The 55384-nt window shown below is 65.3% G+C and carries 51 protein-coding genes and 1 pseudogene (1 of these 52 only partly in view); 29 read left to right on the top strand and 23 right to left on the bottom strand.

The annotated features are described in order from the left end of the window. On the top strand, window positions 1-652 hold the 3' portion of the coding sequence (locus tag PU724_RS06435; protein ID WP_127393022.1) for a LysR family transcriptional regulator. 248 nt of this gene lie to the left of the window's left edge; 652 of the gene's 900 nt are visible here — the last part of the coding sequence; its start codon lies beyond the left edge, outside the window; the stop codon is at window positions 650-652. Between the two features lie 44 nt (window positions 653-696). Next, on the top strand, window positions 697-2937 hold the full coding sequence (locus PU724_RS06430; protein ID WP_354420883.1) for an AGE family epimerase/isomerase: 2241 nt from the start codon (window positions 697-699) through the stop codon (window positions 2935-2937). 182 nt (window positions 2938-3119) lie between these two features. On the opposite strand, the gene betB is transcribed toward PU724_RS06430, so the two are convergent. From betB to betI, 5 genes are read right to left on the bottom strand one after another with little or no spacing between them, the layout of a single operon-like run. Next, on the bottom strand, window positions 3120-4583 hold the full coding sequence (gene betB / locus PU724_RS06425; RefSeq protein ID WP_354420882.1) for a betaine-aldehyde dehydrogenase: 1464 nt from the start codon (window positions 4581-4583) through the stop codon (window positions 3120-3122). 52 nt (window positions 4584-4635) lie between these two features. Beyond that, on the bottom strand, window positions 4636-6288 hold the full coding sequence (gene betA, locus PU724_RS06420; protein ID WP_354420880.1) for a choline dehydrogenase: 1653 nt from the start codon (window positions 6286-6288) through the stop codon (window positions 4636-4638). 3 nt (window positions 6289-6291) lie between these two features. Then, window positions 6292-7299, bottom strand: a complete 1008-nt coding sequence (locus PU724_RS06415; RefSeq protein ID WP_354420878.1) for a threonine/serine dehydratase family protein — start codon at window positions 7297-7299, stop codon at window positions 6292-6294. After that, window positions 7296-8825 carry a choline-sulfatase gene (gene betC, locus PU724_RS06410; protein WP_354420876.1) on the bottom strand — a complete coding sequence of 510 codons (1530 nt, stop codon included), beginning with the start codon at window positions 8823-8825 and terminating at the stop codon, window positions 7296-7298. Before betC ends, PU724_RS06415 begins: the two co-directional genes overlap by 4 nt. Then, window positions 8822-9412 (bottom strand): choline-binding transcriptional repressor BetI, encoded by a 591-nt coding sequence (gene betI, locus PU724_RS06405; protein WP_292100184.1) that lies wholly within the window; start codon window positions 9410-9412, stop codon window positions 8822-8824. Before betI ends, betC begins: the two co-directional genes overlap by 4 nt. A 240-nt stretch (window positions 9413-9652) precedes the next feature. Here betI and PU724_RS06400 point away from each other — a divergent pair, with 240 nt between their 5' ends. Continuing rightward, window positions 9653-10819 (top strand): acetyl-CoA acetyltransferase, encoded by a 1167-nt coding sequence (locus PU724_RS06400; RefSeq protein ID WP_354420874.1) that lies wholly within the window; start codon window positions 9653-9655, stop codon window positions 10817-10819. A 54-nt stretch (window positions 10820-10873) separates the two neighbouring features. Beyond that, window positions 10874-11878 (top strand): asparaginase, encoded by a 1005-nt coding sequence (locus PU724_RS06395; protein ID WP_354420872.1) that lies wholly within the window; start codon window positions 10874-10876, stop codon window positions 11876-11878. On the opposite strand, the gene PU724_RS06390 is transcribed toward PU724_RS06395, so the two are convergent. Next, complete coding sequence (locus tag PU724_RS06390) at window positions 11871-13247, bottom strand: TIGR03808 family TAT-translocated repetitive protein (protein ID WP_354420870.1); 1377 nt, start codon at window positions 13245-13247, stop codon at window positions 11871-11873. The two genes, PU724_RS06395 and PU724_RS06390, sit on opposite strands and share 8 nt — an antisense overlap. A 103-nt stretch (window positions 13248-13350) precedes the next feature. On the opposite strand from PU724_RS06390, the gene greA reads away from it, so the two are divergent. Then, a complete protein-coding gene (gene greA / locus PU724_RS06385) occupies window positions 13351-13833 on the top strand; it encodes a transcription elongation factor GreA (protein WP_354420868.1) in 483 nt (160 codons plus the stop codon). A 10-nt stretch (window positions 13834-13843) separates the two neighbouring features. On the opposite strand, the gene PU724_RS06380 is transcribed toward greA, so the two are convergent. The 3 genes from PU724_RS06380 to PU724_RS06370 form a co-directional block, all read right to left on the bottom strand. After that, the gene (locus tag PU724_RS06380) at window positions 13844-14068 is read right to left on the bottom strand and encodes an AbrB/MazE/SpoVT family DNA-binding domain-containing protein (RefSeq protein WP_292100173.1); all 225 of its coding nucleotides are present in this window, start codon (window positions 14066-14068) and stop codon (window positions 13844-13846) included. A gap of 66 nt (window positions 14069-14134) precedes the next feature. Beyond that, a complete protein-coding gene (gene scpA, locus PU724_RS06375; protein ID WP_354420866.1) occupies window positions 14135-16258 on the bottom strand; it encodes a methylmalonyl-CoA mutase in 2124 nt (707 codons plus the stop codon). Beyond that, a complete protein-coding gene (locus PU724_RS06370; RefSeq protein WP_128346297.1) occupies window positions 16255-17697 on the bottom strand; it encodes a methylmalonyl-CoA mutase subunit beta in 1443 nt (480 codons plus the stop codon). Before PU724_RS06370 ends, scpA begins: the two co-directional genes overlap by 4 nt. Window positions 17698-17984: 287 nt before the next feature. On the opposite strand from PU724_RS06370, the gene PU724_RS06365 reads away from it, so the two are divergent. Next, window positions 17985-19529 carry a helicase HerA-like C-terminal domain-containing protein gene (locus tag PU724_RS06365; protein ID WP_354420864.1) on the top strand — a complete coding sequence of 515 codons (1545 nt, stop codon included), beginning with the start codon at window positions 17985-17987 and terminating at the stop codon, window positions 19527-19529. Window positions 19530-19692: 163 nt separating this feature from the next. Here the strand turns inward: PU724_RS06365 and PU724_RS06360 are convergent, their stop codons facing one another. Then, a complete protein-coding gene (locus PU724_RS06360) occupies window positions 19693-20316 on the bottom strand; it encodes an FMN-binding negative transcriptional regulator (RefSeq protein ID WP_354420862.1) in 624 nt (207 codons plus the stop codon). On the opposite strand from PU724_RS06360, the gene pdxR reads away from it, so the two are divergent. Next, window positions 20315-21820, top strand: coding sequence for a MocR-like pyridoxine biosynthesis transcription factor PdxR (pdxR, locus tag PU724_RS06355; protein WP_354420860.1), 1506 nt, complete (start codon window positions 20315-20317; stop codon window positions 21818-21820). The two genes, PU724_RS06360 and pdxR, sit on opposite strands and share 2 nt — an antisense overlap. A gap of 13 nt (window positions 21821-21833) precedes the next feature. Here the strand turns inward: pdxR and PU724_RS06350 are convergent, their stop codons facing one another. Then, window positions 21834-22658 (bottom strand): L,D-transpeptidase, encoded by an 825-nt coding sequence (locus PU724_RS06350; protein WP_127392293.1) that lies wholly within the window; start codon window positions 22656-22658, stop codon window positions 21834-21836. Between the two features lie 246 nt (window positions 22659-22904). Further along, window positions 22905-23564 (bottom strand): haloacid dehalogenase type II, encoded by a 660-nt coding sequence (locus tag PU724_RS06345; protein ID WP_127392294.1) that lies wholly within the window; start codon window positions 23562-23564, stop codon window positions 22905-22907. A 188-nt stretch (window positions 23565-23752) separates the two neighbouring features. Between PU724_RS06345 and PU724_RS06340 the strand changes: the two genes are divergently transcribed. From PU724_RS06340 to PU724_RS06320, 5 genes are all read left to right on the top strand, one after another. Beyond that, window positions 23753-24631 carry a branched-chain amino acid aminotransferase gene (locus PU724_RS06340; protein WP_127283095.1) on the top strand — a complete coding sequence of 293 codons (879 nt, stop codon included), beginning with the start codon at window positions 23753-23755 and terminating at the stop codon, window positions 24629-24631. A gap of 171 nt (window positions 24632-24802) precedes the next feature. Beyond that, window positions 24803-25405 (top strand): superoxide dismutase, encoded by a 603-nt coding sequence (locus PU724_RS06335; protein ID WP_127392295.1) that lies wholly within the window; start codon window positions 24803-24805, stop codon window positions 25403-25405. A gap of 149 nt (window positions 25406-25554) precedes the next feature. Beyond that, the gene (locus PU724_RS06330) at window positions 25555-25992 is read left to right on the top strand and encodes a c-type cytochrome (RefSeq protein WP_127392296.1); all 438 of its coding nucleotides are present in this window, start codon (window positions 25555-25557) and stop codon (window positions 25990-25992) included. A gap of 9 nt (window positions 25993-26001) precedes the next feature. After that, window positions 26002-26952 (top strand): cytochrome c, encoded by a 951-nt coding sequence (locus PU724_RS06325; protein ID WP_292100156.1) that lies wholly within the window; start codon window positions 26002-26004, stop codon window positions 26950-26952. A gap of 123 nt (window positions 26953-27075) precedes the next feature. Further along, the gene (locus PU724_RS06320) at window positions 27076-29673 is read left to right on the top strand and encodes an AMP-binding protein (RefSeq protein WP_354420857.1); all 2598 of its coding nucleotides are present in this window, start codon (window positions 27076-27078) and stop codon (window positions 29671-29673) included. A gap of 36 nt (window positions 29674-29709) precedes the next feature. Here PU724_RS06320 and PU724_RS06315 read toward each other — a convergent pair whose 3' ends face one another. The 3 genes from PU724_RS06315 to PU724_RS06305 form a co-directional block, all read right to left on the bottom strand. Beyond that, window positions 29710-30099 (bottom strand): SET domain-containing protein, encoded by a 390-nt coding sequence (locus PU724_RS06315; RefSeq protein WP_127283099.1) that lies wholly within the window; start codon window positions 30097-30099, stop codon window positions 29710-29712. A 249-nt stretch (window positions 30100-30348) separates the two neighbouring features. Next, window positions 30349-30975 carry a LysE family translocator gene (locus PU724_RS06310; protein WP_354420855.1) on the bottom strand — a complete coding sequence of 209 codons (627 nt, stop codon included), beginning with the start codon at window positions 30973-30975 and terminating at the stop codon, window positions 30349-30351. Window positions 30976-31039: 64 nt separating this feature from the next. Next, complete coding sequence (locus PU724_RS06305; RefSeq protein WP_354420854.1) at window positions 31040-33166, bottom strand: S9 family peptidase; 2127 nt, start codon at window positions 33164-33166, stop codon at window positions 31040-31042. Between the two features lie 113 nt (window positions 33167-33279). On the opposite strand from PU724_RS06305, the gene PU724_RS06300 reads away from it, so the two are divergent. Continuing rightward, complete coding sequence (locus PU724_RS06300; protein ID WP_426213057.1) at window positions 33280-33651, top strand: SH3 domain-containing protein; 372 nt, start codon at window positions 33280-33282, stop codon at window positions 33649-33651. Between the two features lie 419 nt (window positions 33652-34070). After that, entirely contained in the window at window positions 34071-34496 is a 426-nt protein-coding gene (locus tag PU724_RS06295) for a Ros/MucR family transcriptional regulator (RefSeq protein WP_127283102.1), read from the top strand. Window positions 34497-34613: 117 nt separating this feature from the next. On the opposite strand, the gene PU724_RS06290 is transcribed toward PU724_RS06295, so the two are convergent. Both PU724_RS06290 and PU724_RS06285 read right to left on the bottom strand, forming a co-directional pair. Then, entirely contained in the window at window positions 34614-35042 is a 429-nt protein-coding gene (locus tag PU724_RS06290; protein WP_127283112.1) for a SufE family protein, read from the bottom strand. A 110-nt stretch (window positions 35043-35152) separates the two neighbouring features. Continuing rightward, window positions 35153-35521 carry a DUF5330 domain-containing protein gene (locus PU724_RS06285; protein WP_127283103.1) on the bottom strand — a complete coding sequence of 123 codons (369 nt, stop codon included), beginning with the start codon at window positions 35519-35521 and terminating at the stop codon, window positions 35153-35155. Between the two features lie 532 nt (window positions 35522-36053). Here PU724_RS06285 and PU724_RS06280 point away from each other — a divergent pair. From PU724_RS06280 to PU724_RS06270, 3 genes are all read left to right on the top strand, one after another. Next, complete coding sequence (locus tag PU724_RS06280; RefSeq protein WP_354420851.1) at window positions 36054-37796, top strand: sensor histidine kinase; 1743 nt, start codon at window positions 36054-36056, stop codon at window positions 37794-37796. Beyond that, window positions 37771-38541, top strand: coding sequence for a peptidoglycan-binding domain-containing protein (locus PU724_RS06275; protein ID WP_127391045.1), 771 nt, complete (start codon window positions 37771-37773; stop codon window positions 38539-38541). The genes PU724_RS06280 and PU724_RS06275 overlap by 26 nt, the downstream gene beginning before the upstream one ends. Window positions 38542-38624: 83 nt before the next feature. Then, complete coding sequence (locus PU724_RS06270; RefSeq protein WP_354420849.1) at window positions 38625-38975, top strand: DUF1491 family protein; 351 nt, start codon at window positions 38625-38627, stop codon at window positions 38973-38975. Here the strand turns inward: PU724_RS06270 and PU724_RS06265 are convergent. Beyond that, window positions 38970-40025, bottom strand: a complete 1056-nt coding sequence (locus tag PU724_RS06265; RefSeq protein WP_320320727.1) for a DUF2336 domain-containing protein — start codon at window positions 40023-40025, stop codon at window positions 38970-38972. The genes PU724_RS06270 and PU724_RS06265 overlap by 6 nt on opposite strands. A 194-nt stretch (window positions 40026-40219) precedes the next feature. Here PU724_RS06265 and PU724_RS06260 point away from each other — a divergent pair, with 194 nt between their 5' ends. After that, on the top strand, window positions 40220-40393 hold the full coding sequence (locus tag PU724_RS06260) for a hypothetical protein (RefSeq protein ID WP_426213056.1): 174 nt from the start codon (window positions 40220-40222) through the stop codon (window positions 40391-40393). Window positions 40394-40446: 53 nt separating this feature from the next. Here the strand turns inward: PU724_RS06260 and PU724_RS06255 are convergent, their stop codons facing one another. The 4 genes from PU724_RS06255 to PU724_RS06240 all read right to left on the bottom strand — a co-directional run bounded on the left by PU724_RS06255 (window position 40447) and on the right by PU724_RS06240 (window position 44751). Further along, the gene (locus PU724_RS06255; RefSeq protein ID WP_127283109.1) at window positions 40447-40995 is read right to left on the bottom strand and encodes a DUF1254 domain-containing protein; all 549 of its coding nucleotides are present in this window, start codon (window positions 40993-40995) and stop codon (window positions 40447-40449) included. Beyond that, window positions 40988-41572 (bottom strand): DUF1214 domain-containing protein, encoded by a 585-nt coding sequence (locus PU724_RS06250; RefSeq protein ID WP_127391047.1) that lies wholly within the window; start codon window positions 41570-41572, stop codon window positions 40988-40990. Before PU724_RS06250 ends, PU724_RS06255 begins: the two co-directional genes overlap by 8 nt. Before the next feature lie 162 nt (window positions 41573-41734). Further along, window positions 41735-43891, bottom strand: coding sequence for a transglycosylase domain-containing protein (locus PU724_RS06245; RefSeq protein ID WP_354420846.1), 2157 nt, complete (start codon window positions 43889-43891; stop codon window positions 41735-41737). A gap of 221 nt (window positions 43892-44112) precedes the next feature. After that, window positions 44113-44751: a TetR/AcrR family transcriptional regulator gene (locus PU724_RS06240; protein WP_354420844.1), complete on the bottom strand. Its 639-nt coding sequence runs from the start codon at window positions 44749-44751 to the stop codon at window positions 44113-44115. A gap of 96 nt (window positions 44752-44847) precedes the next feature. On the opposite strand from PU724_RS06240, the pseudogene PU724_RS06235 reads away from it, so the two are divergent. The 3 genes and pseudogenes from PU724_RS06235 to PU724_RS06225 form a co-directional block, all read left to right on the top strand. Continuing rightward, a pseudogene (locus PU724_RS06235) lies at window positions 44848-45165 on the top strand (glycine cleavage T C-terminal barrel domain-containing protein); the annotation flags it as partial. A 118-nt stretch (window positions 45166-45283) separates the two neighbouring features. Beyond that, window positions 45284-46837 carry a trimethylamine methyltransferase family protein gene (locus PU724_RS06230; RefSeq protein WP_354420842.1) on the top strand — a complete coding sequence of 518 codons (1554 nt, stop codon included), beginning with the start codon at window positions 45284-45286 and terminating at the stop codon, window positions 46835-46837. A gap of 187 nt (window positions 46838-47024) precedes the next feature. Further along, the gene (locus tag PU724_RS06225; protein ID WP_127284052.1) at window positions 47025-47432 is read left to right on the top strand and encodes a DUF3168 domain-containing protein; all 408 of its coding nucleotides are present in this window, start codon (window positions 47025-47027) and stop codon (window positions 47430-47432) included. Between the two features lie 9 nt (window positions 47433-47441). On the opposite strand, the gene PU724_RS06220 is transcribed toward PU724_RS06225, so the two are convergent. Next, window positions 47442-47828, bottom strand: a complete 387-nt coding sequence (locus tag PU724_RS06220; RefSeq protein WP_127284051.1) for an ester cyclase — start codon at window positions 47826-47828, stop codon at window positions 47442-47444. 225 nt (window positions 47829-48053) lie between these two features. Between PU724_RS06220 and PU724_RS06215 the strand changes: the two genes are divergently transcribed. The 8 genes from PU724_RS06215 (at window position 48054) to PU724_RS06180 (ending at window position 55320) form a co-directional block, all read left to right on the top strand. Next, window positions 48054-48353, top strand: a complete 300-nt coding sequence (locus PU724_RS06215) for a hypothetical protein (protein WP_127284050.1) — start codon at window positions 48054-48056, stop codon at window positions 48351-48353. Window positions 48354-48423: 70 nt separating this feature from the next. Further along, entirely contained in the window at window positions 48424-49089 is a 666-nt protein-coding gene (locus PU724_RS06210) for a response regulator transcription factor (protein WP_127284049.1), read from the top strand. Next, entirely contained in the window at window positions 49073-50494 is a 1422-nt protein-coding gene (locus PU724_RS06205; RefSeq protein WP_127391050.1) for an ATP-binding protein, read from the top strand. The genes PU724_RS06210 and PU724_RS06205 overlap by 17 nt, the downstream gene beginning before the upstream one ends. A 175-nt stretch (window positions 50495-50669) precedes the next feature. Then, window positions 50670-51107: an RT0821/Lpp0805 family surface protein gene (locus tag PU724_RS06200; RefSeq protein WP_127284047.1), complete on the top strand. Its 438-nt coding sequence runs from the start codon at window positions 50670-50672 to the stop codon at window positions 51105-51107. A gap of 177 nt (window positions 51108-51284) precedes the next feature. Beyond that, window positions 51285-52421 (top strand): c-type cytochrome biogenesis protein CcmI, encoded by a 1137-nt coding sequence (ccmI, locus tag PU724_RS06195; RefSeq protein WP_127284046.1) that lies wholly within the window; start codon window positions 51285-51287, stop codon window positions 52419-52421. 3 nt (window positions 52422-52424) lie between these two features. Then, a complete protein-coding gene (gene ccmE / locus PU724_RS06190; RefSeq protein ID WP_127284045.1) occupies window positions 52425-52868 on the top strand; it encodes a cytochrome c maturation protein CcmE in 444 nt (147 codons plus the stop codon). Then, window positions 52868-54859, top strand: coding sequence for a heme lyase CcmF/NrfE family subunit (locus PU724_RS06185; protein WP_127284044.1), 1992 nt, complete (start codon window positions 52868-52870; stop codon window positions 54857-54859). The genes ccmE and PU724_RS06185 overlap by 1 nt, the downstream gene beginning before the upstream one ends. Beyond that, a complete protein-coding gene (locus tag PU724_RS06180; RefSeq protein WP_127284043.1) occupies window positions 54856-55320 on the top strand; it encodes a cytochrome c-type biogenesis protein in 465 nt (154 codons plus the stop codon). Before PU724_RS06185 ends, PU724_RS06180 begins: the two co-directional genes overlap by 4 nt. Window positions 55321-55384: the final 64 nt, after the last annotated feature.

Here is a 55384-nt window from a genome sequence, read left to right as displayed (position 1 = left end):
TGCCGAGGCGAGCGCGGAACCATCGGGCACGATCCGTATCTCGGCGCCCGTCGGTTTCGGCGCCTATTTCCTCAACCGCGCCGTGGTCGAGTTTCTCGAGATCTATCCGAAGACCAAGGTCGAGCTTCGCCTGACCGACGACAAGCTCAACCTGGTTGAGGACGGGATCGATCTCGCCTTCCGCACTGGCGTCTTGCAGGATTCGACGCTGATCGCCCGCAAGCTCGGCTCGACGCACAGGCATCTCTGCGCCAGCCCGGACTATCTGGCGCGCCATGGAGCACCGGAAGCGCCGGCGGATCTCGCTCATCACCACTGCGTCATTGCCGGCCCCTCGGCAGCCGGCGCTCACTGGGTCCTGGACGGGCCGCAAGGCCAGGAGACGGTCACGGTATCCGGGCGCTTCGCCGCCAACGAGATGCAGGCTGTCGTCGCCGCCGCCATTGCCGGCTACGGCATCGCTCAATTGCCCTACGGAATGGCGGACGCGCTGATCGGCGAGGGGCGGCTGCGCCGCGTCCTTGGGGATCACACCACGCCGGCCGGCGGTCTTTACGTCCTCTATCCGAGCAGCCGCCACCTGTCGCCCCTGGTCAAGGCGTTCATCGATCTGGCGACCGAGCGGATTTCGAATCGGGTAAACAGTGCATAAAGCTGTGCGTACCCATGCGACCAACTTCTGATTGCGAGACCCGGATGAGCGAGCGCATTGTCAGTTTCGTCATGAGTGGCGGCGTCGGCTCGCGGCTCTGGCCGCTGTCGCGCGAGGACAATCCCAAGCAGTTCCACGATTTTTCCGGCGACGGTTCGATGCTGGCCAAGACCCTGCGCCGGCTGGCGGCAAGGCCGGCCGGCGAAACGCCGATCTTCCTGATCGCCGCCGAGCGCCACGCCGAGCGCGTCCATGCCGACCTCGCAGGCCTCGATCTTGCCGGCGGCGGCCCGCTGTTCGAGCCGACCGGACGCAACACCGCGGCCGCCGTCGCGCTCGCCACATTGCGCACGCTGTCCGAATTCGGCGACAGCCTGGTGCTGGTGGTGCCGTCCGATCACGAGATTTCGACCGCGGAGCAGTTCTGGCGCAGTGTTGAAGCCGGGGCCGTGGCGGCTCATGCCGGCCGCCTGGTGGTGTTCGGCATCAAGCCGACCCAGCCCGAGACCGGCTACGGCTATATAGAGGTCGCCGCCGACAGGGACGGTGTGTTCGATGTCTCGCGTTTCGTCGAGAAGCCCGACCTCGCCACCGCGCAAACCTATCTCGAAGCCGGAACCTTCTACTGGAACACCGGCATCTTCCTGTTTCGCGCCGGCGCCATGCGCGACGCCTTCGCGGCTTTCGCGCCTGATATCTGGCAGGCCACCGAAGCCGCCTATAAGGCGGCGACATCGGATCTTTCCGGTCTCTATATGCCGCTGGAACTCTATTCCGCCATCCCATCGACCTCGATCGACTACGCCATCATGGAGCGTGCCAAGGGCATCGCCATGGTGCCGGCCGGCTTCCGCTGGAACGATCTCGGCTCCTGGCAGTCGCTGCTCGATGTCGGGCCCTCCGACAATCAAGGCAACGTCATCGTCGGCGATGTCGTCGCCATCGATTGCGAGAATTCCTACATTCGCGGCGAGGGCCGGCTGCTCTCGGCCATCGGCATGAAGGACGTCGCCATCGTCTCGACCGCCGACGCCACTTTCGTGGCGCCGGTCAGCCACAGCCAGCACGTCAAGAAGATCGTCGAGCAGCTGGAGAAGTCGGGTCGCCTGGAAACCCGCTTCACGCCGGCGCATGACCGCGTCATCGAAAGCGGCGCCTGGCGACAGCGCGTGCATCACTGGCTGTTCGACGAGACGCTGCCGCTGTGGTCGACGTCGGGCGTCGACGAGCGTCATGGCGGCTTCCATGAGGCGCTCGGCTTCGACGGCTCGCCGCTGATGAAGCCCAAGCGCATGCGCACGCAGGCGCGCCAGGTCTATGCTTTCGCGGTGGCCAAGGAACGCGGCTGGACCGGCCCGGCCGACCGGCTGATCGCCCATGGCATCGATTTCATGACCGGCAAGGGCCGCACCGCAAGGGGCGGCTGGGTGCGCACGCTCAACATCGACGGCTCGGTCGCCGACCCGGCCGAGGACGCCTACGACCATTCCTGCGTGCTTCTGGCGCTGGCGCACGCCCATATATCGGGTCATGCCGACGCGCTCCGGCTCGGCGAGGAGACCTTTGCTTTTCTCGACGCCCATCTCGAGGACAGCCGCATGACCGGCTTCCTCGAAACGTCCGACGGCGAAGGTGAGCGGCGCTCCAACCCGCATATGCATCTGCTCGAAGCCTTCCTCGCCTGGCATCAGGCGACCGGCGAGCGCGCCTATCTGCGCCGCGCGGCGCAGATCATCGACCTCTTCCGCAGCCACTTTTTCGATCCGGAAAGCTGGACGCTCGGCGAACATTTCGACGACGGCTGGAGGCCGGTGGCCGGCGAGAAGGGCAGCTGGACCGAGCCCGGCCATCATTTCGAATGGGCCTCGCTGCTCACCGATTTCGCCGGCCGCAGCGGCCAGACCGAGCTCACCGCCTTTGCCCGCAAGCTCTATGCCTCCGCCGTCGCCAACGGCCTCAACCGCGCCACCGGCCTTTCCTACGGCGCTGTCTCCAGGCAAGGCCTGCCGCTCGACCGGGTGTCGCGCAGCTGGCCGCAGGCCGAAGCGGTCAAGGCGGCGATCGCGCTTGACGGCACGGGCGGGCCTGACCTCAAGCCGGAGATCGAGGCGCGCGTCGGCCGCCTGTTCCGCTGGCACATCGACCCGGCGCCGCTCGGCCTCTGGATCGACCGCATCGACGAACGCGGCCGCTCGCTGGCGACCGACGTGCCGGCCAGCATTTTCTACCACCTCGTCTGCGCGCTGACGCAGTATCTGGATGGAACGGCCGGGGAGGGAGGCTGAAGCCGCCAATCTCCCCCCTCGAGGGGGAGATGGCCGGCAGGCCAGAGGGGGTCGGTTCGACTGAACGCGACCTTCTTTTGCGACAGGATAAGGCTAGCGCCCCACGCGCGGCGACCCCTCTGTCGCCTTCGGCGACATCTCCCCCTCAAGGGGGGAGATTAGGCGTGCCTCGCGCCAGCCCCTCAATACGGGCTCGCCACGTCGCCCGTCTCGACATAGACCGCCTTCAGCTGCGAGTAGAGTGCCAGCGCCGCAAGCGAGTTCTCGCGCCCGATACCGGATTGCTTGACGCCGCCGAAGGGGATTTCCACCGGCGTCAGATTGTAGGCGTTGATCCAGCAGGTGCCGGCCTGCAGTTCGGCGATGACGCGGTGGGCGCGCGGCAGGTCGCGGGTGAAGACCCCGGCGGCGAGCCCGAATTCGGTGTCGTTGGCGCGCTCGATCACCTCGTCCTCGCTGTCGAACTTCAGCACGCTCATCACCGGCCCGAAGATCTCTTCGCGGGCGATGCGCATCGTATCGGTGACGCCGGTGAAGACCGTCGGCTCGACGAAGAAGCCGCCCTGAAAACCCTGCAGCGACGGCACATTGCCGCCGCAGGCAAGCGTTGCGCCGTCCTGCTTGCCGGCGGCGATGTAGGAGACGACCTTCTCCTGCTGCGCCTTGTTGACCAGAGGCCCCATCTGCGTTTCCGGATCGAGCGGGTCACCGATGCGGATCTTCTTGGTGCGCTCTACCAGACGGTCGACGAAACGGTCGTGGATGCCCTTCTGCACGAAGACACGCGTGCCGTTGGAGCAGATCTGACCGGTCGAATAGAAATTGCCGAGCATGGCGCCGCCGATGGCGTTTTCGAGATCGGCGTCGTCGAAGACGATCAGCGGCGACTTGCCGCCGAGCTCCATCGTCGCGTGCTTCATCTTCGAGCCGGCGAGCGACAGCACCTTGCGTCCGGTTGGCACCGAGCCGGTCACCGAAACCTTGGCGACGACATCGTGGCCGACGAGGCCGGCGCCGACATCGCCGTAGCCCTGCACGACGTTGAACAGCCCGTCGGGCAGGCCGGCCTCTGAGTAGATCTCGGCCAGCGCCAGCGCCGACAGCGGCGTGTTCTCCGATGGCTTGAACACCATGGCGTTGCCCATGGCGAGCGCCGGGGCGGATTTCCACCCGGCGATCTGGATCGGATAGTTCCAGGCGCCGATGCCGACGCAGACGCCAAGCGCCTCGCGCCGCGTGTAGGCGAAAGGCCCGCCGAGATCGACCGCCTCGCCGTTGAAGGCGGCGACCGCGCCGCCGAAATATTCAAGGCAATCCGCCGCCGAGGGCGCGTCCGCCACCAGCGTCTCCTGGATCGCCTTACCGGTGTCCAGTGTCTCGATGCGCGCGAGGTCGGCATTGCGGGCGCGAAGAATGTCGGCGGCGCGGCGCAGGATGCGGCCGCGCTCGACCGGCTTCAGCCGAGCCCAGGCCGGCTGCGCCGCGCGCGCGGCCTCGATCGCCAGTTCCAGCACGTTCGGCGTCGCGGAATGCAGCGTGGCGATGGTCTCGCCCGTCGCCGGATAGATCACAGGCAGCGGCGCGCCGCCCTCGTCCTCGATGTAGCGGCCGTTGACATAGTGCGATGCCGTGGGCTGGGCGCGCATGGTCTTCTCCATTGATGGTCGCTGGGCGGGAGGGCGCCAGCCTGACAATGCCCTATCGATCCGCCGCCTGCCAGCGCGGATTGATCCAGGGTTCCTGGTTGGAGGGCGCCAGCGGCATCCGCCCAAGGATGTGATCGGAAGCCTTCTCGCCGGTCATGATCGAGGGCGCGTTGAGATTGCCGTTGGTCACCCGCGGGAAGATCGAGGAGTCGGCGACGCGCAGGCCCTCGACGCCGATCACCCGGCATTCCGGATCGACCACGCTCGTCAGATCGTCGGCGCGGCCCATCTTGCAGGTGCCGCAAGGATGGTAGGCGCTCTCGGCGTGGTCCCTGATGAAGGCGTCCAGATCCTCGTCCGACTGCACATGACTGCCGGGCGAGATCTCCTTGCCGCGGAAACTGTCGAAGGCCTTCTGCCCAAAGATCTCGCGCGTCAGCCGAATGCAGTGGCGGAACTCCGTCCAGTCGTCCGGATGCGACATGTAGTTGAAGCGGATCACCGGCTTCGCCTTCGCATCGGGCGAGCGCAGCGTCACCGAGCCGCGCGACTTCGAGCGCATCGGCCCGACATGCGCCTGGAAGCCGTGCGACTTCGCTGCCGCCTTGCCGTCATAGCGCACCGCCGCCGGAATGAAGTGGTACTGGATGTCCGGGTAGTCGACGCCGGCCTGCGAGCGCACGAAAGCCGCCGCCTCGAAATGGTTGGTGGCGCCGAGGCCGGTCCTGAAGAACAGCCACTGTGCGCCGATCAACGCTTTGGAGAAGGGGTTGAGCACCGAATTCAGCGTGATCGGCTTGGTCGATTCCTGCTGGATGTAGAGTTCCATATGGTCCTGCAGATTGCGGCCGACGCCTGGCCGGTCGGCAACGACCTGGATGCCGTTTTCCTGCAGATGCGCGCCCGGGCCGATGCCCGACAGCATCAGGATCTTCGGCGAATTGATCGACGATGCCGCGACGATCACTTCACGTCGCGCCTTAACGATTTGAATCTGTTTGTTAGCTTCGATCTCGACCCCGATGGCGCGTTGATTCTCGATCACCACGCGACGGGCGAAGCCCTTGACCAAGGTGACGTTTTTGCGTTTCAGAGCCGGCTTCAGATAGGCGTTCGCCGCCGACCAGCGGCGGCCGCCGAGAATGGTCTGCTCCATCGGGCCGAACCCTTCCTGCTTCGAACCGTTGTAGTCGTCGGTCAGTTCGAAACCGGCCTGGCGGCCGGCCTCGACAAAGGCGCCGTAGAGCGGGTTCCTGCGCGTGCCGCGTTGGACATGCAGCGGGCCGCGTTTGCCCCGCCAGCCATCCTCGCCGCCGTCGGTATCCTCCATGCGCTTGAAGTAGGGAAGCACGTCGGCGAAGCCCCAGCCGGTTGCGCCCTGTTCGGCCCAGTGGTCGAAGTCGCGCGCATGGCCGCGCACATAGACCATGCCGTTGATCGAGGACGAGCCGCCGATCACCTTGCCGCGCGGGGTGGCGAGCACGCGGCCGCCGAGATGCGGCTCCGGCTCGCTGGCAAAGCCCCAGTCGTAGAGGCTCATGTTAAGCGGGATCGACAGCGCCGACGGCATCTGGATCAGCGGCCCGATATCGGTGCCGCCGAACTCGATGACGATCACCGAGTGCTTGCCATCCTCCGACAGCCTGTAGGCCATGGCCGAGCCGGCGGAGCCGGAGCCGATGATCACGAAATCCGCTTCAAGCATTGTTCATATGCGCCCATCGTTCATATGCGAGATGAAATCGGCGAGCGAGACATTGCCGCCGGTAGCCACAACAAGGACGGTTTTTCCCGCCACGTTCACCTTTCCCCCAAGCAGCGCCGCCAGCGACGCCGCGCCCGACGGCTCCAGCACCAGCTTCATCCGCTCGAAGGCGATCTTCATCGCCCGCCGCACCGAGGCGTCGTCGACAGTGACGCCGCGCACGCCGGCCGCGCTCACCGCCGCGAAGGGCGCTTCGCCGGGCTTCCTCGCCATAAGCCCGTCGCAGATCGATTTCGGCCCGATCGGCATCGTCTCGATGGCGCCATGCGCCAGCGAGGAGCCCATTCCATTGAATCCCTCGGGCTCGACCGCGATAATCTCGGTCTTCGGCGACTGGTAATGGAAGGCGAGCGACACGCCGCCGATCAACCCGCCGCCGCCGACGGAGCAGAACACCAGGTCGGCATGCGCGTTCTTCGCCGCCAACTGGTCGAGCGCCTCCAGCCCGGCGCCGGCCTGGCCGGCAACGATCTCCGGATCGTCGAAGGGATGGAGCAGCGTCAGCCCCTCCGTCTCGGCGATCTCGCGCGCCCTGGCTGCAGCCACTTCCTCGCGTGCGCGATCGCCATGGTCGGTGAGCACGACGCGCGCGCCATAGCCGGCGGTGGCCTCACGCTTGGCGGCCGGCGCATCGATCGGCATCACGATGGTGACGGGAATGCCGAGCGCCTGGCCGGCGGCGGCCAGCCCTTGCGCGAAATTGCCGGACGAGTAGGCGACGACACCTTTCTTGGCCTCATCCGGCGACAGCTGCTTCAGCCGCCAGTAGGCACCGCGCACCTTGAAGGAGCCGGCCCATTGCAGCGATTCCGGCTTGACGAAGACACGCGCCGCACCCGTCTCCCTGGCGAGCGCGGTCGACTCCAGCAATGGCGTCACCTGCGTTGCGGCAGAGGTGACGGCATAGGCCATTTTGAGATGGTCGAGTGAGGGGACGAGCGTTGTCATCATTCGCCTCGCGGATACCGTTTGCTCTCCTCGAGATTGTCGAGGTTCATGTGGTTGCGCATGTAGCGCTCGGACGCCTTCTGCAGCGGCTGGAAATCCCAGGGGTAATAGGCGCCGTTGCGCAGCGCCGGATACACCACCCAGCGGCGCGCCTGGCTCTCGCGCACGGCGGCGTCGAAAGCGGCCATGTCCCAGCGCGCCCGGACCTTGTCCATAAACGCCGCGACCAGCGCCGCGTTGGCCGGATCGTCGGCGAGGTTGTCACGCTCGAGCGGATCGGCTTCGAGGTCGAACAATTGCGGCGGGTCGAGTTCACAATGGACGAATTTGTATTTGCCGTCGCGGATCGCCACCAGCGGCGCGTAGGAGCCTTCGGCGGCATACTCGATCAACACGGGCGCGGTGCGCTGCCCGCCATTGGCGAGCGGCAGCAGCGACTGGCCGTCGGTCCACGGAGCGATGGCGCCCATGTCGATGCCGGCGAGGTCGCACAGCGTCGGCGTCACGTCGAGATTGGAGACCGGCGCCTCGATCAGCCCGGCCGGCACGCCTTTGCCGGCGATCATCAGCGGTACGCGCGCCGAACCCTCGAAGAAGCTCATCTTGAACCACAGCCCGCGCTCGCCGAGCATGTCGCCATGGTCCGAGCAGAACAGGATGACGGTGTCGTCGAGCATGCGCGCGCGGCCGAGGACGTCCAGCAGCTCGCCGAGCTTGTCGTCGACATAGGAGATGTTGGCGAAATACCCGCGCCGCGAACGGCGCACCTGGTCGCTTGTGATCGCGAAAGAGGAATAGTCGCTGGCGTGGTAGAGCCGCTGCGAATGCGCGTCCTGCTCGTCATGCGCGATGAACCCGGTTTCGGGGTCCAGCGCCTGGCAATTCTCGTAGAGGTCCCAATACTGCTTGCGCGCGACGTACGGGTCGTGCGGGTGCGACAGCGAAACGGTCAGGCACCAGGGCCGCCGGTCCGCATCGTCCTGCTCTCGCGAAAGCTGGTAGAGCTTCTGCGTGGCCAGGAACACGACTTCGTCGTCATACTCCATCTGGTTGGTGGTCTCGGCGACGCCCGCGCCGGTCACCGAGCCCAGATTGTGATACCACCAGTCGATGCGCTCGCCGGGTTTGCGATAGTCCGGCGTCCAGCCGAAATCGGCCGGATAGATGTCGGTGGTCAGCCGCTCCTCGAAGCCATGCAACTGGTCCGGCCCGACGAAATGCATCTTGCCAGACAGGCAGGTGTAGTAGCCGGCAGATCGCAGGTGATGGGCAAAAGTCGGGATCGAGGACGTGAACTCCGCCGCGTTGTCGTAGACCCCGGTGCGTGACGGCAACTGCCCGCTCATGAACGAGGCGCGGCCGGGCGCGCAGAGCGGCGAGGCGGTGTAGTTGTTGGCAAAGCGCGCCGAGCGGGCGGCAAGTGCCTTCAGATGCGGCACATGCAGGAATTCCGCCGGTCCGTCGGGGAACAGCGTGCCGTTGAGCTGATCGACCATGACGATCAGGAAATTGGGCCGTCCGCTCGTCAAGGCAGGCTCCGTCCGCTGAGCTTGGTTTCGAGATAGTCTTCGACGAGCGCGATGGCCGTCGCCGCGTCCGGCACGCCGTCTTTCAGCGCGCGACGGATGTAGAGCCCGTCGATAAGCGCCGCCGTCGCTTCGGCGACGCGATCCGCTCCGCCCCTGGACAGGATGCCGGTCAGCCCGCTCATCAGGTTCGAATGCAGCCGCCTCGCATAGATCTTGAGCAGGCGCCGCAAGGCCGACGACTTCTGCGCCTCGACATAGAAGGCAAGCCATGCGGCGATGGTCTCGGGCTGGAACTGGTCGTCGGAGAAGCTTACGGCGACCACGGCCGAGACGCGCTGGCGCGCAGTGCCGGTGGCGCGCAGCGCACGCCTGGTGTCGGTGTTGAGCTCCGCCAGTATGTGCCGCATCGTCGCGAACAGAAGCTCGTCCTTGGCGCCGAAATAATGGTGCGCCAGCGCCGACGACACGCCGGCGCGGCCAGCGATCTCCGACATCGTCACGTCCAGCGAGCCGCGCTCGCCGATCGCCGAGATCGTCGCATCGATGAGCGCCTTGCGGCGCAAGGGTTCCATTCCGATTTTCGGCATTTTGGGATCCGGGCTCGATATAAGATTATTTTTTATTGACGGATCAATCAACAAAAAATCGATGCTGGCATCAAACGATCCTGTTGGTCTGGCCCATCCCCTGGGGTGGAAAAAAGTTCACTGTTGAACAATATTGAATCTCATGCCGCGACAGGACGTGCTAGCGTGTATGGAGGTTCAGGTCAGGCCGGCATCACCTGAGGATCCACACGCCAGGCTGCGCGGCAAATGGAGGCTGTAATGACCGCATGCATCGTCGGCTGGGCGCATTCGCGCTTCGGCAAGCTCGAGGGCGAGACGCTCGAGGGCCTGATCACCAAGGTCGCCGTCGAGGCGCTCGACCATGCCGGGATTGGTCCCGACGATGTCGACGAGATCGTGCTCGGCCATTTCAACGCCGGCTTCTCCGCGCAGGATTTCACCGCCAGCCTGGTTTTGCAGGCCGACGACCGGCTGCGTTTCAAGCCGGCGACGCGCGTCGAGAACGCTTGTGCCACCGGCTCTGCCGCCGTCCGTCAAGGCATCCGCGCCATCGACGCCAATGCGGCCCGCATTGTGCTGGTGGTCGGCGCCGAGCAGATGACCACCACGCCCGGCCCCGAGATCGGCAAAAACCTGCTCAAGGCCTCCTACCTGCCGGAGGATGGCGACACGCCCGCCGGCTTTGCCGGCGTCTTCGGCAAGATCGCGCAGGCCTATTTCCAGCGCTATGGCGACCAGTCGGATGCGCTCGCCATGATCGCCGCCAAGAACCACAAGAACGGCGTCGACAATCCTTACGCGCAGATGCGCAAGGATTTCGGCTTTGAATTCTGCCGCCAGGAAAGCGAGAAGAACCCGTTCGTCGCCGGTCCCTTGAAGCGCACCGACTGCTCGCTGGTTTCGGACGGCGCCGCCGCGCTTGTGCTCACCGACACCGCGACGGCGCTCAGGATGCGCCGCGCCGTCACCTTCCGCGCCAATGAGCACGTCCAGGATTTCCTGCCGATGTCGAAGCGCGACATCCTCGCCTTCGAGGGCTGCGAGCAGGCCTGGAACCAGGCGCTGAAGAAGGCCGGCGTGACGCTCGACGACCTCTCCTTCGTCGAGACGCATGACTGCTTCACCATCGCCGAACTGATCGAATACGAGGCGATGGGGCTGGCCAAGCCAGGCGAAGGCGCGAAGCTGGCGCTGGACGGCACCACGGCCAGGGACGGTCGCCTGCCGGTCAACCCCTCCGGCGGCCTTAAGGCCAAGGGCCATCCGATCGGCGCCACCGGCGTGTCGATGCATGTGCTGACCGCCATGCAGCTCACCGGCGAGGCGGGCGGCATCCAGGTGCCGGGCGCCAAGCTCGGCGGCATCTTCAACATGGGCGGCGCTGCCGTTGCCAACTACGTTTCCATTCTCGACCGGATCAGGTAGAAGCGGCCCGCATTTAAAGCGGGGTCCTCTGGGCGCGCGCGTGCGGGAGGCAGCATGTCAAATCCGGTTCTGGTCGAGGTTTTGCGCGGCGCGGTGGTCGAAAGCGCCCATCGCGGCGCGGTCGCCGTGTTCGATGCCGACGGCAAGCCGTTGCTCGAAATCGGCGAGACGGCGCGCCCGGTGTTTCCGCGCTCGGCGGTGAAGGCGATCCAGGCGCTGCCATTGGTCGAAAGCGGTACGGCCGACGCCTATGGCTTCGGCGACCGCGAACTGGCGCTGGCCTGCGCCTCGCATACCGGCGAGGCCGCGCATGTCGAACTGGCGCAAGCCATGCTGGCGAAAGCCGGTCTCGACAAAGCCGCGCTCGAATGCGGCGCGCATTGGCCGTCGAACCATGACGCCACCATAGCCCTTGCCCGTGCCGGCGGCGTGCCGAACGCGCTGCACAACAACTGCTCGGGCAAGCATGCCGGCTTCCTCTGCACCTGCGTGCATGCGGGCATCGCCCATCGCGGCTACGTCAAGGCCGGCCACGCCCAGCAGGAGATGATTCGCGATGCCATGCAGTCCGTGACCGGTGCCGCCCATGACGTCGACCACTGCGGCACCGACGGCTGTTCCATCCCGACCTATGCCGTGCCGCTGAAGAGCTTCGCGCTCGGCTTTGCCCGCATGGCGACGGGCAGGGGCTTTGCGCCGGAGCGGGCCAGGGCGGCGAAGCGGCTCTTGTCCGCCTGCATGGCCGAGCCCTTCCTGGTCTCCGGCAGCGGCGGCGCCGATGTCGCGCTGATGCAGGCGGCGCCCGGCCGCATCTTCGTCAAGACCGGTGCCGAGGGCGTCTATTGCGCCGCCGTTCCCGAGCTTGGCCTCGGCATTGCGCTGAAATGCGACGACGGCGCCGGCCGCGCCGCCGAGGTGATGATCGCCGCGATGCTGGCCAGGCTGCTGCGCAGCGACGAAGGCCTCGCCACAAAACTTATGGAGCTCGCCCATCGCCCCGTCGAAAGCCGGATTGGCGCCAAGGTCGGCACGCTACGGCCGACGGCTGCGCTCAACTAACGTGGTTGCGCTCAACGGTCAGATGCGCATAGCCGGCATTGCCTGACTGGGCGAGGTCGGCGGTCGCCGGATCGGCCCAGCGCTGGCCGACGATAGCGCCGTTCAGCGCGCCATCGATGACATTGTCCGAGATGATGGCCGTTTCCGCGCCCTCGACCACCGACACCGCAATGCCGGTTCCGGCCTTGCGGATGATGTTGCCGGTGGCGACGACGTTGCGCAGATAAGGCCCCCAGCCGATCTGCATGCCATAGAGCGGCGCGTTCTCGACGACATTGCCCGACACGGTGGTGTCGGCCTCGACGCTGATGCCGACGCCGAAGCCGGGCGCGTCGGCGGGGTAGGGGCCGACCGTCGACAGGTTGCGCACGATGTTGTTCGCGCACACGCCCATGCGGCCGCCTTCGTTGAAATTGACGATCGAGATGCCGTTGGCGGCGCCGTCGATGATGTTGTTGCCGATGACCGCGCCTTCGAAGGAGAATTCCGAATAGAGCGCCGTCTCGCCCGAGCGCGAGCAGGTGTTGCCGGTGACCTGCAGATTGCTGGAGCTGTTGGCGCGGATCGCCGAGAAGGCGCAGTCCGAGACGATGTTGCCCGAGATCACGACATTGCCGGCGCGGAAGGCGTTGATGCCGTTGCCGTTCTGGCCGGTGCCGCCGCTCCTGGCGCCGATGCGCTCGACGCGGTTGCCACTGACGAGGGTGCCGTCTTCCGCCTGCTGCCAGCGATGCACGAGGATGCCGCCATTGGCGCAGTCGGAAACCGTATTGCCGGAGATCTCCAGCCCGCCGGCTTCGACCGAATAGATGCCGGCGTCCGCCGCGCCGGAAATGTCGCAACGCCCGACGCGGCCCGAAACATGCTCCAGCGCCAGCCCGTTCTTGCCGCTGCCGGTGACCTGGCAATTGTCGATGACGAGATGGCCGACGCGACGCAGGTCGAGCAGGCCTTGCGCATAGTCGGCCAGCCAGCGGTTCGAGCCGTCGAACACCAGCCCGCCGAGTTCGATATGCTCGGCCTGCTCTGCCATCATCAGATGGCCGTTGCCGCCATAGACGATGCGCGTGGCGCCCGGTACGCCGCTCAGGCGCAGGCGCGCGGGCAGCCTGAGGTTGGACACGACATAGGTGCCCTGCGGCAAAAACACCGGCGCGTCACGCTCGCTGGCGTCGTTGAGGAGCTTGGTGAAGGCCTTGCTCTGGTCGTCAAGCGCGCCTGGCTGCACGCCGAGCGCGGTGGCGTTGATCGGACCGCGCATCGAGGCCTTCTCGATGCCGGGCAGCACCTTGGCCGAGGCTTTGCCGGCGCAAAGGCCGGCGATGGCAAAGCCGGCGGTCTGAGCGAGCAGCGTTCGTCTGTTCAACATCGGCACAGGTCCTGGCTTTTGCCATCCCTGTCGCAGGAATCGTGCCAGGCCTGACGTCGGACTACGGCTTGTACAGAGGCGGCACCGGGCCTAAGTTCATTGGATGAGCAGAGCTTTTACCCGCGAAGAAGACAGCGAAAACGCCATCGCCGGCATAGGCGAGCGTCCGATCAGCCAACACCGCAACCTGGTGACGGAGCGCGGCTTGGCAATGATCGATCAGGAACTCGAAGGACTGCGCGACGAATTGGGCAAGGCCGAGAGGCGAGCCGACCGCGAGCGCATCGCGCTCGTGTCGCGCGACCTGCGCTACTGGACCGCCAGGCGCGAGAGTGCGGAGCTTTCCGTGCCCGAGCCCGGCAGCGACGTGGTCCGCTTCGGCATGGGCGTCACGCTGGAAGGCGATGACGGCAAGAAAGTGCACTGGAAGATCGTCGGCGAGGACGAGGCCGATCCCTCAAAGGGCAGCATTTCCCATGTCTCGCCGATGGCAGTGGCGCTGTTCGGCAAGAAGCTTGGCGACATCGCGTCGGTCAATGGCAGGGAGTGGGAGATCACCAAGCTATCGGACAAGGCTGAGAGCTAACCGGCGGCGTCTACTTTGCTAGCTTCTGCAATCCGACTGAGTATTTGTCCATGACATTACGAGCGGCACTCATCTGCCGTTCGAAGTTGTCGTGAACTGGCCTCAGAATGATGCCATCGTCAGTTTCGATGATCTGAAGCTGATCGCCCACTTGAAGATTCAAGCTGTCGAGCAACTCCCGCGGCAAGATCAGGGCATCTGACCCGTCGTCGAGCTTGGAGATGATCGTCTTCATGGCCGATGCCTCCGTCGGTTGCAGCCATCGCTATGGCACAACCTTTTCAGCGGTATACGACAATGTTCAATCTGCCGCCAGCAAGCGGTCCATAAGCCTGTCCGCCGCTTCTGGAATGACCGTGCCCGGCGGGAAGATTTCCGCCGCACCCGCCTTCAGCACCGCATCATAGTCCTGCGGCGGGATCACGCCGCCGGCGACGATCAGCATGTCGCCATGGCCGAGCTTCTTCAGCGCTTCCTTGAGCTCAGGAATGAGCGTCAAATGTCCGGCCGCGAGCGAGGAGGCGCCGATGATGTCGACGTCGTGCTGGACCGCCAGTTTCGCGATCTCCTCGGGCGTCTGGAACATCGGACCGACGGTGACGTCGAAGCCGAGATCGGCAAAGGCGGTGGCGATCACCTTCTGCCCGCGGTCATGGCCGTCCTGACCCATCTTGGCAACCAGGATACGTGGCTTGCCACCGGATTTCTCCTCAAACGTCGCGATCTTGTCCTGCAGCCTGTCGACCGCCGGATTGTCGCCGAGCGCATCGCGGTAGACGCCGGAGATCGTCTGCACCGAGGCGACATGACGCCCAAAAACCTTTTCCAGCGCCAGCGAAATCTCGCCGACGGTCGCTTTGGCGCGCGCCGCGCGGATGGCGAATTCAAGCAGGTTCTCGTCGTCCTCGGCCGCCCGCGTCAACGCGGCAAGCGCGCCCTCGACCGCGCCGACGTCGCGCGTGCCCTTCAGCCGCTGCAGCTTCGCCAACTGCCTGGCCTTGACCTCGGCATTGTCGATCTTCAGCACGTCGACCTCGATGTCGGTTTGCGGCCGATGCGCGTTGACGCCGACCAGCGTCTGCTCGCCGGAATCGATGCGTGCCTGGGTGCGGGCCGCGGCCTCCTCGATGCGCAGCTTCGGAATGCCTTTCTCGATCGCCGCCGCCATGCCGCCGAGGCTCTCGACCTCCTCGATGTGAGCGAGCGCGCGCGCCGCCAGATCCTGCGTCAGCCGCTCGACGAAGGCCGAGCCGCCCCACGGGTCGACGATGCGCGTGGTGCCGGATTCCTTCTGCAGGATGAGCTGCGTGTTGCGGGCGATGCGGGCCGAATGGTCGGTCGGCAGCGCCATCGCCTCGTCGAAGGAATTGGTATGCAGCGACTGCGTATGCCCCTGCGTCGCCGCCATCGCCTCGATCATCGTGCGGGTGATGTTGTTGTAGGGATCCTGCGCCGTCAGTGACCAGCCTGACGTCTGGCAGTGCGTGCGCAGCGACAGCGAGCGCTCGTCCTTGGGCGCAAAATTCTTCTTCATCAGGCTCGACCACAGCAGGCGCGCGGCCCTGAGCTTGGCGACCTCCATGAAGAAGTCCATGCCGACGGCCCAGAAGAAGGAAAGCCGCGGCGCGAAGCGGTCGATGTCGAGCCCGGCAGCGACGCCGGCGCGGGCATATTCGATGCCGTCGGCGATGGTGTAGGCGAGCTCGAGGTCCGCCGTCGCGCCGGCCTCCTGCATATGGTAGCCCGAGATCGAGATCGAGTTGAACTTCGGCATGTTGCGCGACGTGTAGGCGAAGATGTCCGACACGATCCGCATCGAGGGTTTCGGCGGGTAGATGTAGGTGTTGCGGACCATGAACTCCTTCAGAATGTCGTTCTGAATGGTCCCGGCGAGATCCTTTTGCGCAACTCCCTGTTCCTCCGCCGCCACGATGTAGAGCGCCATGACCGGCAGCACCGCGCCGTTCATGGTCATCGACACCGTCATTTCGCCGAGCGGAATGCCGTCGAACAGCTGGCGCATGTCGAGGATGGAATCGATGGCGACTCCCGCCATGCCGACATCGCCTGCGACGCGAGGATGGTCGCTGTCATAACCGCGATGCGTGGCGAGATCGAAAGCGACCGACAGGCCCTTCTGCCCGGCCGCCAGGTTGCGCCGGTAGAAGGCGTTCGACTCTTCCGCCGTTGAGAAGCCGGCATATTGCCGGATCGTCCAGGGCTGCTGGACGTACATTGTCGGGTAGGGGCCGCGCACGAAGGGCGCCAAGCCGGGATAGGTATCGAGATTGGCGAGGCCCTTGAGATCGCCCTGCATGTAGAGATGCTTCACGGCGATGCCTTCCGGCGTCATCCGCTGGCCCTTGAGCTCGACCGGCGCGCGGCGCGGAGCAGACCAGCCGATCTGGCTGAAATCGGGGATCATGCGCCGGCTCCGATCGACTGATCGATGCGCACCGGAAACAGCGGCTCGCAGGTCGCGACGCCTTCCGTGAGCGCCGGTCGCCGCTCCGCCGCCAGTGTTTCGACCGGGCGTTCGCTGCCCGCGCGGAACAGTGTCGTGCCGACGATAGCGCGCGCGCCCGTCCGGTATTCGGCGTTGCGCTTCGCAGCGGCGGTCTGGACGCGGTTCTGGATGTAGCCTTGCTGCAGGCTCGCCAGCACGCCGCCTTCGGCCTCGATGCGCTGGAATTCTTGCCAGGCGACCGCGCAGAGATCATTGGTCAGCGCCTCGACGGCGCCCGATCCGCCAGCGGGGTCGGCGACGTGATCGACGTGGCTTTCCTCGGCCATGATCAGCTGCGCGTTGCGGGCGACGCGGCGGGCAAAGCCGGCCGGCAGCCCATGCGCGATTGTGTGTGGCAGGATGGAGATCGAATCGGCCCCGCCGGCGGCGGCCGCGAAACAGGCGATCGCCGTGCGCAATATGTTGGTCTCCGGGTCCGCCGCCGTCATCATGCGATAGGACGTCTCGGCGTGGATGCTGGCCGTCGAGGCCGGGATCGAGCAGGCTTCCTGGATCCGCGCCCACAGCCGGCGCAAGGCGCGCACCTTGGCCATCGACAGCAACTGGTCCTGGTCGACGCTGAGCGCGAAGCCGATATGGGGTGCGGCATAGACCAGCGGCTGGCGCGCCTTCTCGAACATCCTGAGATAGGAGACCGCCGACGCCATCATCGTGCCGAGCTCCTGCGCCTCGGTGGCGCCGGCATTGTGGAAGACGCGCCCGTCGGCCTCGAGCAGCACGCCGGGCACTCCCATCGAGAAGAAATGCGCCATCGACTGCGGCATCGATTCCTGCAGCGCCTCGATCGACATGCGCAGCCGGCCGGTCCCGGCGAAGATCGCCGCCGGATCGATGCCGAAGGAAAGGTTGAGCTTGGCCGGATCGGAGCGGCGCTTGCCCAGGAATGCCACCAGCCAGTCGGCCACCGCACGGCTCCAGGGATGGGCATCGATGCGGACCTGGACGCGGTTGAGCGGCACGCCGTCGAGCACCGCTTCCAGCGCCTCGGCCGTTCGCGGCAGGCCATAGCCGAAAGCGTTCGGCGCGCCCTCGAAAACCAGTGACAGACCGGTCGCCCCTTGCGCGACATCGTCCAGTGCCTGCGCCTTGGCGCGGCCAATATCCGGATCGTCGACGCGCTGGCTGACGATCCAGGGCGCTCCCGGATTTGCCCTGACCATCGGTTCGGCCGTGGCCGAGCGCTCATAGAGCGGCTCGATGCGGATGCCGTCGTCGCTGTGGGAAACCAGCCTGTCCTCGAAGGAGCCGCCGGCAAGCGCCTTTTCGGCGAGCGCCAGCCAGCGCTGGCGGTCAGCGTTCTGAAGGTCGACTTCCCTGGTCAAGGCGCCGGCGCCCATCCGCACTCCTGATTTTTCTGCCGCATCAATTCGAACCGTCAGTCTAAGGTTCCCTGTCCGATATCACAATGCGCCACGCATGCGGCCGGGTGAACCACCGACCGATTGCCAAACATGCGCAAAGTCCGCAAGCTGCAGGAAGCCCGGCAAGTCGGGATTTGCGTTCGGTTCCAACTCCGACTGAAAGCCCGATTCGCGATTGGAGCATTGTCGCTGCCGTGTCGCCTCACTATACCTCAGCGAGGGCCCTTTGCTTTTAACTTCATCAGGTTGCGGAGACCGGACATATGGCTGACGACAAGAGCATTTTCATCGGCGCCAGCCGCAAGCCCGACGACAGCTATCAGCGCCCCGAGCAGCTTCTGCTGCAATATGGCAACCGCCACGGCCTGGTCACCGGCGCCACCGGCACCGGCAAGACGGTCAGCCTGCAAATCCTCGCCGAGGGTTTTTCCAACGCCGGCGTGCCGGTCTTCTGCGCCGACATCAAGGGCGATCTTTCCGGCATCGCCATGATGGGCGAGGCCAAGGATTTCCTGGTCAAGCGCGCCGAGCAGATCAAGCTCGACCCTTACGACTTCCAGGAATTCCCGGTCATCTTCTGGGACCTGTTCGGCGAACAGGGCCACCCGATTCGCGCCACGACTTCGGAGATGGGACCGCTCTTGCTGTCGCGGCTGATGAACCTAACCGAAGCGCAGGAAGGCATCATGAACATCGCCTTCCGCATCGCCGACGAGGAAGGCCTGCTTCTGCTCGACCTCAAGGATCTGCAGGCGCTGCTCGCCAACATCGCCGAGCGCGCCGATGAGCTCAGCGCCCGCTACGGCAATGTCACCAAGCCGTCCGTCGGCGCCATCCAGCGCACGCTGCTGGTGCTGGAACAGCAGGGCGCGGCGAATTTCTTCGGCGAGCCGGCGCTGCGCATCGCCGACATCATGCGCACCACCCGCGACGGCCGTGGCGCCATCAGCGTGCTGGCCGCCGACAAGCTGATGATGAACCCGCGCCTCTACGCCACCTTCCTGCTCTGGCTGATGTCGGAGCTGTTCGAGGAATTGCCCGAGGTCGGCGATCCGGACAGGCCGAAGCTGGTCTTCTTCTTCGACGAGGCGCATCTGTTGTTCGAGGACGCGCCGAAGGTGCTGGTCGACCGCGTCGAGCAGGTGGTGCGGCTGATCCGCTCCAAGGGTGTCGGCGTCTATTTCGTCACCCAGAACCCGCTGGATATTCCCGAGAAGGTTCTGGCCCAGCTCGGCAACTGCGTCCAGCATGCCCTGCGCGCCTACACTCCGCGCGAACAGCAGGCGGTGAGGACGGCGGCCGAGACGTTCCGCCCCAATCCCGATTTCGACTGCATGACCGCGATCACCCAGCTCGGCACCGGCGAGGCGCTGGTTTCGACGCTGGAGGCCAAGGGCGTGCCCTCCATGGTCCAGCGCACGCTGATCCGGCCGCCGTCGTCGCGGCTCGGCCCGATCACGCCGGACGAGCGCCGCCAGTTGATCGGGGAAAGCCCGGTCTCGGGCCAATACGACCAGGTGATCGACCGCGAATCGGCCTTCGAGCTGTTGCAGAAGAAGGCGAAAGAGGCGCAGGAGGCCGAAGAGCAGGCGCAACAGGCCGACAGCGGCCGCTCGCGCTGGACGATTCCCGGTTTTGGCGACGATCCCGCTCCGCAGTCCGGCGGCCGCCGCGCCCCGGCGCCACGCCCCTCGAACCGCCAGACGGTGGCCGAAGCGGCGATCAAGTCGGTGGTGCGCTCGGTCGGCTCGTCTGTCGGCCGCGCGATCGTGCGCGGGATCCTGGGGAGCCTGGCCAGGGGGCGGTAGGATGTCTGCACGAGAAGGGCGGAGGTCGCTTCAAGCGCGGTGACAGAGCGCTGCCGTGATCAATCCTTCCTGCGTTATGGCGAGCAGGAAGCCGCGGCGAAGTACCAGGCGAACTGGCTCAGATTCGCGATGACGGATTCACACCGGGATGAGCGGAGCGACCTCACACCGGGATGAGCGGAGCCACCTCACGGTCCGATGGCCGGTCGCTCGCCGCGAGGCCAGCCAGCACACCGGCACGATCGGCAGCGTTGCGGTTCTGGCTCATCTTGCGCTTGCCTTCGAGCCGCGTGATCGGCATGCGCAGGCCAATAATCCCCTTCAGTTGCGCCTGGATGAAATCCGGCGGCGCATCCGATACGGCCCAGGGCGAGGCGCGGCCGCCTTCGTGGAGGGTGGTGAGACGCGTCACCACGTCGAGCAGCCTGTCGGCATCGTCGAAGAACTCAATCGGTCCATAGGCATGGACGGCGACATAGTTCCAGGTCGGCACGACCTTCCCAGTTTCCTGCTTGGCCTGATACCACGCCGGCGTCACATAGGCGTCCGGTCCCATGAAGATCGCCAGGCCATCGCCCAATGCCGGTGCGCGCCACTGCGGATTTGCCTTCGCGACATGGCCGTAGATCACGCCGTGCTCGCCCTCGTTCTCGTCGAGAAGAAGTGGCAACGGCGTCGCCTGCGGTCCTTCCGCCGTGGCGGTGACCAGCGTCGCCAGCCGCGCGGCGCGGATCGTTGCTCTCAGGCTCTCCTTGTCGTCATCACGGAAGGCGGGCGGTATGTACATGGCGAAACTCCTTGCGTTGCAGGCGACGATGCCGCAAGTCTGGCTTGGTGGAAATATCCAGTTTCGTAGGTTCTCTGTGGTCCAGTTGGAGAAGGATGGCGTCGCGCGCCGGATCATCGCGGCGATCAAGGCGCAGGTGCACAGCGGCGCCTACCGGCCTGGCGACCGCCTGCCATCGACGCGGGTCTTTGCCGCCGAATGGGGCGCCTCGCGCACCACGGTGACGGCCGCCTACAGCCAACTCGACGCCGAAGGCTATCTGATCATCCGGCCGGGAGCACGCGCGATCGTGGCCTCGGGGCTGGAGGCGCCGTCGATGGAGACGCCCCTCGCGGCCGCTCAGCCCCGCAACCTGTCGGCATTCGCCCGCCGCCTCGTCGCCCTGCCTGCGCCGGCGGAAATGCAGCCGGCCAAGCTTGCCGATTTCCGCTATGGCGACCTGTCCGGGGCGGACTTCCCGGTGCTGGCCTGGCGGCGGGCGTCGAACAAAGCCATTTTGCGACGCCCCGCGCGGCTGCGCTATGGCGACCCTCAGGGGTCCCTTGCCGCCCGCGGCGCGCTTCAGGGCTATCTCTGGCGCGCTCGCGGCATCAATTGCACGCCGGACCAGATCGTCGTCGTCAACGGCTCGCAGCAAGGGCTCGACCTCTGCGCGCGGCTGCTGCTTGACCCCGGCGACCGGTTTGTGATCGAGAACCCGGGCTATCTGCTGGCCCGCAATGCCTTCGCGGCGGCAGGCGGCATCGCCGTGCCCGTTGCGGTCGACGCCGACGGGCTGAGGACGGATGCCTTGCCGCCGGCCCGCCTTGCTTGCGTGACGCCGTCGCATCAGTTTCCGCTCGGCAGCGTGCTTTCGGCGACGCGCCGGCGCGCCCTCCTGGCCTGGGCCAAGGCTACAGGCGCCTACATCGTCGAAGACGATTATGATGGCGAATACCGTCACGACATCTCCCCCATCCCGCCGCTGCAGGCCCTCGATCCTGACTCCGTCATCTATATCGGCACGCTGTCCAAGACGCTTTCGCCGACCCTGAGGCTCGGCTATCTCGTCGTTCCCGCCAGCCTCACCCGGGCGTTTAGCGAGGCGAAACGGCTGACCGACCGGCATGCTCCGATGCTGGAACAAGACATACTGGGCGACCTGCTGGCGAGCGGCGCTTATGAGCGTCACGTCCGCAGCATACGCAGGAAGAACGCCGAGCGCAGGGAGGCCCTGCTGCAGGCGTTGTCCGAACATCTGGGTGCAGGAGTCTCCGTCGCGGGAGCCGACACCGGACTGCATGTCGTCGCCTGGATGAACGGCATCGATGCCGAACGCGAGCCGGCGATCATCGCGGCTGCGCGCGCCGCCGGGATCGGCCTCTATCCGGTATCGCCGCTCTATGACCCAACCGAGCCGCGACCTGAAACGGCCGGCTTCATCCTCGGCTATGCAGGGCTCGACGTGGAGGTACTGAGACGCGGTGTTGCAATGCTGGCGACTGTGCTGGCCGCGCACCGCTGACGAGATTCAGGCTTCAGAAGAGCTCGTCGGTATCGCGCCTGATCGGCCCAAGCAGGATCGATCCATCGGGCACGCCGGCGTCGATCGGAATGGCTTTGCGATTGGCGCTCGCCACCATCGGCTGGCCGACATCGGCGGTAACGATCACCGGCGTCTTCGAGGGCACGCGATCGTAGAGATCGATGATGTCCTGGTTGATCAGGCGAACGCAGCCCGACGACACCGACTTGCCGATCGAGTTCCATTCCGGCGAGCCGTGCAGGCGGTAGAGCGTGTCCACATTCCCCTGGAACAGATAGAGCGCGCGCGCGCCGAGCGGGTTCTTCAGCCCGCCGGGCATGCCGCCATTGTCGGCGCTGTACTCCCTCAGCTCCGGCTGGCGGGCGACCATCTCGTCCGGCGGCGTCCATTTTGGCCACTTCTGCTTCCACTGCACCACCGCGTCGCCCGCCCATTCGAAGCCGGCACGGCCGAGGCCGACGCCGTAGCGGATCGCCTGGCCGCCCTCACGCACCAGATAGAGGTGATGGCCGGTCGTATCGACGACGATGGTGCCCGGCTTCTGGCCAGTCGGATCGGGAACGATCTGGCGCAGGAATTGCGGATCGATCTTCTGGAACGGTATGGCCGGCACTTCGAAACCGCTGTCCGAGATCGGGCCGTACATCGTCGCATAGTCGCCCAGCGGCGGCTCGACATAGGCCGGCGGCGGCGGCTCGACTGGTTCCGGCCTCGTCGTGGCGCAAGCCGAAACGGCGACCGAGGCGGCGCCGAGCGCCGCGGCATTGAGAAAGCCGCGGCGGCTGAGGCGAAGGGAGGACGGATCGGATGTGAACATGGTTGCCTTTTTTAGGTCTCAAGTCGCAACAAAGCATAAATGCGCCGGTGCGGACTGTTAACGGGAGCACTCTCGCCTTTAACAGTTGGCGGCGATAGGCGGTTCCGATTCTGGCCTCAGGGTGGACAAACAAAGGCAAAGCTGTGACCGCATCCGGCCTGTTGCGCCACGGCCACATGCGGCCTGGCGACCCCAAGCTATGTTGAGATCCAGGTCAAGTCGGCATCCCCTGAATACCAACCTACCTCAAGCGGTCAGCAGGCCTTCGAGCGACGGCAGGATCAATCCCGGCATGAAATCGCGGTATTCGTCAGGCTGGTTGGCGCGGTTGATCCACACCGTGCGGAAGCCGAACTTGGCGGCCCCCGCCACGTCCCAGCGGTTGGACGATTGGAACGACACCGCATCCGGATAGAGGCGCCAGCCGGTGGTCACCATGTCGTAGGTCGAGGGGTCGGTCTTGAAGCGCCTGACTTGATCGACGGAAAAGATGTCGTCCAGCACCTGGTCGAGCGCGGCCGACTTGACCGCAGCTTCGAGCATCTCGGGCGAGCCGTTGGAGAGGATTGCCAGCCGAGCGCCGGACGCCTTGAGCGCCTTGAGCACGGCCGGCACCTCCGGATAGCAGTCGAGCCGCCAGTAAGCCTCCAGCAGCTTGGCCCGCAGCCCCCTGTCGACCGAGGGTACCTTGCGCAGGGCGAAATCCAGCGCCTGCTCGGTCAATTGCCAGAAGTCGGCATAGGCGCCCATCAGCGTCCTGACCCAGGAATATTCGAGCTGCTTGGCGCGCCAGATGTCGGAGAGCAGCTGGCCGTCCGGCCCGATCTCGCCGGCATGGCGGCGCACGGCGGCATGCACGTCGAACAACGTGCCGTAGGCGTCGAAAACATAAGCCGCATGGTGCATGCGACAGTTGTGAGGCGAGGGCAGGCGGAGCGCAAGCGTTGATTGCGGCCAGCGCCAATCGATGCTTGCGGATAGCCGCCAGGCCAAGAGCCGCAGGCCTCAACAAATCTCCGCGATACCGGTTGACTGCGGCCTTCAAAGCATCTTCCTATGCCCGCTTCGCGAAAAGCATCTGGACGGAACGAGCAATGACACTGGCGGCAGCGGCGCAATCCGCGACATGGACCTTCGTCGACGGCGACTGGCATGAAGGCAATGTCGCCATTCTCGGCCCCCGCAGCCACGCCATGTGGCTCGGCACCAGCGTCTTCGACGGCGCCCGCTGGTTCGAGGGCGTGGCGCCCGACCTCGAGCTTCACGCCGCGCGGGTGAACGCCTCGGCCATCGCGCTCGGCCTGAAACCCACCATGACCACCGACAAGATCGTCGGGCTGACCTGGGATGGCCTGAAGAAGTTCGACGGCAAGACGGCGGTCTATATCAGGCCGATGTACTGGGCCGAGCATGGCGGCTACATGGGCGTGCCGGCCGATCCGGCCTCGACCCGCTTCTGCCTTTGCCTCTACGAATCGCCGATGATCTCGCCGGCTGGCTTTTCGATCACCTTGTCGCCGTTCCGGCGGCCGAGCATCGAGACCATGCCGACCAACGCCAAGGCCGGCTGCCTCTATCCCAACAACGGCCGCGCCATCCTCGAGGCCAAGATGCGCGGCTTCGACAATGCGCTGGTGCTGGACATGCTGGGCAACGTCGCCGAGACCGGAACCTCGAACATCTTCCTGGTCAAGGACGGCCATGTGCTGACGCCGGCGGCGAACGGCACCTTCCTGTCCGGCATCACCCGTTCGCGCACGATAAACCTGCTCGGCGACTACGGCTTCAAGACCACCGAAAGGACGCTCTCGGTGCGCGAATTCCTCGAAGCGGACGAGATCTTCTCCACCGGCAACCACTCCAAGATCGTGCCGATCACCCGCATCGAGGAGCGCAACCTCCAGCCCGGGCCGGTCGCCAAGAAGGCGCGCGAGCTCTACTGGGACTGGGCGCATTCGGCGTCCGCCGCCTGATCCGCGGCCGGGCTTTCCTTTCACGCGGCCACCTGCTGCAAAACCATGTGACACTCTTCCGGAACCTCTCTAGAAAGGGAACCGGCGCTTCATTCCGGAGTTGTCCCCAACCATTCCAGACCTATCTTAGTCCGGTATCGACACCGGATTTTCCATGAGGGAGTACCATCCATGGCTTTTGAGCTGCCCGCTTTGCCCTACGACTACGAGGCCTTGCAGCCTTACATGTCGAAGGAGACGCTGGAGTATCACCACGACAAGCACCACAAGGCCTATGTCGACAACGGCAACAAGCTCGCCGCGGAAGCCGGCCTGGGAGACCTTTCGGTCGAGGAGGTGGTGAAGCAGTCCTTCGGCAAGAACGCCGGCCTCTTCAACAACGCCGCTCAGCACTACAACCACATCCACTTCTGGAAGTGGATGAAGAAGGGCGGCGGCGGCTCCAAGCTCCCTGGGGCCCTGCAGAAGGCCTTCGACAACGACCTCGGCGGCTATGACAAGTTCAAGGCGGACTTCATCGCCGCCGGCACCACCCAGTTCGGTTCCGGCTGGGCCTGGATTTCGGTCAAGGACGGCAAGCTCGCGATCTCGAAGACGCCGAACGGCGAGAATCCGCTGGTGCATGGCGCCTCGCCGATCCTCGGCGTCGACGTCTGGGAGCACTCCTACTACATCGACTACCGCAACGCCCGCCCGAAATACCTCGAAGCCTTCGTCGACAGCCTGATCAACTGGGATCATGTCCTTGAGCTCTATGAAAAGGCCAATGGCTGATTGATTGGAGAAAAAGCCCCGGCACGACCGGGGCTTTTTCTTTTCTGCCGGCAACGGAAAGCGAAAATCGTTGCTGAGTGGACGGAATATTTCCCTTGCGACGTCCGTTAACGTCCAGTCGCGAACTCTCTTCACCAAGGAGCCACTGAATGAGAAAGCTTGTTCTCGCCATCTCTATGCTCGCAATTGCCGGTTCGGCCGCCTTCGCTGATCCGATCAAGGATCGCCAGGCCCTGATGAAGGAGCGCGGCAAGCTCGCCGGACAATTGTCGAAGGTCGTCAAGGGCGAGGAGGCTTTCGACGCCGCCGCCGTGCTGACCGCGCTGCAGGCGCTGCAGGCCAATGGCGAGAAATGGGACACCGAGAAGTTCTTTCCGGCCGGCAGCGACAAGGGCGACACCACCGCCGCGCCGAAGATCTGGGAAGATACGGCCGGCTTCAACGCGGCCGAGGACAAGTTCCTGGCCGACGTCAAGGCCGCAGTCGCGGCTCCGCCAGCCGATGTCGATGCCTTGAAGGCGCAGCTCAACACGATCGGCGGCGACTGCGGCACCTGCCACCAGAACTACAGGATCAAGAAGGGCTGATCGCGGTCAATGCCCTGGCTGAGGAAACTCGTCGGCGCCGCCCTCGTTCTGGGCGGCGTCGGCGCGGTTGCCGGATGGGTGTTGTCGGCGCCGGTCAGGCTCGATGCCGCGACCGTCGCGCAGCTTGGCCCCGGCGATGCCGCCAAGGGCAAGCGCATCTTCTATGCCGGCGGCTGCACCTCCTGCCACGCCAGGCCCGGCGCGAGGGGCGAAGTCCGCCTTGAACTTGCGGGCGGCCTCGAACTGAAGACGCCTTTCGGCACCTTCGTGCCGCCCAACATCTCGCAGGATGCCAAGGACGGGATCGGCGCCTGGAGCGAGGAAGACTTCGCCAACGCCATGCTGAGGGGCGTCTCGCCGGCGGGCGAGCATTTCTACCCGGCCTTTCCCTACGCCTCCTACGCGCGCATGAAGCCGTCCGATGTCGCCGACCTTTACGCGTTCATGAAGACGCTGCCGGCAGTCGCCGGCAAGGCGCCTGATCACAAGCTTGCCTTCCCCTTCAACATCCGCCGCGGCATCGGGCTGTGGAAGCGGCTTTATCTCAACCCCGAGCAGGTGATCGCCGTGGCCGACGGCGCGCCGGACAAGGTCGCGGCCGGTCGCTATCTCGTCGAAGGCCCCGGCCATTGCGGCGAATGCCACACGCCGCGCGACCTTGCCGGCGGCACCAGGAAGAGCGAATGGCTGGCCGGCGCCACGGCCGCCGAAGGCTCGGGCATCGTGCCCAACATCACGGCGGGCGAGGGCGGCATCGGCGAGTGGTCGGAGGGCGATATCGCCAACTATCTCGAGACCGGCTTTACGCCGGATTTCGATTCCGTCGGCGGCGCCATGGTCGACGTGCAGAAGAACATGGCCGAACTGACTGCCGACGACCGTGCCGCGATCGCCGCCTATCTCAAGGCCGTGCCGCCGCATCCCAACGGCTATCCGGCGCGCAAAAAGCCGGCGAGTTGACCGCCTGCATGTCGCCCGTGCGTGGCACCATCCACGCAATTGGTCTCGCGATGCATATTAGTTGACTTCAATACTCATGTATTATAGGCGCTTCGGCCAGTTTTCCGGCTAACCGAAGTTGCCATGCCCTCGATCGATCTTGTGTCCGGAGTTAGCCTTGGCGGGCAGCGCACGGCGCTTCTCCTCGCTGATGGACGAACGCTCTGCTACGCGGAGCTGGACAGCCTTGCGCAGCGCTTCTCAGCGAGGCTGGGGCAAGCAGAAAAGCAGTTGGTGGCCATCGCGGCGGAAGCCTCCGAGCATGCGATCGTCGCCTATCTTGGAGCCTTGCGGGCGGGCCATGCGGTGGCCATGCTGCCGCCATGCGACAACCGACTTTGGGATGATTTCCTGGCGGCCTTCCAGCCCGACTTCACCTATCGGCCACTCGACGGCCGATGGCGTCTGGTCAAGGAGGCTCGGTGTGCACGGGACGCCGAGCCGCTGCACCCCGATCTCGCACTGCTGCTGATGACGTCCGGCAGTTCGGGCGCAGCCAAGGCCGTCAGGCTGTCCTATGGCAATCTCGAAGCCAATGCGCGCTCGATTGCGGCCTATCTCGAACTCTCTTCGGACGACCGGGCCGCTCTCGTGCTGCCGCTGCATTATTCCTACGGGCTGTCGGTCCTCAACTCGCATCTGATCGCGGGCGCCAGCGTCCTCTTTCCCCGCGCCCCCATTATGGACGGCGATTTCCTCACGACAATCGTAGACGGCGGCTGCACGAATCTGTCGGGCGTACCGTATTCCTACGAGCTCTTGGAAAGAGCGCGTTTTCGCGAGGTCGAGTTCAGCACACTGCGGATGATGACGGTGGCGGGCGGACAGCTCCGCCCCGACCTTATCCGCCTCTACAGGGATCACATGCGCGCCCGGAGCGGCGGCTTCTTCGTCATGTACGGCCAGACCGAGGCGACGGCGCGCATCGCTTTCGTGCCGCCTGAGAGCCTTTCCGACAGGGAGGAGCGGATCGGCGTCGCTATCCCGGGCGGCAGCCTTGGCATCGTCGACGCCGAAGGAAAGCCGATCAGGCGAGCGGACATTCCCGGAGAACTCGTCTATCGCGGTCCTAACGTAATGATGGGTTACGGCGCGAAGCGTTGCGATCTGCTGCGGGGTGCCGAGGTCGAGACCCTGCACACCGGCGACATTGCCGTGCAGGACGAGCACGGTTTCTTCCGCATCGTCGGGCGCAAGAGCCGCTTTGCCAAGATTGCCGGCCTCAGGATCGGCTTCGATGTCATGGAGCAGGCGCTGGAGCGGCAAGGTATTGCCGCCGCGGTGCTCGGCGACGATCGAGGGTTGCATGCCTATGTGGTCGGCGCCGGCTCGGCGGGGAAGGCACACCGTATCCTGGCCGAAGTCAGCCGCTTGCCCGCCAATCTGGTTCGGGTTGCGACGCGCTGCGACTTTCCAAGGCTTGCATCCGGCAAGATCGACTATGGCTGCCTTCAGCGCGAGATGTTGGAAGGACGGGCGGGGGCCCGTTCCGAAAGGGGCGGCGTGCCCGATGCCTATGCTCGCGTGTTCTACCCGCTCCGCGTCGGTCGCAACGACAGCTTTGTCTCCCTCGGCGGCGATTCCCTTCGCTTCCTGCAACTGGCTCTGGAACTAGAACGGCTCGGCTTGGAGCTGCCGGACGGCTGGGAACGGCTAAGCGTCGCGGAACTGACACATCGTCATGCGGCGGCGCGGCCTCTCGCACGCACGCAGGCAACCGAACTGCCGGTCGATCTGGTGTTGAGGGTCATCGCGATCCTTCTGGTGGTCGTGCATCACGAGACGCTGTGGCCTATCCCCGGCGGTTCCGGGGTCATGATGCTGCTTGTCGGCTACAGTCTTGCGCGTTTCCAGTCGGCCCATTTGCTCGCCGGGCGCCTTCGGCACGCGCTGAAACCTGCGATCGACGTGCTGATCCCGTATTTCTTCATTGTCGCCGCTTACGCCGTCGCCTGGCAGGCGGCGCCTTGGGCCTCGATGACCCTTACCGGCAACTTCGGCTATGCCGAACCGGAACGTCACGAGATGATCCCTTATCTCTACTGGTTCATCGAGGCCTACGCGCAGACGCTCCTGGTCTTCGCTCTCATCTTCGCCATTCCCATTCTACGCCGGCTGGCCAGAGCTCGACCCTTCGCCTTCTCGCTGGGCCTTTTGGTGTTTGCCGCTGCCGCGCGCTTTTCGGTCCCGTTGTTCGTCGAGCTAGGCAACCGCCAGATATTCGCGATCTACTGGGTCTTCCACCTTGCTGTCTTCGGCTGGTGCGCCGGGTTGGCCGACACGCACGTCAGGAAAGTCGTCGTGACCGCGTCTGCCGCCATTGTGCTGGGGTATCTGGCCTTTTGGGAGTCGGTCTGGCTGGGCACGACGGTTAAGTATTTGATGATTTTCGCGGCGCTTTCGGCGCTTCTCTATCTGCCGCGTCTTCGCCTGCCAGCCGGGGTGGGGCGGGTGGTTATGCAGGTCGCCGTCGCGGCTTTCCCGATCTATTTGTTTCACCGCTTCGTCCCGGAGCTTTTGATGGCGCCCGTCGCGGGCCGGTTGCCGGCTCCGGGCTTCCAATTGCTTGCGATGGCTGGCGGCGTCACCCTAGGCATCATCGCCGGCAAAGCCTTGGCCGCCGTTCGAAACCTGCGCGGCAGATTGGCGGTAGGACGCCAGCCGGAATTGCTCTCTGCGTGAGACGCCTAGTCCGCGGTCGTGCTTGAGCCGCTCGGGCTACGGGTGGCGGTCGCCGAGGAAATCGAAGCCGCTTTCGAAGAAGTGATTGTAGTTGCAGGTCAGCTCTTCGCCAGGCGCAATATCTCGGAGCGTGTAGGTTTCCTCCGGCGAGGAGACGTCGCAATTCGGGTCGTCGTCATGGTTCATGTAGCGGGCGTCATCGGCCTCGAAGACGATGTAGGCCGGATCGCGGCGGTCGGGATAGGAATAGCGGTCGAGATAGGATTTCACCGGGCCGGTCTCGTTCTCATAGGTGTCGACCTCGATCACCCGGTCGAATCTGGGGTCGAGCTTCCAGATCAGCGTGCCCTGGGGGATGTGGTTCTTGGCGAAGACGCCGATGCCCTGGATGGGCGATTTGTCGAGATAGACGTCGACGAGCAGCATGGCGGACCCTTGCAAGACGGTGACTGGCAGGCGCGGCTCGAAAAAAGCCGGGCATTGGGTAGCGCGCGACAGCGGCAATTGCGAGCACAAAATCGCCGCGCATGAGCGCGAAATGAAGCCTCTGAAAACGTCATGCGCAAATCAAAAATTTATGACCGGACGCATCAGTTTGGGAGCGATGCCGGCAGGTCCCGCAATTGGCCGTTGGACGGCCGTTTTGCGCTGCTCTGAGCAGCAGGTGCGCACCGCTCAGCGCTGCTGCAACGCCAGGCGCACACCGAGCGCGCAGTAGATCGCGCCGACGACCTTGCCTTGCCATTTCAGCACCGCGGGATTCCGGCGCAGGAAGGCACCCAGCCCACCCGCGCTCACCGCGAAGACGACCGTGCTGAACAGGCCTAGCAGGACGAAGAGGATTCCCAGTGCCGCCAGCTGAAGCATCACCGATCCGTTTTCCGGCCGCACGAATTGCGGCAGGAAGGCAAGGAAGAACAGCGCGGTCTTGGGGTTGAGCATCTCGGTGAGCACCGCCTGGCGGAAAGCCTTGCCCGCCCGGATCGCAAGCGCACCGGCGGCTGGATCGGTCGATGTCTTCTCGATGATCGCACGTATGCCAAGATAAACGAGATAGGCCGCGCCGATATATTTGACGATGCTGAACAGCATCGCCGATGTGGCGATGATCGCCGAGATGCCGACCATCGCCATGACGGTGTGGAATATATCGCCGGCCGCGATCCCGGCGCCGGTGGCGATGCCCACTTTCGTTCCCGAACTCGTCGCCCGCGCGACGGTCAGCAGCGTGGCGGGGCCGGGAATGAACACAAAGCCGAGCACGACCGCGACATAGGTCGCCAATGTGGCCAGGTCGATCATTCCAGGGTCCTCCGCGACTTCGCCCAATCAAAGCCACGCCGTGGCTCGCGACGCAATGGCCTTCTCACCCGCTCGCCGCCGCCGAGACTGAATCGGCCTTGCCCGCCACCTTCAACGCGAAGGCATAGGTGTAGGCGATCTCCTCCAGCCTGGAGAAACGGCCAGAGGCGCCGGCATGGCCGGACTCCATGTTGATCTTGAACAGCACCGGGTTGTCGCCGCTCTTGCGCTCGCGCAGCCTCGCCACCCATTTGGCCGGCTCCCAGTAAGTGACGCGCGGATCGGTGAGCCCGGCCTGCGCCAGGATCGGCGGATAGTCGAGCGCCGCCACATTGTCGTAGGGTGAGTAGGCCGCGATCGTGCTGTAGTCGTCGGCCGAGGCGATCGGATTGCCCCACTCGGGCCATTCCGGCGGCGTCAGCGGCAAGGTCGCGTCGAGCATCGTGGTCAGCACGTCGACGAACGGCACTTCGGCGACGATGCCGCCAAAACACTCCGGCGCCATGTTGGCGATCGCCCCCATCAGCATGCCACCGGCCGACCCGCCTTGCGCGACGATGCGGTCATGCGCCGTGTAGCGCTCGGTCACCAGATGGCGCGCGCAGGCGATGAAGTCGGTGAATGTGTTCATCTTTTGCGCCCGCTTGCCGTCATCGTACCAGCCGTAGCCCTTGTCCTTGCCGCCGCGGACATGGGCGATGGCATAGACGAAGCCACGGTCGACCAGCGACAGGCAATTGGTGTTGAAGGACGCCGGCACGGTGATGCCGTAGGAGCCGTAGCCGTAGAGCAGGCAAGGTGCCGAGCCGTCGAGTGGCGTGTCGCGGTGGTGGATGAGCGAGATCGGCACCAGTTCGCCGTCGCTGGCGGGCGCCATCAGCCGGCGCGTCACATAGTGGTCGGGATCGTGACCCGAAGGGACTTCCTGGGTCTTCAACAGCACGCGCTCGCGTGTGCGCATGTTGTAGTCGAAGACCTGCGCCGGCGTCGTCATCGACGAATAGGTGAAGCGCATGATCTCGGTATCGTACTCGTAAGAACCAGACAGGCCGAGCGAGAACGCTTCCTCGTCAAAGGAGATGAAGTGCTCCTCGCTGCTTTCGCGATCGCGCACGACGATGCGCGGCAGGCCCTCCTTGCGCTCCAGGCGGACCAGGTAGTTGCTGAAGCCCAGGACCGAGAGGATCAGCCGTCCGGGCTCGTGCGGAACCAGCTCGCGCCAGTTTGCGCGCACCGGATTTTCGACCGGTGCCGTCATGATCTTGAAATCCTTGGCGCCGTCGGCGTTGGTGAGGATGAAGAAGATGTTGCCGCCTTCCTCGAGGTCGTATTGCAGGCCGGTTTCGCGCACGGCGACCAGCTTCGGCTCGGCAAGCGGGTCGTCGGCGCGCATCAGCCGGTATTCCGAGGTCTCGTGATCGTTGATGCCGATCATGATCCACTCGTTGGAACGCGTCCCGCCGACATCCATGAAAAAGCCCGGATCGGTTTCCTCATAGATCAGCCGATCGTTTTCGGCACTGTCGCCAAGCGCGTGGAACAGCACCTTGGAGGGACGATGATTGTCGTCGAGGCGGGTATAGAAGAACCCGTCATCGCCGGCATTCCAGACGCCGCCGCCACCGGTATCGGGGATCCTGTCCGCCAGTTCGTGGCCCTTGCCGAGGTCGCGCACGCGGAGCGTGAAGAACTCGGACCCCTTGTCGTCGAATGCCCACAAGAGCTTCTTGTGGTCGGCCGAATGGTCGACGCCGCCGAGGCGGAAATAGGGCTTGCCTTCGGCTTCCGCATCGCCGTCGAGCAGGATCTCGTCCGTGCCGCCATCGCGCGGCGTGCGGAAATAGCGCGGCTGCTCGCCGCCCAGCCTGTAGGACGAGCCATAGGCATAGGGGCCGTCTTTCATCGGCACGGTGGAATCGTCCTCCTTGATGCGCCCCTTCATCTCGGCGAAGAGCCGCTTGCGCAGTTCCGCGGTGTCGGCCATCAGCACCGCCTGATAGGCATTCTCGGCTTCGAGATGCGCGCGGATCCGGCTGTCGAGCAGGGAAGGATCCCTGAACATTGCCTGCCAGTTGTCGGCCCGCAGCCAGGCGTAGTCGTCTGTGCGGGTGAAGCCGTGATGCGTGTCGAAGATGGACCGTTTCTCGGTCTGCGGCGGGGTGGCGGTCGGAAAGGCGGAAGATCTGGTCATTAGGTCTCGCTGCGGAAATTGCTTGAATGGCAAATGAACACGCCGATCAGTGTCGGTTCAAGAGCCGGCCGGCATTGTTGCGACGGCTCCACGATAGGCCGGAGAGAGGGAAGATGATGAATTCCTGTATTCGCACCGCCGCGGCTCTTGCCGTCGCTTCGACTGTTCTGGCCTCCGCCGGCCAGTCTCATGCAACCGCCTTCGCCGCTTGGCAAGTGTCGGGCGTGCCCTACGGCGACACGCTCAACGCGCGCAAATATCCATCGGGCAGTTCGCAGAAGCAGGCCGCCTATCCCAACGGTGCCGTGCTGCAGATGACCGGCCGCTGCACCGGCGGGATAAACCTGCTCGACATCGCGAGCCAGCCGCACTGGAAGCAGCGCCAGGCGGTGCGCTATCGCTGGTGCGAGATCTGGAACGACCCGGCACGGGACGGCCATTTTGTCACCGGCTGGGTCTATGGCAAGTACATCGCGCCGTATTGAGCGGCCCGACATCCTCCGCTTATCTCCGGCCGCGCGTAGCAGTAATGCCTTGCAACCCGTGATTTCATTAGGATGCGGAAACCTTGCGACCTGTCGCGGATCAAGCATAGGCGAAGCATTTCGCTTATTTTAGCTGCTTTTGCCGATGTAATTGCGACGTGACGCCGCGTCAGGTGGTGCTGGTCTGACCAGGAAAATCTCGCTAAGTTACGCGATGCACGAAAGGTTGAAGCTGAACGGGGAATATTTGATTAATATCGCTGAATATAGCACGTTAGGCGAATTGACTTACTTGACTATTGGGATCATTAAGATCATGCGACGCGAATCGCGGAGGCTCTTTCCTGCATGAAATTCGCGCGAAGCCCAGCCAAAAAATGGGCGCAGTTAGAAACAACTCTCGTTGGGGCCTGAACACAATGGATATCGCCGAAACACCTTCCCGAAACAGCGACGCGCTGATCGAGCTGACCGCCGATGTGGTCGCAGCTTATGTCAGCAACAATCCCGTACCCGTCGGCGAACTGCCGAACCTGATCGCCGATGTCCACGCAGCCCTTGGCCGCGTGGGCGGTGCCACCGAAGCGCCGCCCGCCGACAAGCAGAAGCCTGCAGTCAATCCGAAGCGCTCCGTCCATGACGACTACATCGTCTGTCTTGAGGACGGCAAGAAGTTCAAGTCGCTGAAGCGCCACCTGATGACCCACTACAATCTGACGCCCGATGAATATCGTGAGAAGTGGGGTCTCGACGCAAGCTACCCGATGGTGGCTCCCAATTACGCCGCCGCCCGTTCGCAGCTTGCCAAGAAGATGGGCCTCGGCCGCAAGCGCAAGGGCCGCTGAAGGCAATTCGTCACTTCGATGCCGGACGGCGCCTTCGGGCGCCGTCTTGCTTTGAGCACTCGCCGGCGCGCCGGCCGGTCGCCGCGCCAATCGTTCCCAAAAATCCGATTTGTCAGGTCAGGCGGCCTGCGTCAGCGCCGCTTCGGCGTCGCGCTTGATGCGCTTGACCATCGAGCGCAGGCCGTTAGCGCGCTGCGGCGACAGGTGCTCGTCGAGGCCGAGCGTCTTCAGAGTCGCTTCCGCGTCGGTCTTCTGGATCTCGCTCGCCGGCCGCCCGGAATACAGCGCCAGCATGATGGCGACCAGGCCGCGCACGATATGAGCGTCCGAATCGCCCCTGAAGGCGATGACCGGATCGGCGCCCGGTCCGTGCTCGGTGGTGAGCCACACCTGGCTGACGCAGCCCGGCACCTTGTTGGCGGGGGTGCGCTCGGCTTCCGGAAACGGCGGCAGCGCTTCGCCCAGTTCGATCACATAGCGATAGCGGTCCTCCCACTCGTCGAGCAGGGAAAAGTCGTCGCGGATCGTTTGGATCGTCGTTGTCATTGTGCCGGATATAGTCATCCGGCGTCCTCGCGTCACGGAAAAAGAAGAAAACACCGCAGGCGTCGAGAGGTCGGACGAGCCTGCGGTGTCGCCAATCAGCGGCTGAAAACTCAATTCTTCGTCGGCGCCTTCGCCGGGATGTTGACGGTCGCCGGCAGGACGATGTCGACGCTGCCGGTGGCGACGGACGTGTCGAGCCCGTTCGCCGGCTTGTCGCCGGTGTCGTCCATCATGGCGGCGGCGATCTTCGCGGTCTCCCTGGCGCGGACGCCAATCGTGTGCATGGCGGATTTGCCGGTCTCGCAGACATCGGGCTTGCGCTCGCAGATGCCGGCAATGTCGCCGACCGCCTCGCGCGCCGCAAACAGCGCCTGGATCGGCCCGACGCTGTCGTGGCCGGCCTCGTCGCTGCCGACATTCAGCGGCAGGGCCAGCAGCACCAGCGAAAACCAGAAAACCATTCTAATAAGAAAGCCCATCTCAATGCCCTCTCGTCCGTGACCGGATCACGCATCCTTCGGCATGACCTCTTTTATGGGCTGCATAGTGGCACACACGCGCAAAGACCGGCTTGTAAGCAAACAGAGAATTTTCCTCAAATTTTAGGCAAATTCGAAAGGATTGGTTTTGCAACCGATTTCACTTAAATCTCATCGCTTGCATTAACTTTACGATAACCATGTATCTTGTTGTTATTAAAGTGTATTTTGAAACGCGAGGGCGATTGACGCTCGGTTTTGCGCAGCTTGCCTCCACCGGTTTTGCATAACCCTCCGTTTACCATGGCGCGAGATCGCCGGGTTTCGCCGTGACGGCGTCCCAATATTTGCCGCGGGCCGGGCGTTGACCGGGTCCGCCTTATCCATTCCTTAAACGCTGAATGAGAGTTTCAGGACAACAACAGCGATCTGCGAAAAGCAGGGCAGTTCACGATCGGGTGCGAGTGCGTTGAGTTCGATTACGGCCAGATACGTTGAATTGCCTGGCGCGATGGCTGCCGGCTGCGACCGTATGGTCCATCCGACCATTACCGCCGCGGGCGAGCGCCTGCGCCAGCGCCGCTTCATCGGTGTCATGCTGGCGGCCCCCTTCCTCGCCGCCGGCGCCGCGGTAACGCTGGTCACATCGAGCCTCGGCGCCGCCGTCACGATTGCCGCGATCTTCGCCGCCTTCGGTTTCTGCTGGTTCGCCGCGCTGCTGGTGGCGGCATCGGGTCGGATGGCGCTTGCCGGCCAGGCGGCGCTCGTGCTCGGCGGTCTTGCCCTCGGCACCGCGATCTTCGCCGCGGGCGGGCTGGCTTCGCCCGTCGCGCTGCTTGCGCTTGCGCTGCCATTCGAAACCTGGTGGATCGGCGGCTCGCGACGCGCAGTCTATTGGGGCGCGCTGTCCGCGCTCGGCGCCGTCCTGCTGCAACCTTTCGCCGGCTCGCTGCCACCGCTCGCCCCGGCCGAGATCGCTGCCTGGCACTGGCTCCTGCCGCTGGCCTGGGCGTCGACGCTGATCCCGCGCCTGAATTCGCTGAGCAGCCCGGCTGGCACCCAGCCGGCGTCGCTTGCCGGCGACCGGCTGGAGGATATCATCGATGCCGTGGTTCTGCGCCTCGGCCGGCATGGCGAGGTGCTGGACGCCTCGGCCAAGGCGCGCACCATCCTGCGGCTGCAGCCGGAACTCCTGTTCGGCACCGGCCTGTTCGAGCGCATCCACCTCGCCGACCGCGTCGGCTATCTCTCGGCGCTCGCCGACATGCGCGACGGCGCTGCCATGCGCCGGATCGATCTGCGCATCCGGCTGCCGCGTGATGGCTCGGCAGCCGCCGACAATTTCCAGCCGTTTCGCCTTCAGCTGATGCGGGGCGAACAGCAGGACGCGTTCACGCTGCTGCTCAGCGAGAACGACGATGTCGCGGCGCTGCGCGAAGAGCTCGCCGCTGCCAACGAGACCGCAGCCGAGGCCGAGGTGGCGAAGGGGCGCTTCCTTGCCGTGGTCAGCCACGAGCTTCGCACGCCGCTCAACGCCATCATCGGCTTCTCCGACATGCTGCTGCATGAGATGTTCGGTCCCTTCAAGGATCCGCGCCAGAAGGAATATGTCAGCCTGGTCAGGGACTCAGGCCAGCATCTTCTGGGCGTCGTCAGCTCGATCCTCGACGTCTCCCGCATTGAGGCCGGCGCCTATTCGACCGAGCCGGAGCCGTTCCGCTTCGTCGAGGCGGTCGATATGTGCCGGTCGATGATGCGGCTGCAGGCCGAGACCAAGAACATCGGCCTTGCCGCGCAGATCGCGCCGGATGCGGGCGAGATCAATGCCGACCGCCGCGCCGTGCAGCAGATCCTGATCAACCTCGTTTCCAACGCCATCAAGTTCACGCCGGATGGCGGCAATGTCGTGGTCGGCGCCAAGCGCGTCGGCTCGCGGCTGCATTTCTGGGTCAGCGATACCGGCATCGGCATCGCCGAGGAGGATTTCGCCAATCTCGGCAAGCCGTTCATGCAGATCCAGAATGACTACACGCGCCGCTTCGAGGGAACCGGGCTCGGCCTGTCGCTGGTCAAGGGCCTGGTGGCGCTGCACGACGGCACCATGTCGATCGAAAGCATGCCGGGCGAGGGCACCACGGTGACGATCAGCCTGCCGGTGAACGGGCCGAAGGGCCATTCGCGGGACAAGGATAGCGGCGTGCTGGCGATACCAGCGGTGAAGACCAAGGGGCATGCGAAAGGGGACAGGAATGGCTCGCTCCGCAAGACAGCCTAGGGCGGTCAAGCGCCAAAGCAGCGCCTTCGAGGAGGGCGCGCTCGCGCTCGGCGGCATGATCTCGCGCAATCCGGTGCTGGTCGGCGGCTCGACCGCTTTCCTGGTGACGCTGTTCTACGTGTCGGCCAACGCGCTCTGGTACCAGCCGTTCCCGCACGCCGGCGCCTTCTTCGCCACCCGAAGCATCGAGGACTTTCCGCGCGCGGCTGACGAGCCCGAGACGACGATCAACATCGTGCGGCCGCCGGTCAAGACCGACCCCACCGTCGAGCAGGTCCAGGGCATATTGAAGGATCTCGATTTCTATTCCGGCACCGTCGACGGCATCTCCGGCCCCAACACGCGCAAGGCCATCCAGGCCTATCAGCAGAAGGTCGGGCTGCCGGCGACCGGCGAAATCGACGCCGTGCTGCTCGACCAGCTCGGCGCCAGGCAGACGACGGCGGCCATCCCGCATCCGGTGCCGAGGCCGGTGGACAGCGTCGCCGCTCCCGCCGTCGCGCCTGCGCCCATCCCGGTCTCCGCGCCGGCCGATGCCGCCGCGCCGGCGCCCGATGCCCGCATCGTCAAGATCCAGGCCGGGCTGAAGGCCTTCGGCAATGACGACATGCAGCTCGACGGCGTCGTCGGCGCGCGAACCAAGGCGGCGATCAAGGAATTCCAGTCGCTGTTCGGCCTGCCGCAGACCGGCGAGCCCGACGAGATCGTCTACGTCAAGATGCGCGAGATCGGCCTGACCAACTGAGCGTCGGCCGAAAGCTGGAGCGATCTGTTTTGGTTTCCGGCTTGATGCTGTAAGGAGCCGCGCATGTCGTCCGGAACCTTGCCATGCGCGTGACCACTGACCTGTGGGTGTCGGCCCTGTTGCGCCGGGTGTTCGCCGCCGGCGGTTTTGCCGCCGTGGTCAAGCGCGGCGCGGCCGAGGCGGGCGCGATCTTCGTGCTGTCGCGCGGCGGGCTGGGCGAGGTCGCCCTGTTCGGGCCGGCGCCGCAGACCAGCTACGATTCGGCCAAGCCCGACGAGCGCTTCTTCAGCCTGCTCGGCTCCGGCGACGATGCCGCGCCGTTCGACGCCAAGCTGGAGCGCGAGAAGAAGTTCGATCCCGATATATGGGTGGTCGAGATCGAGGCCGGAGCCGTTCCGGTCGAGGAGCTTTTGTCCGTCAGGACGGACTCATGACGCCTTGAGGCTGGCGGCCGCGTCGCCGCTGTTAGAGGCCCGGCGCTCCTCGTCATTCGCCGTATCGGCGGCGTTGCCGAGGATCGCCCGCGACAGGGTCTCGGCCTTCCAGTTGCGCACCTTGTCGAGCGCCGCCTCGCGATGCAGCAGGCGGTAGCGGTCGAGGAACAGGCGGATCGCCTGCGGATGGGGAAACTCCCGGGGGTAGACGGCGACGGCGATCAGGAAGGCGCGATCCTCGCTGAGGTCGAGCGAGCGCAAGGCGGCGAGCAGCGCGGCATAGCTGGCCTGCTCGGTCAGCAAGCGCGCCGTCTGGAAATCGATGTCGAGTGCGTCCGCCAGCGCGGTCTGGAAGAACGCCGCATTGCCGGTCAGCGCGGTCTCGCGCAGCTTCACAAAGCTCGCCCGGCCGACGAACGGATTGACACTCTCGCTTCCGGTTTCAGGGCGCATCATCGCGCGCAGCCGGCGCCTGGCATTTTCGGCAGCCATGCCTGGCGGTTGCCGCGCATCCTCGTCGCTGGCGATGGCCAGCGATTCCGCGGCCGGCGCCGCTTCGGCTTTGGCCGGCGCCGCTTCGGCCTTCGCGGACACTGGCTGCGCGATCGGCTGCGGCGGCCGCACCCTGACCAGCGTCGGCTTCTCGAGCGCCTTGATCAGATCAGCGATGGTCGGGTTCAGTTCCTTGCGGCGCGCAATGGCGCGCGCATGCGGCAGGCCGTGGCGGCCGATCAGCGCGATGAGGTCGATGTCGCTCAGCGCCCGCGAGCGGGTCAGCAAGGGAGCGGCGATGTCGACCGGCTCCTCAGCCAGCCGCCGGACCAGGGCGCCTGGCGCGTATTCGCATTCGGAAAGCGCGGCGGCGACGTAGCGGCGCGATTCGACCGACACCTCTTCGAACAGCGGCAGCGTCAGGTCCTCGAGCTGGCCGATCTCGCGCCGCGATGGGCGCGTGAGCGAGCAGAATGCCGATACCGATGCGCGGAACAGCCTTTCGGCCTTTCCCGCCTCCGTCCGAATAGCGATTTGCCTGAAATCCGAAGATGACACGGAGGATACGCCCGATACTCGACACAAGCCTGGCTTTGCTCGACCGAACCGTGCCGGTTTCGCGTCCGCCAGAAACAAAGATCAAATTAGCGGCGATCCGTTAGCGCTCCGTTAACCCTCTGCCCGCCTTAATCAACTTTGGAGGCGTTGCGTTCTGCTCCGGTGCAACCGAGAGGAATACGCGAACCATGGGCATGGTACTGTCTTTCGTGCCGCGACCGGCACCAGTAAATCGAGCAGTTCAGAACACCGGCACGCCGGCGGCGGTGATCATCTTCCCCGGCGTCCGCTACGAACAGCCGCCAGTGGCCGGCGAGACGCGGCCGGCTGGCCCGGACAAGCCGCCGACGCCCGTGCCGCATCACTAGAGGGCGGCAAGGACGCTCCAGCACTTGGGGATAGCGCAGGCGGGGCCGGCCGGTCAGTACTCCTGCAGCTCGCAGGAGCTCTGCTCAAGGAAGCGTGACACGATCGGTTTCCAGCTGTCGTCCGGCACGAAGGCGCGGATGACGAAGATGCCTTCCTCGATCGGCGCCTCGACGAAGATCGCGCCCTGGAGCTCCTCCGGTAGTTCGCGGCGCACATCGATCATCTGCGCCGGCGTCAGCACCACCGTATCGAGCACGCCGCCGGTCGCGGTGTGGTCGTTGAAGGAATAGAAATTGTGGCCGTTGCGGTCATAGACCGAGACCGACCAGAACGGCACGTGGCCCGGCGCCTTGATGCGCACCAAGCCTTCGGCGAGGTCGAAGCGGCAGGCGGCCGCGTAGAACAGCGGATCAACCGACTTCACCACCGGCGCGCCGCCGGCCTCGGCGTCGAGCCTGGTCATCCTGTAGAGGTCCGAGGCCATCGCCAGCCGCGACCAGGCATCGCGCTCGGAAAAATCCGGCACCAGCATCAGCACCACGATATGGACGATGCCGGCGCCGATCAGGCCGAGCAGCACGGCGTGGAAGAGCCTACGCATTGCAGCCCACTTTCACGATGCTGGGCAGCGCCACGTCGGACAGGCCGGTGCTGCTGGCGATCGGCGTATCGTAGAAGGTGAGCACGAAATACATCTTGCCGAAGCCGTCGGTCAGCAGCCAGTTGCCGGGGGCGGGGCGGTTGCCGACGGCAATCGTCACCGCATTGTCGGGCTGGCGCAGCACCTGGTAGGACTGAAGCGCGGCCAGCCTCGGCTTGCCGGTGTCGACCACGCCCAGCGACTGGTCGGCGGCATAGAGCGTCCAGAAGCGGGCGGTCGGGAATCCGCCTTCGATCGTATAGGCGCATTCGCGCCTCAACGGCTCGCCTGCGGCATCGCGCTCGGCGATGAAGGACAGGCCCTCGGCCTTGCCCAGCGCCAGCACTCCTTCGCGCGCCACGCGCGCTTTCGAATAGGGATCGGCGCCTTGCGTGCCGATCTCGGGAAAGGCCGTCCATTGGCCGATCCTGATCGCGCCGACGCCGTCCTGCGCCTGCAGCGCATACCAGACGCTACCGCCGCCGACGCCGACGGCAATGGCAAGCGAAAGCAGCGTCAGGAGGGCGGTCTTGAGCATGAACAGCCAAAACAGGAGAACTTGCCGTTCGGGGATATCGCGGGCAGGGGCCTCGTGGCAAGCGGGTTGTCCCCTTCTCCCCTAGTGGAGAAGGGGACAAGCGAAGCTCGGTCAGATGAGAGGTTTTCCAGCTTGGCAATGACGGCGATCCGTCACCCGCGCTCAGAGCGCCGACAGCGTTTCCGGCGCCTTGGGCGCGTCGAGCACTGGGGCTGTCTGGAACGCCTTGGTCATCTCGCGCAGCATCTGGGTGGTCTGGCTGGACAACACCGGCGGCCGCTCGGCCGCGGCCTGCGCTTCGGCCGCCTCGGCGTTCTTCTTGGCGGCCTCCTCAGCCTTGGCCGCGACTTCCGGATCGACGAACGGGTGGTCGAGGCCGGGGATCGGCTTCAGGTCGATGTTCTGGTGCGCATAGACCATCAGCCGCTGCCACACCATCGCCGGCAGCGTGCCGCCGGTCATCTTGTTGGTCGGCGTGAAGTCGTCATTGCCAAGCCAGACGGCGGCCGTGTAGTTGCCGGTGAAACCGACGAACCAGGCATCGCGATAGGATTGCGTCGTGCCGGTCTTGCCGGCGACGACGATATTGGGAAGCTGGGCGCGCCGTGCCGTGCCGATCACCGGTACCGCCGCCAGCATCGTGTTCATGTATTTCAGCGCCTGCTCCGACAGCACCCGGTGCGGCGGCGGCGCGTCCTTGGCCCAGTCATAGACGACATCGCCGGTGCGGGTGACGAGCTGGGTGATGCCGTGCCTCGAGCCGACGAGGCCGTTCTGCGCGAAGACGCTGTAGCCCGTCGCCTGGTCCATCACCGTCATGCCCGACGTGCCGAGCACCATGGTCTTGTGCCCTTCCAGCGGCGACTCCACGCCCATCGATTCGGCCATCGCCTTGATCGGCCCGATGCCGAGATGGTCCTTGGCCAGCCGCACCGGCACGGTGTTGATCGACTTGGCGATCGCCGTGATCAGCGTCACGTTGCCGGCCGAGCCGCCATTGTAGTTGTGCGGCGACCAGCCGCCCCAACTGATCGCGCCTCCGGAGACGACCGAGTCCGGCGTGAAGCCGTGCTCCATCGCGGTCGCATAGACATAGGGCTTGAACGAGGAGCCGGTCTGGCGCAGCGCCTTGGTGGCGCGGTTGAACTGGCTGGCGCCATAGTCGCGGCCGCCGACGATGGCGCGCACCGCGCCGTTGGTCTCGATCACCACCACCGCGCCTTCGGTGACGTTGTATTCCTTGCCGAACTGGCGGAGATGGAATTCCACCGATTCCTCCGCCGCCTTCTGGATGTTGGCGTCGAAGGTGGTGTGGGCGACCAGCGAATGCTGGCCGGGCTTGGCGATCTTCTTGACCTCGTCGAAGGCCCAGTCGAGGAAGTAATCCGGGCTTTTCTGCTCGCCGCGGTCGACGACGTCGGCCGGGTGCAGCCTTGCCTGCAGCACCTGGCCCTCGGTCATGAAGCCGGAATCGACGAGGTTGGACAGAACCACATTGGCCCGCGCGCGGGCGGCCGGCAGGTTGATGTGCGGGGCATATTTGGTCGGCGCCTTGAACAGGCCGGCCAGCATCGCCGCCTCGGCGAGACTCAGATCCTTGACGCTCTTGCCGAAATAGAAATCCGCCGCCGCCTCGATGCCGAACGTGCCGCCGCCCATATAGGCGCGGTCGAGATAGAGCTGCAGGATCTCCTTCTTGGAAAGGTTGGCCTCCAGCCACAGCGACAGGAAAGCTTCCTTGATCTTGCGCTCCAGGGTGCGCTCATTGGTCAGGAACAGGTTCTTGGCCAATTGCTGGGTGATGCTGGAGCCGCCCTGCACGACCGAGTTGGCGCGCACATTCTCGAAGATGGCGCGCGACAGGCCGAGCACGTCGATGCCGTAATGGTCGAAGAAGCGCCGGTCCTCGGTGGCCAGCACCGCCTTGATGACATGGTCGGGCATCTCGTCGACCGGCACGGAATCGCGCTGGATGATGCCGCGCTGGCCGATCTCGTTGCCGTAGCGGTCGAGGAAGGTGACGGCGAAGTCGCCTTGCGCGCGCCAGTCACCGTCGGTGATCTGGAAGGCGGGCATGGCCAGCGCAAGCAGTACGACGACGCCGCCGGCGCCCATGGTGAAGCCTTCGCTGAGCACCTCGATGATGCCGCGCCGCCAGCCCTTGACGCGGAAGCGGCGGGAAAAGATGGTCGCCGCTTCCCAGAATTCCCGCGCCTTGAAGCCGATCTCGTAGAGCGAGGAATCGAGCCAGGCGTCGACGGCAAGCAGCGCCGAGGCGATGCGGCCTCTTCTCTTGCGTGGTCTCAAAGGACTTGCCATTGCAGAATTCCGCCCCAGCGCACTGCCCCGAAACGGCGTCGGTAGTTTCGGAGAGTGGCACCCTGCGCGACTATTCGACCATTTTACCACCGCTCACAAGGGCAGCGAAGCCACACACAAGCTTTGTTGATCGCTAAGGTTGATGGTGCCTGGAGCAATTCCAGGAAAGTGCGTAGCGGTTTTCCGTCCGGAATTACGCAAAACAAGAACTTAGAGCGAAATCACCGCGCCGCGATGAAGCGCATGAAATGCGCCACGTCCGCATCGCTCGGCTCCTGGCCGGTGAAGGCGCGCAGATAGGCAGCGAGATGGCTGACGCGCGCCTCGACCGGTTCCTTGAGGTCGAGCACATAGTAGCCGATCTGCATGTAGTAGAGAACGCGCGCCCGGATGAAGGCATTCTCCGCGTCATAGCCGTGTCGATGGTACATGTCGCGGATGGCGGTGAGGCGATCGTCGTCGGCCTGGTCGATCATGCGCCGCACGTCGTCGGAACGGCGTGCCCATTCGCGGATGGCGAAATCGAGCCTCGGGTCGAACATGCGCTCGTCGGCCCAGCATTCGAACACGTTGAGCACCCCCATGATGATCGTTGCGGCCGGGCGCCGGGCGCGCTCGACGATCGCCTTGGTGTTGGTCTCATGCCAATGCCTCAGCAACTGGTCGAGCAGATCCTGCCGGCTTTCGAAATACCAATAGAAGCTCGAGCGCGACACACCCAGCTTCTGGCCGAGCGACAGCACGCGCACGCTCTCGATACCGTCGGAAATCAGGATTTCGAGCGCGAGATTGATCCAGTCCTGGCGCGTCACCTTGATGTTGCCGGGCGCCGCCTCGTCCTGCGGAGCGATCATGATCATGGACACACAAGTGGCACGGCCAGCCGCCACGCGCAAGCTCTGGACATAAGTGTCTAGACACATATGTACAGTGGGTATATGGTCACGGCTTAGCGCGACTTCATCGGCCGCGACGCGGCGCTGAAGGAACGTGACGCCGGCGTCTCGCGGCGGATAGTGACGCTGGAAATCGATGCCGTCGATGCCGACGCCAGCGGTTTCGAGCCGGTCTGGCACAAGGGTCGGCGCGTCGGCTTCGTCACCTCCGGCGGCTATGGCTACACGGTTCGCAAGAGCGTCGCGCTGGCGTTGGTGGACGACGATTTCGCCGGGGAGGGGACGGAGCTTTCGGTGCACATTGTCGGCGTCGAACGGCCGGCGCGCGTCATCCCCGCCTCACCCCACGACCCCGACGGCAAGGCGATGCGGCAATAGAGCATGATCCCGAAAAGTGGGAACCGGTTTTCGGAAAAGATCATGCCCAAACAAGAGGATAAGATGGAACGGGATGACGCTTCGAAGAAAAGTCATCCTATTCCAAGGAGGATCTGACATGGTTGAAGATGTCGCCTGCGATCTGAGGCGCGAACGCCGGCGTGGACGCACCGGCGAGGCGGGCAGCGAGTCAAGCCGCCGGCCGGACTACCGGTCGCTCAAGAACCCGTTCCTGCCGCAGCCGATCTTCTCGGAGGACCAGGTCGCGGCCATCCACGACACGGCGCTGCGCGTGCTGGAGGAACTCGGCATCAAGGTGCTGCTGCCGGAAGCGCGGCATGTCTTGGCCGGCGCCGGCGCGCTGGTCGACGAGGACAGCCAGATGGTGCGCATCGGCCGCGACTTGGTCGAGGCGGCACTGGCCTCGGCGCCGCGCTCGATCAAAGCCCATGGCGGCGCGCGCGATCGCGATCTGATGCTCGAACTGGGCTCGATGACCTTCCTCGCCGGGGCCGGCGCGCCCAACGTCACCGATCTCGAACGCGGCCGGCGGCCGGGCACGTTGGCCGCCTACGAGGAACTGACCAAGCTCATCCAGCATTTCGACGTGCTGCACATGCTTTGTCCCAGCATCGAGCCGCAGGATGTCGACAATCGCTTCCGTCACTATGCCGTCAACCGGGCGCAGCTGACGCTCTCGGACAAGTTCCCGTTCGTCTTCGCGCGCGGCACTCCGCAGGTCGACGACAGTTTCGAGATGGTCCGCCTGGCGCGCGGCCTCTCCGAGGACGAGTTCCGCGCCGGCGCTCATTGCTACACCGTCATCAACACCACCTCGCCGCGCCAGCTCGACATCCCGATGGCGCAAGGCATCATCGATTTCGCCAGGGCCGGCCAGGTGTCGATCATCACGCCCTTCTGCCTGGCCGGCGCCATGGCGCCGATCACCGTTGCCGGCGCGCTGACGCTGCAGCATGCCGAGGCGCTGGCAGGGCTGACGCTGGCACAGATCGTGCGACCCGGGGCGCCGGTCGTCTATGGCTCCTTCTCCTCCAATGTCGACATGAAGTCGGGCGCGCCGGCCTTCGGCACGCCGGAGCACGTCAAGGCGACGCTCGGCGCCGGCCAGCTCGCCCGCTTCACCGGACTGCCCTGGCGCTCCGGCGGCGGCAGCGCCGCCAACATTTCCGACGCTCAGGCCGCGCATGAGACGCAGTTCGCGCTGTGGGGCTCGGTACTGGCCGGCGCCACCGTCTGCATCCACGCCGCCGGCTGGCTGGAAGGGGGGCTGAGCGTCTCCTACGAGAAGCTGATCACCGACATCGAGGCGCTGCAGACGGTCGCCGAGCTTTGCTCGAGGATACCCGGCGACGAGGATTCCATCGGCTTCGAGGCCATCGCGGAGGTGCAACCGGGCGGCCATTTCTTCTCCGCCGGTCACACCATGGCGCGCTACCGCACCGCCTTCTACGAGCCGCTGGTCGCCGACTGGTCGAACTTCGGTAGCTGGACGCAGGCCGGTTCGAAGAGTGCCACCGAGCGCGCTACCGGCATCTGGAAGCGGCTGCTCGCCGACTTCCAGCCCCCGGCTTCGGCCGCCGCCACGGCCGGCGTGCTCGACGAGTTCATCGCCCGACGCACCGAGGAGGGCGGCGCTGCGCCGGTGTCTTGACGGAGATCAGTCCAGCCTTGCGGAACTGCCGCAAGGCGACAAGGCATTCCTGACGCCAGGCCAGTCATATCCGGACAGGAAGTGTCATGCGGTCTGGCGCGGGTCTTGCGACGCGGCTACGCTGCATGTGAAGACTGTTGGCGGCGCAAGGGATTGTCCAAGGCGTGACTGGCGAGCGGAGACGACGATGACGGCGCCCGACGATTTGCTGCAGGCCTTGTTCCAGAGATTGAAGAGTGACGCGAAGCTGACGGCGCTGCTGGGCGGCGCCGGCCTGCTCGAGCGGGCAACCGAGAACGCCGCCTTTCCTTATGTCACGTACGGCCACACCAGCGCGTTCGACCAGGACACCGGCGCCGACAACGACGCCGACCAGCTTGTCACGCTGCATGTCTGGTCGAAGGCCCATGGCGAGGCTGAAACGCGCCTCATCATGAACCGCATCGAGGCGCGCCTTGCGGGAGCGGCGCTGTCCATCGGCCCGCGCGGGCAAACACGCCTGTCGCTGGAGTTCGCCGAGGCTCGCTACGACGAGGACCTTGCGGTCCATCATGGACTGCAGCGCTTCCGCGCCGTCACGCGGGAAGACGCCTGACGGATCGCATTAAAGCTGAGCCGCGATCTCGGCCTTGTCGATGACCGACCAGACCTCGCATATGTGCGCGTCGCGAAATTCGTAAAACACGTTCTCGGCGAAGCTGACCCGCTTGCCGTTCACGGGCAATCCGAACAACCTGCCTTTGGGTGTGCAGTCGAAATGCAGGCGGGCAGCCACGCGCGGCGGCTCGCAAACCAGGAGTTCGATGCTGAAACGGAGATCGGGAATGGCCTGGAAATCGCCTTCGAGCATGCGCCGATAGCCCGACAGTCCAACCGTTTCGCCATTGTACTGCACCGCCTCGCCGACGAACCGGCCGAGATTGGCCCAGTCCTGGGCGTTGAGACACGCGATGTAGCCACGGTAAAGTTCGGCAAGTTCCTCGCGTCCCATCGCCTGCTACTCTCCTCATCGGGTCTTCGTACTCTACCCGCGGCAAGGCGAAAGGTCTGCAACGAAACCATTAGCCGCCACCGCCGTTTTCCGGTTATGAGTCTGGGGTCGGGCCTGAGGGGAACGGCGCGATCGCAGTTGCGTTTCAGGGGGTGTTGCGGGCATGGTTTTTCGGGCGTTCACCGTTCATTTCACGTTCAGCACCGATGCGTTACAACGCCTGCCATGAATACGTTTCGCTCCCATCTCCGAACCGCGACACTGGCGCTCGCAGCGACGGGCCTGCTCGCGTCGCAGGCAATGTCGGCTCCGGCCATCGCGCCTGACGACACGCAGCCGTTCGTGGTCGCCGCATCGGACTGCTACGCGATCGGCCAGCAGGTGGCGGCGCAGAATGGCGGCACGCTGGCCAAGGCCTCGCAGGCGACGCGTGGCGGCCAGGCGGTCTGCGTCATCGTCGTGCTGGTGCCCGGCAAGGATGGGCAGCGCCCGCGCCGCACCGAGATCGTCGTTCCGCTGAATTGATATCGAAGTTTCCCAAACTATTGGAATCGCTGTATATCCGCCCTGAACGTCAAGAGGTTTGAACTCCGGCATGCGTGTGCTCGTCGTCGAAGATGACAAGGATCTCAACCGGCAGGTGTCGGACGCGCTGGTCGACGCCGGCTATGTCGTCGACCGCGCCTTCGACGGCGAGGAGGGGCATTTCCTCGGCGACACCGAGCCTTACGACGCCGTCGTCCTCGATATCGGCCTGCCGCAGATGGACGGCATCAGCGTGGTCGAGCGCTGGCGCCGCGGCGGCCGCAAGATGCCGGTGCTGATCCTCACCGCGCGTGACCGCTGGAGCGACAAGGTGGCCGGCATCGATGCCGGCGCCGACGACTATGTCACCAAGCCTTTCCACATCGAGGAGGTGCTGGCGCGGGTCAGGGCGCTGATCCGGCGCGCCGCCGGCCATGCCTCGTCGGAACTGACCTGCGGGCCGCTGCGCCTCGACACCAAGGCATCCAAAGCTGATGTCGACGGCGTGCCGCTGAAGCTGACCTCGCACGAATTCCGTTTGCTTGCCTATCTCATGCACCATATGGGCGAGGTGGTATCGCGCACCGAACTGGTCGAACACCTCTATGACCAGGATTTCGATCGCGATTCCAACACCATCGAAGTCTTCGTCGGCAGGCTGCGCAAGAAGATGGGCATCGACATGATCGAAACCGTGCGCGGCATGGGCTACCGCATGCGTGAGCCGGAGGCGTAAGGCGGAACCGCTCGCTACAATCGCAAGGAAGCCTTTCGCGGCGCGGCTCTGGCCGCGCTCGCTGGCCTTCCGCGTCATTGCGTTCTCGACCCTCTGGGCGATCCTGACGCTGGTCGTCATCTTCACCCTGATCACAACGCTTTACCGTCAGGCGAGCGAGCGCGGCTTCGACAGCTTGCTGTCGGCGCATCTGTTCAACCTGATCGGGTCGGTCGGCATTTCCGACAACGGGGCGCTCACCGGCGCGCCGGATCTTGGCGACCTGCGCTTTTCCGAACCGAATTCCGGCTGGTACTGGTCCGTGGAGCCGGCCTCCGAGGGCGTCCACGGCGAGATCCACTCCTCCTCGATGACGACGTCGGTCCTGTCGCCTTCCGTCGCCGAGGTTCCCTTTAACGCGAACTTCCAGCGCAGCTACTCGGCCGAAGGCATCAAGGGCGAGGAGCTTGAAGTGTTCGAGAGCGAATTCGTCCTCGACGCCAAGAACCGCGCCGCGCGCTTCCGCGTCATGGGCAATCAGACCGAGCTGGAACAGGAGATCGCTACCTTCCAGCGCCGCCTGCTCACCTATCTGTCGCTGTTCGGCGTCGGCATGATAGCCATCAACGCCATTGCCATCCTGATCGGCCTGCAGCCGCTGCGCCGTGTCCGCAACGCGCTGGCCATGGTGCGCGAGGGCACTGCGCAGCGGCTCGACGGCCGCTTCCCGGCCGAGATCGAGCCGCTTGCCAACGAAACCAACGCGCTGATCGAGAACAACAAGCGCATCGTCGAGCGTTCGCGCACGCAGGTCGGCAACCTCGCCCATTCGCTGAAGACGCCGCTCGCGGTGCTGCTCAACGAGGGCCGGGCGCTCGGCGGCGCCAAGGGCCAGCTCATCGCCGAACAGGCCGCCTCGATGCAGAAGCAGGTCGACCACTATCTGCAGCGGGCGCGCGTCGCCGCCCAGCGCGACAGCGTAGTCTACCGCACGCCGGTCACGCCGCTGGTGCAGCGCATGGTGCGGGTGCTGCAGAAGCTCAAGCCGGAGATCAAGCTTACACTGTCGCTGCCGGCGGCCGAGATCATCTTCGGCGGTGAGCGCGAGGATCTGGAGGAACTGCTGGGCAACCTCCTCGACAACGCCCTGAAATGGGCGAAGGGTGCGGTCGCCGTCTCGGTGGCGCCGGTTCCCGGCGTCGGCCTGTTCGAGATATCGATCGAGGATGACGGCCCGGGCATTCCCGAGGACAAGGCGCGCGAGGCGCTGAAGCGGGGCCGGCGCCTCGACGAAACCAAGCCCGGCACCGGGCTCGGCCTCGCCATTGTCGCCGACCTCGTCAACGAATATGGCGGCGTGCTGGCGCTGGAACGCTCCGCCACGGGCGGCTTGAAGGCGGTGGTGCGGTTGCGGAGCCTTCAGTGATGCCTTGCCCGGGCCGGTCGACATCGATGGGCGGAGCATGGTATGCGCCACGTCGATTGCTCCCGATGTCGGCGGCCGCGGCCAAATTTCCGACAAACATCAACACTATGGCCACGCCAACTTTCCCGATGGCGCCGCCCCCAGCACATCCTGCTCGAGAAAACCGGTTGTTGGCATGAAGATTCGCGTCGCGCTCGTTTCCGCACTGCTGGCCGTTTCCGGCTGCACGACGCTGAGCCGGGGCGGCCCGGACGCCGGCGTCACGCCGGCCGCTACGCCGCCGGCCGGCGGCAAGGTGGCCACCACGATCATTTCGGCCATGCACGGCGGCCTTGTCGGCGGATCGATCGGCTCCGGCCTCGACGACACCGACAAGCGCAAGGCGCTGGAAGCCGAATACAAGGCGCTCGAATACACGGCGAGCGGCCAGAAGGTGACCTGGAAGGGCGACAGCACCGGCCATTCCGGCGAAGTCGTCGCAGCTCAGCCGTATAGGGTGGGTTCGCAGGACTGCCGGCAGTACACCCATACCGTCTTCACCGGCACCGCCAGCGCCACCGCGCGCGGTACCGCCTGCCGCAACGGCGACGGCAGCTGGACGCCGCTGACCTGACCAATGCATGTCGCCCAAAAGTGTGAAGCGGTTTTGGGACAACGACATGCATCAAGAAGAAACCGGCCAGAGGCCTGTCGGGTTGACGTCGATCAATGACGGGCGGACGCTTGGCCGTCAAAGCGTCGCAGCGTGCCTGTGTTGGCAGGGCAGGGCTCTGCCGTTATTGGAAGAACCATGCTGTTCTGGGTCATAGCCGCGATCCTCACGCTGGGCGCCAGCCTGGCGGTGCTGCTGCCGCTGGCCGGCGGCACCAAGGGCGCGTCCAGCGCCGGCGAGCATGACCTCGAAGTCTATCGCGACCAGTTGTCGGAACTCGACCGCGACGTGGCGCGTGACCTGATCCAGCCGGCGGAGGCTGAGGAAGCGCGCGCCGAAATCGGTCGTCGCATCCTGCGCCTGGGCGCTGCTGGTCAGTCCGGCCCGGCCGCCCGGCGGTCATCCATGGCGACCAGGCTGGTCGCGACGGCGGCCGTGCTGGCGGTGCCGCTGGTCAGCTGGGGCCTCTATATCAAGCTCGGCTCGCCCGACCTGCCGTCGCAGCCTCTGACGGAGAGGCTCGCCAAGAACCCCGCCGACTCCTCGGTCGACGAGCTGGTGGCGCGTGCCGAGGCGCATCTTGCCGCCAACCCGTCCGATGGCAGGGGCTGGGACGTGCTGGCGCCTGTCTATCTGCGGCTGCAGCGCTATTCCGACGCGGTCAGCGCCTACCGCAACGCCATCCGCCTCGACGGCGACAGCGCGGCCCGCCAGGCCGGTCTCGGCGAGGCGATCGCCAACGCCGCCGGCGGCATCGTCTCGGCCGAGGCTCAGGCTGCCTTCGAGGCGGCGCTGAAGCAGGACCCCGCCAATGCGAAGGCGAGCTTCTATCTGGCGATGGGCCTGGCGCAGGAAGGCCGCACCGGCGAGGCGACGGCGGCCTGGCAAAAAATGCTGGCCGCGCTGCCGCCGGACTCTCCGTGGCGCGGCGCGGTCGAGCAGGCGCTGGCCGACACGGCAAGCAAGTCCGCTGCGGCGGGTGCACCCGCCAACGGCCCGGATGCGCAAGCCGTGGACGCAGCGCAGCAGATGTCGCCGCAGGACAGGCAAGCGATGATCGAGACCATGGTCGCCAGCCTCGACGAAAAGCTAAAGCAAAACCCGCGCGATGTGGAAGGATGGATGCGGCTCATTCGTTCCTATGCGGTGCTGGGCAAGGCCGACCAGGCGCGCGATGCGCTCGGCCGCGCCATTGCCGCCTTTGGCGCCGACAGCGAGGAAGCGAAGAAATTCACCGCCTTTGCCGCCACGCTCGGCCTGGCGGCGACGGAGTAGATGATGACGCGCAAGCAGAAGCGACTGTCGGTGATCGTGGCCGGGCTGGCATTCCTCGCCGCCGCGACCGGTCTCACCTTCTACGCGCTTGGCCAGAAGGCGTCCTATTTCTACATGCCCGGCGATCTGGCCACGGCGACTGTCGAGCCCGGCCAGCGCATCCGCCTCGGCGGTCTTGTCGAAAAGGGCACGATCGTGCGCGGGCAGGGCGCGACGGTCGCCTTTTCGGTGACCGACAAGCAGAAATCGGTCAAGGTCACCTATACTGGAATCCTGCCCGACCTGTTTCGCGAGGAGCAGGGCGTCATCACAGAAGGCAGCTTTGGCGCGGACGGCATTTTCGTCGCTGACAGCGTGCTTGCCAAGCATGACGAGCGCTACATGCCGAAGGAAGTCGCCGACGGGCTGAAGGCCAAGGGTGTCTGGCAGGAAAGCAAGAGCGAATAATGGTCGAAACCGGACATTTCGCGCTCGTCCTGGCCTTTGCGCTGTCATTGGTGCAGATGCTGGTGCCGCTTTATGGCGCGCGCGTCGGCAACCTGAAAATGATGGCGGTTGGCGGTCCGGTGGCGGTCACCGGCTTCGCGCTCTCCGCGCTGTCCTTCGCCGCGCTGGCCAGCGCCTATGCGGGTTCCGATTTCTCGGTGGCGAGCGTCTGGGAGAACTCGCACTCGCTGCAGCCGCTGATCTACAGGATCACCGGTACCTGGGGCAACCACGAGGGCTCGATGCTGCTCTGGGTGCTGATCCTGACCTTTTTCGGCGCGCTTGTCGCCGTCTTCGGCTCAAACCTGCCGGCGACGCTCAGGGCCAATGTGCTCGCCGTGCAAGGGGCGATCGGCGCCGCCTTCTTCCTGTTCATCCTGGCGACGTCCAATCCCTTTATCCGGCTCAACCCGGCGCCGATCGAGGGCCGCGATTTGAACCCTATCCTGCAGGACCTCGGCCTCGCCATCCATCCGCCGCTGCTCTATCTCGGCTATGTCGGCTTCTCGATCTGTTTCTCCTTTTCGGTCGCCGCGCTCATCGAGGGCCGCATCGACGCCTCCTGGGCGCGCTGGGTGCGGCCATGGACGCTGGTCGCCTGGATGTTCCTCACCGGCGGCATCGCCATGGGCTCCTACTGGGCCTATTACGAGCTCGGCTGGGGCGGTTTCTGGTTCTGGGACCCGGTCGAGAACGCCTCCTTCATGCCGTGGCTCGCGGGCACGGCGTTGCTCCATTCGGCGATCGTGATGGAGAAACGCTCGGCGCTGAAGATATGGACGCTGCTGCTCGCGATCCTCACCTTCTCGCTGTCGCTGCTCGGCACCTTCCTGGTGCGCTCCGGCGTGCTGACGTCGGTGCATGCCTTTGCCACTGACCCGGCGCGCGGCGTTTTCATCCTCTGCATCCTGACGCTGTTCATCGGCGGTTCGCTGGCGCTGTTCGCGCTGCGCGCCTCGAGGCTGACCGCCGGCGGCCTGTTCCATCCGATCTCGCGCGAGGGCGCGCTGGTCCTCAACAATCTCTTCCTCACCACCGCCACGGCCACGGTGCTGGTCGGCACGCTCTATCCGCTGGCGCTCGAAGCCATCACCGGCGGCAAGATCTCGGTCGGCGCGCCCTTCTTCGACCTCACCTTCGGTCCGCTGATGCTGCCGCTCTTGGCGATCGTGCCGTTCGGACCGCTGCTTGCCTGGAAGCGCGGCGACGTCCTTGCCGCCGCCCAGCGGCTGATGGCGGCCTTCGCGGCAGCACTTGCCGCCGTGCTGGTGACGGCGCTGTTCATCGACGGCGCCTCGGTGTTCGCCGCCCTTGGCGTCGGTCTCGCCGTCTGGCTGCTCTGCGGCGCGCTCACCGATCTCGCCGTCAAGTCCGGGCTCGGCAATGTTGCGCCGGCGGTCGTGCTCAGCCGCTTTACCGGCCTGCCGCGCTCGGTGTTCGGCACCGCGCTCGCGCATCTCGGCCTTGGCCTGACCCTGCTCGGCATAGTCGGCACTGTCTCATTCGGCACCGAGAAGATCCTGACCATGCACGCCGGCGAAACGGTGGAGCTCTCCGGTAACACGCTGCGCTTCGAGGGCCTCTACCCGGCGCAAGGACCGAACTACAGCGAGGACCGTGGCCGCTTCCTCGTCATCGGCGCCGACGGCAACGCCAGCGGCGAGATCAGTTCGGCCAAGCGCTTCTATCCGGTGCGGCAGATGACGACCACCGAGTCCGGCATCAGGACGATCGGGTTCAGCCAGCTCTATCTGTCGCTCGGCGACGAGGGCAATGACGGCTCCGTCGTCGTTCGGCTGTGGTGGAAGCCGCTGGTGACGCTGATCTGGGGCGGCGCCCTGGTGATGATGGCGGGCGCTTTGATGTCGCTGATGGACCGCCGCCTGCGCGTCGGCGCGCCGTCGCGCCGCCGCAAGCCGGCCGGCGCCGCGCCTGCCGCGAGCGCGCCATGAAGGTCAGGGTTTCGCTCGCCTCGCTGGCGTTGCTGCTGGGCCTGCTCTTCGCCGGCAGCGCCTTCGCGGTGAAGCCAGACGAGGTGCTCGCCGATCCGGCACTGGAGGCGAGGGCGCGAGCGCTCTCGGAAGGCCTGCGCTGCATGGTCTGCCAGAACCAGTCGATCGACGAATCCGACGCCGACCTCGCCCGCGACCTGCGCATCCTGGTGCGCCAGCGCCTCGTTGCCGGCGACAGCGACCAGCAGGTGATGGACTACATCGTCTCCCGCTATGGCGAGTTCGTGCTGTTGAAGCCGCGCTTCAGCCTGCGCAACGCGCTGCTGTGGGGCACGCCGGTCGTTCTTCTCCTTGCCGGCGGGCTGTTCATCCTGCTCAGCGCCCGCTCGCGCCGCGCGGCCCCCGCGAACACGCTCACCGCCGAGGAGCGGGCGGCGCTGGACAAGATGCTGCGCGACTGAGCGCCAACATTACAAAACTTTCATGTACCGGAAATGGCGCCGTAATGTGCGGCTCTCTATTCCT

This window comes from Mesorhizobium abyssinicae, assembly GCF_049887195.1.
Taxonomy (GTDB): Bacteria; Pseudomonadota; Alphaproteobacteria; order Rhizobiales; family Rhizobiaceae; genus Mesorhizobium; species Mesorhizobium abyssinicae.
Note: the sequence above shows the minus strand (reverse complement) of the source record. Positions and strands in the feature narration are given on the sequence as shown.

What these genes read in the sequence shown, in the direction of transcription:
- PU724_RS06430 (WP_354420883.1), top strand. Translation starts at nt 697, where the DNA reads ATGAGCGAGCGCATTGTCAGTTTCGTCATGAGTGGCGGCGTCGGCTCG.
- betB (WP_354420882.1), bottom strand. Translation starts at nt 4,583, where the DNA reads ATGCGCGCCCAGCCCACGGCATCGCACTATGTCAACGGCCGCTACATC.
- betA (WP_354420880.1), bottom strand. Translation starts at nt 6,288, where the DNA reads ATGCTTGAAGCGGATTTCGTGATCATCGGCTCCGGCTCCGCCGGCTCG.
- PU724_RS06415 (WP_354420878.1), bottom strand. Translation starts at nt 7,299, where the DNA reads ATGATGACAACGCTCGTCCCCTCACTCGACCATCTCAAAATGGCCTAT.
- betI (WP_292100184.1), bottom strand. Translation starts at nt 9,412, where the DNA reads ATGCCGAAAATCGGAATGGAACCCTTGCGCCGCAAGGCGCTCATCGAT.
- PU724_RS06400 (WP_354420874.1), top strand. Translation starts at nt 9,653, where the DNA reads ATGACCGCATGCATCGTCGGCTGGGCGCATTCGCGCTTCGGCAAGCTC.
- PU724_RS06395 (WP_354420872.1), top strand. Translation starts at nt 10,874, where the DNA reads ATGTCAAATCCGGTTCTGGTCGAGGTTTTGCGCGGCGCGGTGGTCGAA.
- PU724_RS06390 (WP_354420870.1), bottom strand. Translation starts at nt 13,247, where the DNA reads ATGTTGAACAGACGAACGCTGCTCGCTCAGACCGCCGGCTTTGCCATC.
- greA (WP_354420868.1), top strand. Translation starts at nt 13,351, where the DNA reads ATGAGCAGAGCTTTTACCCGCGAAGAAGACAGCGAAAACGCCATCGCC.
- PU724_RS06380 (WP_292100173.1), bottom strand. Translation starts at nt 14,068, where the DNA reads ATGAAGACGATCATCTCCAAGCTCGACGACGGGTCAGATGCCCTGATC.
- scpA (WP_354420866.1), bottom strand. Translation starts at nt 16,258, where the DNA reads ATGATCCCCGATTTCAGCCAGATCGGCTGGTCTGCTCCGCGCCGCGCG.
- PU724_RS06370 (WP_128346297.1), bottom strand. Translation starts at nt 17,697, where the DNA reads ATGGGCGCCGGCGCCTTGACCAGGGAAGTCGACCTTCAGAACGCTGAC.
- PU724_RS06365 (WP_354420864.1), top strand. Translation starts at nt 17,985, where the DNA reads ATGGCTGACGACAAGAGCATTTTCATCGGCGCCAGCCGCAAGCCCGAC.
- pdxR (WP_354420860.1), top strand. Translation starts at nt 20,315, where the DNA reads ATGGCGAAACTCCTTGCGTTGCAGGCGACGATGCCGCAAGTCTGGCTT.
- PU724_RS06360 (WP_354420862.1), bottom strand. Translation starts at nt 20,316, where the DNA reads ATGTACATACCGCCCGCCTTCCGTGATGACGACAAGGAGAGCCTGAGA.
- PU724_RS06350 (WP_127392293.1), bottom strand. Translation starts at nt 22,658, where the DNA reads ATGTTCACATCCGATCCGTCCTCCCTTCGCCTCAGCCGCCGCGGCTTT.
- PU724_RS06345 (WP_127392294.1), bottom strand. Translation starts at nt 23,564, where the DNA reads ATGCACCATGCGGCTTATGTTTTCGACGCCTACGGCACGTTGTTCGAC.
- PU724_RS06340 (WP_127283095.1), top strand. Translation starts at nt 23,753, where the DNA reads ATGACACTGGCGGCAGCGGCGCAATCCGCGACATGGACCTTCGTCGAC.
- PU724_RS06335 (WP_127392295.1), top strand. Translation starts at nt 24,803, where the DNA reads ATGGCTTTTGAGCTGCCCGCTTTGCCCTACGACTACGAGGCCTTGCAG.
- PU724_RS06330 (WP_127392296.1), top strand. Translation starts at nt 25,555, where the DNA reads ATGAGAAAGCTTGTTCTCGCCATCTCTATGCTCGCAATTGCCGGTTCG.
- PU724_RS06325 (WP_292100156.1), top strand. Translation starts at nt 26,002, where the DNA reads ATGCCCTGGCTGAGGAAACTCGTCGGCGCCGCCCTCGTTCTGGGCGGC.
- PU724_RS06320 (WP_354420857.1), top strand. Translation starts at nt 27,076, where the DNA reads ATGCCCTCGATCGATCTTGTGTCCGGAGTTAGCCTTGGCGGGCAGCGC.
- PU724_RS06315 (WP_127283099.1), bottom strand. Translation starts at nt 30,099, where the DNA reads ATGCTGCTCGTCGACGTCTATCTCGACAAATCGCCCATCCAGGGCATC.
- PU724_RS06310 (WP_354420855.1), bottom strand. Translation starts at nt 30,975, where the DNA reads ATGATCGACCTGGCCACATTGGCGACCTATGTCGCGGTCGTGCTCGGC.
- PU724_RS06305 (WP_354420854.1), bottom strand. Translation starts at nt 33,166, where the DNA reads ATGACCAGATCTTCCGCCTTTCCGACCGCCACCCCGCCGCAGACCGAG.
- PU724_RS06300 (WP_426213057.1), top strand. Translation starts at nt 33,280, where the DNA reads ATGATGAATTCCTGTATTCGCACCGCCGCGGCTCTTGCCGTCGCTTCG.
- PU724_RS06295 (WP_127283102.1), top strand. Translation starts at nt 34,071, where the DNA reads ATGGATATCGCCGAAACACCTTCCCGAAACAGCGACGCGCTGATCGAG.
- PU724_RS06290 (WP_127283112.1), bottom strand. Translation starts at nt 35,042, where the DNA reads ATGACAACGACGATCCAAACGATCCGCGACGACTTTTCCCTGCTCGAC.
- PU724_RS06285 (WP_127283103.1), bottom strand. Translation starts at nt 35,521, where the DNA reads ATGGGCTTTCTTATTAGAATGGTTTTCTGGTTTTCGCTGGTGCTGCTG.
- PU724_RS06280 (WP_354420851.1), top strand. Translation starts at nt 36,054, where the DNA reads ATGGTCCATCCGACCATTACCGCCGCGGGCGAGCGCCTGCGCCAGCGC.
- PU724_RS06275 (WP_127391045.1), top strand. Translation starts at nt 37,771, where the DNA reads ATGGCTCGCTCCGCAAGACAGCCTAGGGCGGTCAAGCGCCAAAGCAGC.
- PU724_RS06270 (WP_354420849.1), top strand. Translation starts at nt 38,625, where the DNA reads ATGCGCGTGACCACTGACCTGTGGGTGTCGGCCCTGTTGCGCCGGGTG.
- PU724_RS06260 (WP_426213056.1), top strand. Translation starts at nt 40,220, where the DNA reads ATGGTACTGTCTTTCGTGCCGCGACCGGCACCAGTAAATCGAGCAGTT.
- PU724_RS06255 (WP_127283109.1), bottom strand. Translation starts at nt 40,995, where the DNA reads ATGCGTAGGCTCTTCCACGCCGTGCTGCTCGGCCTGATCGGCGCCGGC.
- PU724_RS06250 (WP_127391047.1), bottom strand. Translation starts at nt 41,572, where the DNA reads ATGCTCAAGACCGCCCTCCTGACGCTGCTTTCGCTTGCCATTGCCGTC.
- PU724_RS06245 (WP_354420846.1), bottom strand. Translation starts at nt 43,891, where the DNA reads ATGGCAAGTCCTTTGAGACCACGCAAGAGAAGAGGCCGCATCGCCTCG.
- PU724_RS06240 (WP_354420844.1), bottom strand. Translation starts at nt 44,751, where the DNA reads ATGATCATGATCGCTCCGCAGGACGAGGCGGCGCCCGGCAACATCAAG.
- PU724_RS06230 (WP_354420842.1), top strand. Translation starts at nt 45,284, where the DNA reads ATGGTTGAAGATGTCGCCTGCGATCTGAGGCGCGAACGCCGGCGTGGA.
- PU724_RS06225 (WP_127284052.1), top strand. Translation starts at nt 47,025, where the DNA reads ATGACGGCGCCCGACGATTTGCTGCAGGCCTTGTTCCAGAGATTGAAG.
- PU724_RS06220 (WP_127284051.1), bottom strand. Translation starts at nt 47,828, where the DNA reads ATGGGACGCGAGGAACTTGCCGAACTTTACCGTGGCTACATCGCGTGT.
- PU724_RS06215 (WP_127284050.1), top strand. Translation starts at nt 48,054, where the DNA reads ATGAATACGTTTCGCTCCCATCTCCGAACCGCGACACTGGCGCTCGCA.
- PU724_RS06210 (WP_127284049.1), top strand. Translation starts at nt 48,424, where the DNA reads ATGCGTGTGCTCGTCGTCGAAGATGACAAGGATCTCAACCGGCAGGTG.
- PU724_RS06200 (WP_127284047.1), top strand. Translation starts at nt 50,670, where the DNA reads ATGAAGATTCGCGTCGCGCTCGTTTCCGCACTGCTGGCCGTTTCCGGC.
- ccmI (WP_127284046.1), top strand. Translation starts at nt 51,285, where the DNA reads ATGCTGTTCTGGGTCATAGCCGCGATCCTCACGCTGGGCGCCAGCCTG.
- ccmE (WP_127284045.1), top strand. Translation starts at nt 52,425, where the DNA reads ATGACGCGCAAGCAGAAGCGACTGTCGGTGATCGTGGCCGGGCTGGCA.
- PU724_RS06185 (WP_127284044.1), top strand. Translation starts at nt 52,868, where the DNA reads ATGGTCGAAACCGGACATTTCGCGCTCGTCCTGGCCTTTGCGCTGTCA.
- PU724_RS06180 (WP_127284043.1), top strand. Translation starts at nt 54,856, where the DNA reads ATGAAGGTCAGGGTTTCGCTCGCCTCGCTGGCGTTGCTGCTGGGCCTG.